Annotated in this window: 51 protein-coding genes and 2 pseudogenes (2 of these 53 running past the window's edge); 33 read left to right on the forward strand and 20 right to left on the reverse strand. The window is 37.6% G+C overall.

Translation table 11 applies throughout. The features are described 5' to 3' along the window. Both secA and mutT read left to right on the forward strand, forming a co-directional pair. Positions 1-2038, forward strand: the 3' portion of a protein-coding gene (gene secA, locus H4J69_RS05700) for a preprotein translocase subunit SecA (protein WP_182202586.1). The gene continues 662 nt to the left of window position 1, outside the view; the window shows 2038 of its 2700 coding nt (coding positions 663-2700); the start codon falls outside the window, past its left edge; its stop codon occupies positions 2036-2038. Between the two features lie 287 nt (positions 2039-2325). Continuing rightward, positions 2326-2718: an 8-oxo-dGTP diphosphatase MutT gene (gene mutT / locus H4J69_RS05705; RefSeq protein WP_182213326.1), complete on the forward strand. Its 393-nt coding sequence runs from the start codon at positions 2326-2328 to the stop codon at positions 2716-2718. Positions 2719-2720: 2 nt separating this feature from the next. Here the strand turns inward: mutT and yacG are convergent, their stop codons facing one another. The 9 genes from yacG to H4J69_RS05750 form a co-directional block, all read right to left on the reverse strand. Beyond that, the gene (yacG, locus tag H4J69_RS05710; protein ID WP_070374766.1) at positions 2721-2957 is read right to left on the reverse strand and encodes a DNA gyrase inhibitor YacG; all 237 of its coding nucleotides are present in this window, start codon (positions 2955-2957) and stop codon (positions 2721-2723) included. Positions 2958-3069: 112 nt separating this feature from the next. Continuing rightward, on the reverse strand, positions 3070-3816 hold the full coding sequence (zapD, locus tag H4J69_RS05715) for a cell division protein ZapD (protein ID WP_182213328.1): 747 nt from the start codon (positions 3814-3816) through the stop codon (positions 3070-3072). Positions 3817-3923: 107 nt separating this feature from the next. After that, positions 3924-4538, reverse strand: coding sequence for a dephospho-CoA kinase (coaE, locus tag H4J69_RS05720; protein ID WP_182244240.1), 615 nt, complete (start codon positions 4536-4538; stop codon positions 3924-3926). Positions 4539-4548: 10 nt separating this feature from the next. Beyond that, positions 4549-5430 (reverse strand): A24 family peptidase, encoded by an 882-nt coding sequence (locus tag H4J69_RS05725; protein WP_259367716.1) that lies wholly within the window; start codon positions 5428-5430, stop codon positions 4549-4551. Positions 5431-5504: 74 nt separating this feature from the next. Then, on the reverse strand, positions 5505-6755 hold the full coding sequence (locus H4J69_RS05730; RefSeq protein WP_182244239.1) for a type II secretion system F family protein: 1251 nt from the start codon (positions 6753-6755) through the stop codon (positions 5505-5507). 83 nt (positions 6756-6838) lie between these two features. Further along, positions 6839-8542 (reverse strand): type IV-A pilus assembly ATPase PilB, encoded by a 1704-nt coding sequence (pilB, locus tag H4J69_RS05735; protein WP_182244238.1) that lies wholly within the window; start codon positions 8540-8542, stop codon positions 6839-6841. 132 nt (positions 8543-8674) lie between these two features. Then, positions 8675-9127: a prepilin-type N-terminal cleavage/methylation domain-containing protein gene (locus H4J69_RS05740; RefSeq protein ID WP_182244237.1), complete on the reverse strand. Its 453-nt coding sequence runs from the start codon at positions 9125-9127 to the stop codon at positions 8675-8677. A 160-nt stretch (positions 9128-9287) separates the two neighbouring features. After that, complete coding sequence (gene nadC / locus H4J69_RS05745; protein ID WP_404842390.1) at positions 9288-10166, reverse strand: carboxylating nicotinate-nucleotide diphosphorylase; 879 nt, start codon at positions 10164-10166, stop codon at positions 9288-9290. An 89-nt stretch (positions 10167-10255) separates the two neighbouring features. Continuing rightward, entirely contained in the window at positions 10256-10774 is a 519-nt protein-coding gene (locus tag H4J69_RS05750; RefSeq protein WP_182221124.1) for a TIGR02281 family clan AA aspartic protease, read from the reverse strand. A gap of 42 nt (positions 10775-10816) precedes the next feature. Here H4J69_RS05750 and ampD point away from each other — a divergent pair, with 42 nt between their 5' ends. Further along, on the forward strand, positions 10817-11410 hold the full coding sequence (gene ampD, locus H4J69_RS05755; protein WP_259367717.1) for a 1,6-anhydro-N-acetylmuramyl-L-alanine amidase AmpD: 594 nt from the start codon (positions 10817-10819) through the stop codon (positions 11408-11410). A 113-nt stretch (positions 11411-11523) separates the two neighbouring features. After that, complete coding sequence (gene ampE / locus H4J69_RS05760; protein ID WP_182241729.1) at positions 11524-12447, forward strand: beta-lactamase regulator AmpE; 924 nt, start codon at positions 11524-11526, stop codon at positions 12445-12447. 270 nt (positions 12448-12717) lie between these two features. Here the strand turns inward: ampE and H4J69_RS05765 are convergent, their stop codons facing one another. The 5 genes and pseudogenes from H4J69_RS05765 to H4J69_RS05780 all read right to left on the reverse strand — a co-directional run bounded on the left by H4J69_RS05765 (position 12718) and on the right by H4J69_RS05780 (position 19135). Continuing rightward, the gene (locus H4J69_RS05765) at positions 12718-15438 is read right to left on the reverse strand and encodes a TonB-dependent siderophore receptor (RefSeq protein ID WP_182244236.1); all 2721 of its coding nucleotides are present in this window, start codon (positions 15436-15438) and stop codon (positions 12718-12720) included. A gap of 105 nt (positions 15439-15543) precedes the next feature. Continuing rightward, positions 15544-15814: pseudogene (locus H4J69_RS20440) on the reverse strand (hypothetical protein); the annotation flags it as partial. Between the two features lie 171 nt (positions 15815-15985). Next, positions 15986-17902, reverse strand: coding sequence for a DNA topoisomerase III (locus H4J69_RS05770; protein WP_182244235.1), 1917 nt, complete (start codon positions 17900-17902; stop codon positions 15986-15988). 215 nt (positions 17903-18117) lie between these two features. After that, positions 18118-18219, reverse strand: a pseudogene (locus H4J69_RS20445) (DNA topoisomerase III); the annotation flags it as partial. Between the two features lie 187 nt (positions 18220-18406). Continuing rightward, entirely contained in the window at positions 18407-19135 is a 729-nt protein-coding gene (locus tag H4J69_RS05780) for a cytochrome b/b6 domain-containing protein (protein ID WP_182244233.1), read from the reverse strand. Positions 19136-19490: 355 nt separating this feature from the next. Here H4J69_RS05780 and H4J69_RS05785 point away from each other — a divergent pair, with 355 nt between their 5' ends. The 5 genes from H4J69_RS05785 (at position 19491) to H4J69_RS05805 (ending at position 26239) form a co-directional block, all read left to right on the forward strand. Further along, positions 19491-19718, forward strand: a complete 228-nt coding sequence (locus tag H4J69_RS05785) for a glutaredoxin family protein (RefSeq protein WP_070374757.1) — start codon at positions 19491-19493, stop codon at positions 19716-19718. Positions 19719-19837: 119 nt separating this feature from the next. Next, positions 19838-21733: a tetratricopeptide repeat-containing diguanylate cyclase gene (locus H4J69_RS05790; protein ID WP_182213346.1), complete on the forward strand. Its 1896-nt coding sequence runs from the start codon at positions 19838-19840 to the stop codon at positions 21731-21733. A gap of 16 nt (positions 21734-21749) precedes the next feature. Then, positions 21750-22889, forward strand: coding sequence for a hypothetical protein (locus H4J69_RS05795; RefSeq protein ID WP_182244232.1), 1140 nt, complete (start codon positions 21750-21752; stop codon positions 22887-22889). 18 nt (positions 22890-22907) lie between these two features. Continuing rightward, positions 22908-25031, forward strand: coding sequence for a 5-histidylcysteine sulfoxide synthase (ovoA, locus tag H4J69_RS05800; protein ID WP_182244231.1), 2124 nt, complete (start codon positions 22908-22910; stop codon positions 25029-25031). Between the two features lie 5 nt (positions 25032-25036). Continuing rightward, complete coding sequence (locus H4J69_RS05805) at positions 25037-26239, forward strand: pyridoxal phosphate-dependent aminotransferase (protein WP_182244230.1); 1203 nt, start codon at positions 25037-25039, stop codon at positions 26237-26239. Between the two features lie 217 nt (positions 26240-26456). Here H4J69_RS05805 and H4J69_RS05810 read toward each other — a convergent pair whose 3' ends face one another. Continuing rightward, positions 26457-27092, reverse strand: coding sequence for a hemolysin III family protein (locus H4J69_RS05810; RefSeq protein WP_182244229.1), 636 nt, complete (start codon positions 27090-27092; stop codon positions 26457-26459). A gap of 220 nt (positions 27093-27312) precedes the next feature. Continuing rightward, the gene (locus H4J69_RS05815; protein ID WP_070374752.1) at positions 27313-27531 is read right to left on the reverse strand and encodes an EF-hand domain-containing protein; all 219 of its coding nucleotides are present in this window, start codon (positions 27529-27531) and stop codon (positions 27313-27315) included. A 203-nt stretch (positions 27532-27734) separates the two neighbouring features. Here H4J69_RS05815 and H4J69_RS05820 point away from each other — a divergent pair, with 203 nt between their 5' ends. The 4 genes from H4J69_RS05820 to H4J69_RS05835 all read left to right on the forward strand — a co-directional run bounded on the left by H4J69_RS05820 (position 27735) and on the right by H4J69_RS05835 (position 31842). Further along, on the forward strand, positions 27735-28085 hold the full coding sequence (locus H4J69_RS05820) for a RidA family protein (RefSeq protein WP_182213355.1): 351 nt from the start codon (positions 27735-27737) through the stop codon (positions 28083-28085). A gap of 160 nt (positions 28086-28245) precedes the next feature. Next, the gene (locus H4J69_RS05825; protein ID WP_182244228.1) at positions 28246-29382 is read left to right on the forward strand and encodes a hypothetical protein; all 1137 of its coding nucleotides are present in this window, start codon (positions 28246-28248) and stop codon (positions 29380-29382) included. 10 nt (positions 29383-29392) lie between these two features. Then, positions 29393-29809 (forward strand): phosphate ABC transporter substrate-binding protein, encoded by a 417-nt coding sequence (locus tag H4J69_RS05830; protein WP_259367719.1) that lies wholly within the window; start codon positions 29393-29395, stop codon positions 29807-29809. Positions 29810-29901: 92 nt separating this feature from the next. Further along, complete coding sequence (locus H4J69_RS05835) at positions 29902-31842, forward strand: ATP-dependent DNA helicase RecQ (RefSeq protein ID WP_182241722.1); 1941 nt, start codon at positions 29902-29904, stop codon at positions 31840-31842. A 79-nt stretch (positions 31843-31921) separates the two neighbouring features. Here the strand turns inward: H4J69_RS05835 and H4J69_RS05840 are convergent, their stop codons facing one another. Both H4J69_RS05840 and ygfZ read right to left on the reverse strand, forming a co-directional pair. Continuing rightward, positions 31922-32413 (reverse strand): peptidylprolyl isomerase, encoded by a 492-nt coding sequence (locus tag H4J69_RS05840; RefSeq protein ID WP_070374747.1) that lies wholly within the window; start codon positions 32411-32413, stop codon positions 31922-31924. Between the two features lie 36 nt (positions 32414-32449). Next, positions 32450-33436 carry a tRNA-modifying protein YgfZ gene (gene ygfZ / locus H4J69_RS05845; protein WP_182213361.1) on the reverse strand — a complete coding sequence of 329 codons (987 nt, stop codon included), beginning with the start codon at positions 33434-33436 and terminating at the stop codon, positions 32450-32452. Between the two features lie 171 nt (positions 33437-33607). Between ygfZ and H4J69_RS05850 the strand changes: the two genes are divergently transcribed. Both H4J69_RS05850 and H4J69_RS05855 read left to right on the forward strand, forming a co-directional pair. Continuing rightward, positions 33608-33859, forward strand: a complete 252-nt coding sequence (locus tag H4J69_RS05850) for a succinate dehydrogenase assembly factor 2 (protein WP_070374745.1) — start codon at positions 33608-33610, stop codon at positions 33857-33859. 43 nt (positions 33860-33902) lie between these two features. Beyond that, positions 33903-34193, forward strand: coding sequence for a hypothetical protein (locus H4J69_RS05855; RefSeq protein WP_182251847.1), 291 nt, complete (start codon positions 33903-33905; stop codon positions 34191-34193). A gap of 39 nt (positions 34194-34232) precedes the next feature. Here the strand turns inward: H4J69_RS05855 and nadB are convergent, their stop codons facing one another. Beyond that, positions 34233-35831: an L-aspartate oxidase gene (gene nadB / locus H4J69_RS05860; protein ID WP_182213364.1), complete on the reverse strand. Its 1599-nt coding sequence runs from the start codon at positions 35829-35831 to the stop codon at positions 34233-34235. A 237-nt stretch (positions 35832-36068) separates the two neighbouring features. Here nadB and rpoE point away from each other — a divergent pair, with 237 nt between their 5' ends. The 16 genes from rpoE (at position 36069) to H4J69_RS05940 (ending at position 51367) form a co-directional block, all read left to right on the forward strand. Next, a complete protein-coding gene (rpoE, locus tag H4J69_RS05865; RefSeq protein WP_146797811.1) occupies positions 36069-36647 on the forward strand; it encodes an RNA polymerase sigma factor RpoE in 579 nt (192 codons plus the stop codon). An 82-nt stretch (positions 36648-36729) separates the two neighbouring features. Beyond that, positions 36730-37350, forward strand: a complete 621-nt coding sequence (locus H4J69_RS05870) for a sigma-E factor negative regulatory protein (RefSeq protein WP_182213368.1) — start codon at positions 36730-36732, stop codon at positions 37348-37350. Beyond that, positions 37350-38312 (forward strand): MucB/RseB C-terminal domain-containing protein, encoded by a 963-nt coding sequence (locus tag H4J69_RS05875; protein ID WP_182213370.1) that lies wholly within the window; start codon positions 37350-37352, stop codon positions 38310-38312. Before H4J69_RS05870 ends, H4J69_RS05875 begins: the two co-directional genes overlap by 1 nt. After that, the gene (locus tag H4J69_RS05880; protein WP_182213372.1) at positions 38309-38818 is read left to right on the forward strand and encodes a SoxR reducing system RseC family protein; all 510 of its coding nucleotides are present in this window, start codon (positions 38309-38311) and stop codon (positions 38816-38818) included. Before H4J69_RS05875 ends, H4J69_RS05880 begins: the two co-directional genes overlap by 4 nt. A 257-nt stretch (positions 38819-39075) precedes the next feature. Continuing rightward, the gene (gene lepA, locus H4J69_RS05885; protein ID WP_182244226.1) at positions 39076-40866 is read left to right on the forward strand and encodes a translation elongation factor 4; all 1791 of its coding nucleotides are present in this window, start codon (positions 39076-39078) and stop codon (positions 40864-40866) included. Between the two features lie 10 nt (positions 40867-40876). Next, the gene (gene lepB / locus H4J69_RS05890; RefSeq protein WP_182213375.1) at positions 40877-41797 is read left to right on the forward strand and encodes a signal peptidase I; all 921 of its coding nucleotides are present in this window, start codon (positions 40877-40879) and stop codon (positions 41795-41797) included. A 2-nt stretch (positions 41798-41799) separates the two neighbouring features. After that, positions 41800-42489 carry a ribonuclease III gene (gene rnc / locus H4J69_RS05895; RefSeq protein ID WP_182213377.1) on the forward strand — a complete coding sequence of 230 codons (690 nt, stop codon included), beginning with the start codon at positions 41800-41802 and terminating at the stop codon, positions 42487-42489. Positions 42490-42506: 17 nt separating this feature from the next. Beyond that, positions 42507-43418 carry a GTPase Era gene (era, locus tag H4J69_RS05900; protein ID WP_070374735.1) on the forward strand — a complete coding sequence of 304 codons (912 nt, stop codon included), beginning with the start codon at positions 42507-42509 and terminating at the stop codon, positions 43416-43418. 29 nt (positions 43419-43447) lie between these two features. Next, entirely contained in the window at positions 43448-44134 is a 687-nt protein-coding gene (gene recO, locus H4J69_RS05905; protein ID WP_182213379.1) for a DNA repair protein RecO, read from the forward strand. A 17-nt stretch (positions 44135-44151) separates the two neighbouring features. Then, positions 44152-44883 carry a pyridoxine 5'-phosphate synthase gene (gene pdxJ / locus H4J69_RS05910; RefSeq protein ID WP_182213381.1) on the forward strand — a complete coding sequence of 244 codons (732 nt, stop codon included), beginning with the start codon at positions 44152-44154 and terminating at the stop codon, positions 44881-44883. A 124-nt stretch (positions 44884-45007) separates the two neighbouring features. Beyond that, on the forward strand, positions 45008-45388 hold the full coding sequence (gene acpS / locus H4J69_RS05915) for a holo-ACP synthase (RefSeq protein WP_070374732.1): 381 nt from the start codon (positions 45008-45010) through the stop codon (positions 45386-45388). Positions 45389-45508: 120 nt separating this feature from the next. Beyond that, positions 45509-45754 carry a hypothetical protein gene (locus H4J69_RS05920; RefSeq protein WP_182213382.1) on the forward strand — a complete coding sequence of 82 codons (246 nt, stop codon included), beginning with the start codon at positions 45509-45511 and terminating at the stop codon, positions 45752-45754. A gap of 313 nt (positions 45755-46067) precedes the next feature. Beyond that, on the forward strand, positions 46068-48014 hold the full coding sequence (gene acs, locus H4J69_RS05925; RefSeq protein ID WP_182244225.1) for an acetate--CoA ligase: 1947 nt from the start codon (positions 46068-46070) through the stop codon (positions 48012-48014). 497 nt (positions 48015-48511) lie between these two features. Next, positions 48512-49621, forward strand: coding sequence for a 3-deoxy-7-phosphoheptulonate synthase (locus H4J69_RS05930; RefSeq protein WP_182244224.1), 1110 nt, complete (start codon positions 48512-48514; stop codon positions 49619-49621). 31 nt (positions 49622-49652) lie between these two features. Beyond that, positions 49653-50804: a bifunctional chorismate mutase/prephenate dehydrogenase gene (tyrA, locus tag H4J69_RS05935; protein WP_259364806.1), complete on the forward strand. Its 1152-nt coding sequence runs from the start codon at positions 49653-49655 to the stop codon at positions 50802-50804. 74 nt (positions 50805-50878) lie between these two features. After that, positions 50879-51367 (forward strand): thioredoxin family protein, encoded by a 489-nt coding sequence (locus H4J69_RS05940; protein ID WP_182213387.1) that lies wholly within the window; start codon positions 50879-50881, stop codon positions 51365-51367. Between the two features lie 158 nt (positions 51368-51525). On the opposite strand, the gene barA is transcribed toward H4J69_RS05940, so the two are convergent. Then, positions 51526-54351, reverse strand: coding sequence for a two-component sensor histidine kinase BarA (gene barA, locus H4J69_RS05945; RefSeq protein WP_182213389.1), 2826 nt, complete (start codon positions 54349-54351; stop codon positions 51526-51528). A gap of 96 nt (positions 54352-54447) precedes the next feature. Here barA and rlmD point away from each other — a divergent pair, with 96 nt between their 5' ends. Beyond that, the gene (gene rlmD / locus H4J69_RS05950) at positions 54448-55770 is read left to right on the forward strand and encodes a 23S rRNA (uracil(1939)-C(5))-methyltransferase RlmD (protein WP_182213391.1); all 1323 of its coding nucleotides are present in this window, start codon (positions 54448-54450) and stop codon (positions 55768-55770) included. Positions 55771-55808: 38 nt separating this feature from the next. After that, positions 55809-57671, forward strand: partial view of a GTP diphosphokinase gene (relA, locus tag H4J69_RS05955; protein WP_182213392.1) — the 5' portion only. 345 nt of this gene lie beyond the right edge of the window; 1863 of the gene's 2208 nt are visible here — the first part of the coding sequence; its start codon is at positions 55809-55811; its stop codon lies beyond the right edge, outside the window.

Below are 57671 nucleotides of genomic sequence, written 5' to 3' on the forward strand. Positions count from 1 at the left end.
TCCCTTGATTATTTCGGGTCAAGCCGAAGATAGCTCTGAACTTTATCGTCAAATTAACCTTGTTGTGCCGACGTTGGTACTACAAAACGAAGAAGACAAAGATAAAGATACCGGTCAATCTAAAGATTTTGTTGAAGGTGATTTCACCATTGATGAAAAGTCTAAGCAAATCTATCTAACAGAGCATGGCCAAATAAGAATTGAAGAAATCATGAATGAGAAAGGTCTCATTCAAGACGGCGATTCTTTGTTTTCAGCAACCAATATTACCTTGTTGCATCATGTTATGGCGGCATTACGTGCCCATAAGCTTTTCCAAAAAGATGTCGATTATATTGTTAAAGATGACGAAATCGTTATTGTTGATGAACATACCGGTCGTACGATGGAAGGCCGTCGTTGGTCAGAAGGGTTACATCAAGCCGTTGAAGCAAAAGAAGGGGTGAATATTCAAAACGAAAATCAAACCTTAGCTTCGATAACGTTCCAGAATTTTTTCCGTATCTACGAAAAATTATCAGGAATGACAGGTACTGCTGACACAGAAGCATTTGAGTTTAATCATATTTATGGTTTAGAAACCGTAGTTATTCCAACCAATCAACCTATGATCCGTAAAGATCTTGCTGATCTAATCTATTTAACCGCTGATGAAAAGTTTGAAGCGATTTTAGAAGATATTAAAGATTGTGTTGAACGCGGACAACCTGTGCTTGTTGGTACGATCAGTATAGAAACCTCTGAGTTTTTATCTGACTTCTTAAAGAAAGCAAAAATTAAGCATAAAGTATTGAATGCTAAGTTTCACCAGCAAGAAGCTGAAATTGTTGCTGATGCGGGTAAAGTTGGCGCAGTAACTATCGCAACCAACATGGCAGGTCGTGGTACCGATATCGTATTAGGCGGAAACTTTGATGCGATTGTTGCTAAATTAAAAGACCAAAGCAAAGAAAGCATCGCTAAAGCGAAAGAAGAATGGATAATACAGCACAATAAAGTCTTAGAATTAGGTGGCTTACACATAGTTGCCACTGAGCGCCATGAGTCTCGTCGTATTGATAATCAATTACGTGGCCGTTCAGGACGTCAAGGTGATGCAGGTTCAACTCGCTTCTACTTATCGATGGAAGATGCACTGATGCGAATTTTTGCTTCAGAACGTATTTCAAACATGATGCGCAAGTTAGGCATGGAGCACGGCGAAGCCATTGAACATCCATGGGTCACTCGCAGCATCGAAAATGCTCAGCGTAAAGTTGAAGGTCGTAACTTCGATATTCGTAAACAACTTCTTGAGTTCGATGATGTTTCTAATGATCAACGCCAAGTTATTTATGAACAACGTAACGAGTTAATGGACGAAGCTGATATTGCTGATGTTATTAAAAATATTCGTACAGATGTAGTAACTGGTATTATAAATCAGCATATTCCTCAGCAATCTATGGAAGAAATGTGGGATATCTCTGGTTTAGAAGAGCGCTTTAAGGGCGAACTATCTTTAGAGTTCCCTATTGCAAAGTGGCTTGAAGAAGATACTAAATTGCATGAAGAAACTTTACGCGAAAAACTACTAGCAGAAGTTGAAGCTAACTATACCGAGAAAGAAGAGCAAGCTGGTGCCGATGTTATTCGTCAATTTGAAAAAGCGGTTATGTTACAAAGCTTAGATTCTCATTGGAAAGAACATTTAGCGGCGATGGATCATCTACGTCAAGGTATACATTTACGTGGCTATGCTCAGAAAAATCCTAAGCAAGAGTTTAAGCGTGAATCTTTTGAGTTATTTGGTGAATTACTTGAGACCCTGAAATATGATGTTATCAGTATTCTTAGCAAAGTAAAAATTCGCGCTGAGTCTGATGTTGAAGCCGTTGAAGAACAACATCGTAAAGCTGAAGATATTCCAAAAGAATATACCCACGAATCTGCTAGTAGTACAGAGACAAAGCCAGAAATACAACGAGTAGGTCGTAACGAAGCTTGTCCATGTGGTTCAGGTAAGAAATATAAGCAATGTCATGGTAAATTAACCTAATCGTTATTTATTAATATGTTTGAAAAAAACGCCAGTTATTGACTGGCGTTTTTTATATGCGCAATGCTAATGACGATTATTGTTGCAGTGTTCAGTTATAATTTTTGTTACAGACGAATCGTCTTTAGCTAAATTCATTCGAACAATGTCGTTTTCACAGACATGACAATGCATGGTTATGTAAAATTATGCGTAGGGTATGATTAGACGCTTTGTTGTTTAAGCTAGGTTCGTCTTTTACGTTAACAACGAAATCATTGATTAATTTAAAGCTTTAGGAAAGAGTTATGCAAAAAGTAGTACATGTAGCTGTCGGTGTTATCATGCGAGAAGAGCAGTACTTTCTTACCAAGCGCCTCGCTAATGCTCATCAGGGCGGGAAATGGGAGTTTCCTGGTGGTAAGGTGGAAAAAGATGAAACAGTTGCTCAGGCTTTGCACAGAGAGCTTCAAGAAGAAGTAGCAATAGATGTTCTCTCTTGCTACCCACTCATTAAAGTTAGCCATGATTATGGCGATAAAAAGGTGCTATTAGACGTTTATGTGGTTGATAACTTCCAACATGAACCTATTGCCCAAGAAGGGCAGCAATCAGCTTGGTTCACATTAGCGCAATTAAGCCAATGTGACTTTCCCGCCGCTAATGTTGCGATTGTTGAAAAACTGCTGATGAACAAATAATACTATTCTGGTTCAACAAAAAACTTATTACTTTGTAAAAACTCACCTTCAAGTGCGTCAAGCATCTCTTCGGTTAACTGAATATCACCTTGTAATGGCTGGCTGATTTTATGTCCTTCATCAGCCCATTCACCAATATCAATTAACTGGCAACGTTTGCAGCAAAAAGGGCGAAACTGACTCTCTGGTTGCCAAATAACTTCTTTTTGACATGTTGGACAAGATACTTTTAAGGTCATAGTTGGTGCTTGTAATTAAATACTTAGTGGTAGGATTATACCCTTCCTACTCCAAGATGAAACCTGCATATTGAATGGATAAAGGGTATTTGTGAAATTAATTAAGCGAATGCTAACAGCGAGCTAATTGAAATGAAGTGGCCTTATTTGAATACTTACGTCCGGTTTCATCACAAAGAGACATAAAGCGAATAGAATAACGCAGACGATTGCCACTTACCGTTGGGTAATAAGGTGATTTTTGGTCAACTTTAATACGAAGTAATAAAATACCTTCACCATTATCTTGGTAAAAACCACTCTCGGTATCTATCTGTTTGAATTCAGCCCGTTGGCGAATAAACTTTAATATCATATCTAAAGCGCTTTTAACTTGTTCAAGTAGGGCAAGCCAGCCTTGGACATCTTTAGCAAGAATCTCACTGTCTTGATGTAACCAAAACTGTAATTGTGGTAAATCGAAACTTGAGCTGCCACCCTGCATGGCAAAGCGTTGTTTTAAGGTCGCCAGAAACTTGTCGTGTTTGAGTTGTGCCCACACAGGAGTATTCGGTTTTAATTGACAAATAAGCTCGACAGTTTGTTGTAGATTTTCAGCTAAGATACTGTCATCTATTTCAGGCGCTTGTGACCATATCACTAAATTTTGTTCTAGTTTTTCAAGATCTTTAATTAAGTCACCGCGAACATCATTTCGTTCTAAGGTATCAATAATGGCAAATAAGGCGTTAAAGAAAACTTGATGGCTGACTGAAATTTTACGCTGCAGACAATCTTGTGCCTGAGCAAATAAATGTTCAAGTTTAAGGTAGTTACGGATCCGTTCGTTAAGCGGATGTTCATATAAAATTTTAGTCATTAACCTAATGTCATCAATAAAGCTGAGTGTTTAGCTTTCCATACTAACGACACCCAACAGAAATGGCGAATTTTTTTGCTAAAAATAGTAAAATTTGTACAATTTTACTAACTCGTTGCTAAATTTCGATATTTTTGGTCTAGCTTAATGACACTCGCTTTTATTAGGCTCAAGTCAGAACCGGAGTTATCAATAATATCATCGGCATGTTTTAAGCGATCTTCCCTTGATACTTGACTGGCAATAATACGCTTTATTTCATCTGATGAACTAGGATCACGCAATACCGCACGCTTAACTTGTGCTGATTCACTGATATCAATTACTAAAATGCGTGCAACTAAACTCTGTAAGTTGTTCTCGATAAGTAAAGGTGCGACAAGCAAGCAATAGGGTGACTGACTTTGCTGGATCTCTTCGAGCATGGTTTGTCTTATTAACGGGTGAAGTAAGTTATTAAGCCATTGTTTATCTGATTCATTACTGAATATTTGACTGCGTAATAAGGCCCGATTAAGGGTGCCGTCTGGCATAATAAACGTCTTGCCAAAATGCTGAGATATTTGCAGTAATGCGCCGCTGTTAGGTGCGACAACTTTTCTTGCTGCGATGTCGGCATCAATAATATCGATGCCTAAGTCGGCAAAAAAATTAGCAACGGTTGTTTTGCCACAACCAATACCGCCGGTTAAACCAATAACGATCTTTTTTGCTATAGTCATTTTCATTCGGCTAAAGCACTTGGACTAAATACCAAGACCATATATTTTCACCCCATAAAAATGTGATCCAACCTGCGATCGCAAGGTAAGGGCCAAAAGGAATCGCCTGATCTTTTTGATGATTTTTAAAAAGCATTAAACTAATGCCGATAATGGCACCGACTACTGATGCCATTAAAATAAGTAAGGGTAATAATTGCCAACCTAGCCAAGCACCAAAGAGTGCAAACAGCTTAAAATCACCAAAGCCCATGCCTTCTTTGCCCGTCGCTAATTTGAACAGCCAAAAAACCGTAAAAAGGCTGGTGTAGCCGGCAATAGCGCCGATAACAGCATCTTCTAAAGGCACAATTCCATTTGATAGATTTACGATTAAGCCTAACCACATTAATGGCAGAACAATTTGGTCGGGGAGCAGCATATGATCAAAGTCGATCATCGTTAAGGCAATTAGGCCCCACGTCAATATTAAGGCGTAACAAGTGATAACAGTGACACCAAAATGTTGAGCAATAACTAAACTCAATAAAGCGGTACTTAATTCAACTAATGGATAACGCGTAGAGATTTTATTTTTACATTGGCTACATTTTCCTTTCAACACTAACCAGCTAACCACAGGAATGTTTTCATAAAAACGTATGCTATGTTGGCAATGTGGACAGGTAGAATCGGGCGTTGATAAAGTAAGGGGCTCTACTTGCTTTGTCGATGATGGCTTGAGCTCATCGGCAAGAAATTCTCGACACTCTTGATACCAACCTTGTTCTAACATTTTTGGAAAACGATAAATAACTACGTTTAAAAAGCTACCTATCATTAACGAGAAAACAAAAACAAAGCCATAAAAAAACAGCGAGTTACTTTCTAACAGATGAATAAAATCAGACAAGATAAAACCTTTTATTATTTATTAATTAATTAACTATTGTTAAAACTAGGTGATAAAAATATTAGCGTGAGACACTAAACAATTTTACCTATTTCGAAAATAGGTAAGTACATAGCGATAATTAACCCGCCAATCACTACACCGAGTACCGCCATTATCATCGGCTCTAATAAACTGGTCAGTGAGTCTACCGCGTCATCAACTTGTTGCTCATATATAGTGGCAACTTTGGCAAGCATATCATCTACAGCGCCTGATTCTTCACCAATCGCAACCATTTGTATAACCATATCAGGAAAGATATTACAGTTACGCATTGCTAAATTCATTTGCATACCCGATGACACTTCGGCGCGAATTTCAAGAATTGCAATACGAAAAACCGCATTACCAGACGCACCCGCAGCCGACTCTAATGCGTCAGGTAAGGGGACACCGGCGGCAAAGGTGGTAGATAAAGTTCTCGCGTAGCGGGCAACTGCTGCCTTTTCGAGTAAGGCACCAATAACCGGAATCTTTAATATTATTCTATCAACTCGGTCTCTAAAGCTTTGGCTGTTAAGATGAGCTTTTTTAAAAAAGAAACTGGCAATAAATAGCCCCGCTAACCCTATATACCAATAAGCTTGCATAAATTCCGATAGGGCAATAACAAATAAAGTAAACGCAGGTAGCTCAGCGCCAAAGCTGGCAAAAATTTCTTGAAATACCGGCACGACAAAAATTAACAATATTGAGGTAACAATAAATGCTATCACTAATACAGAAATAGGATAAGTCATCGCTTTTTTAATTTTAGACTTTAATGCTTCGGCTTTTTCTTTGTAAGTCGCAATACGATCATAAATGGTCTCAAGTGCGCCCGATTGCTCGCCAGAACTGACTAAATCACAATATAAGTCATCAAAGTATTTAGGATGGTCGCGTAAACATCCAGATAAAGGAATACCCGATTGCAGTTTATTACTGATATCACCTAACAATCTTTGCATATTGCCATTGCTATGACCTTTACCAATCATTTCAACGGTTTGTACCAAGGGGACACCAGCGCCAAGCATGGTCGCAATTTGCCGTGTAACAATGGCAATATCTGCAGGTATTATTTTTTTGTCATTGGCATTACCAAAAATAGATTTGGCTTTCTTTTTTACTTTCCCCGGGGTAATGCCTTGTTTGCGTAGCTGAGCTTTTAGTTCTAGCATGCTGGTCGCGGGTAGCTCACCATTAACTTTTTTACCCTTACGGTTTACCCCTTGCCAAACAAACGTATCAAGAGCTTTAGCTTGCGGTAATTTTCTTTTTTTAGCCCCTGAAGTTGCCATATAGTGTTTACCTGTAAAGTTAAAATATTAATCATTATTAATACTAGTCAATATCACTAAAAATAAAAAGTGAGCGGTTTATTTTATGCAGACGTTACACGGTTTATTTCCGCCAAACTTGTTACTCCTTGATGGGCTTTTTCTAAACCCGATTGGCGTAAGTTATTGTAACCTTCTTTTTGACACTGCTGAGCGATATCCATAGAATTACCGCCTTCCATAATAATAGAAGACATTTTTTCACTGATTTTTATCACTTCATAAACACCAACTCGACCTTTATAGCCCCCCGTACATTGATCGCAACCTACGGGTTTAAATAATTTTATTTCGCTAAGTTGTTCAGGGGTAAAACCTTGTTTTTCTAGTTCAGGTCTAGGTATAACATCTTCAACTTTACAGCGATTACATAAGCGTCTTGCTAAACGCTGAGCAATAATAATACTGACCGAACTGGCAACGTTATATGAAGGAACGCCCATGTTTAATAATCGAGTCAGGGTTTCTGAGGCTGAGTTTGTGTGCAATGTGGACAACACTAAGTGACCCGTTTGCGCGGCTTTAATCGCTATTTCAGCAGTTTCAAGATCACGAATTTCCCCTACCATAACAATATCGGGATCTTGACGAAGAAAAGAGCGCAGCGCATTAGGAAAGGTTAAGCCGGCACGCACATTAATTTGTACTTGATTAACGCCATCTAAATTTATTTCTACCGGATCTTCTGCTGTTGATATATTACGTTCTTCGGTGTTAAGAATATTTAACCCGGTGTAAAGAGACACTGTTTTACCTGAACCGGTCGGTCCCGTGACTAATATCATTCCTTGTGGTTGCGCTAAAGCGTCCATGTAAATTTGCTTTTGCGCCGGCTCATAGCCGAGCATTTCAATACCTAACATCGCACTTGACGAGTCAAGAATACGCATTACCACTTTTTCGCCCCACATCGTCGGTAACGTTGAAACACGAAAATCAATTGATTTTTTCTTGGACAAGGCTAATTTAATTCGTCCATCTTGGGGGACTCGCCGTTCAGCGATATCGAGTTTTGACATGACTTTTAAACGTGCCGCCATACGAGAGGCAAGTGATACGGGCGGCTTTGCCATCTCAGTTAAAATGCCATCAACACGAAAACGTATACGGTAAGATTTTTCGTAAGGTTCAAAGTGTAAATCTGAGGCGCCTTTGCGAATAGCATCGAGTAATATCTTATTGATATAAACAACAATCGGTGCATCTTCTTTATCACCAGTAGCGCTATCATCTTCTTGGCGCTCCTCTTGAACGTCAATACCGGCAAGTTCAGCAGCATCAATATCGGTAATATCTAAAGCATCACTTTCTTCTTCGAGAATTTTATCAATAAAGACTTGTAAGTTTTTATCATTGGTTAACACTAATTCGGTAGGAAACCCGGTGTTAAATTGAATATCTTCTAACGCATCTAAATTGGTTGGGTCAGACATCGCGACAAATAACACTTTGCCACGTAAAAATAAGGGCAGTGCATTATGTTTACGGATCAATTTTTCGTTGCGAATACCATCAGGAATCATCGTACTATCGAAAGCATTAAGGTCAATTAACGGAAAGCCAAAACTACGAGAGAGTATTGTCGCGATACTATCCGCGTTTAAATTTTTATCTTCAATAAGAAATCGTACGAAAGGTTTTGTTTGTTTAAGAAAGTCAGCACTGATCGATTCGACCATATTCTCGGCGACAATGTCATGTTTTAAAAGTGTAGCTAACACACTTGATTGTCCGTGATGTCCTTTCATGTAAACCTTTTAGTCGTAAGGAAAATGTTAACTATAATTATATGTTAACCCGTTTTAAGTTGAGTAAAAAGAAGTGTTGATAAAATTTAGGTAAAAAAAAAGCTCCAGAGGAGCTTTTTAATAATAATTATATTAACAAAATGTAGAGCAGTTATCTGCCCAGGTTACCTTACCATTAGCAAGTGTACCTGTTAATACATAAGTATCGGTCGCTGCAATACCACCAGCTTCAACAGGTACTACAGTAATAACTGTATTGCTCGCATCAACAGTTCCGGCAGTAACAGTAACGGAAGTTACTATACCTGATGCGCCTGAGTTTGCAGGAATGCCGTTTAAGCTAGGTCCACAAGTTCCTATTAACAATGTGCTTTCTACTGCGGCACAAACTTCAATGGCTGATTTGTGTCCAGAGCTAGCTAATACAATTTCAGTATATTTTGCTTTAGCTGTATATTGTTGATACGCAGGTAGTGCAACTGCCGCTAAAATACCGATGATCGCAACAACGATCATTAATTCAATAAGGGTAAAACCCTTTGCTTTATTTAAAGATTTATTTCTTAAAGATTTAACATTGTTCATAATAGGTATATCCATACATGATTACGGGGGCTGAATTTATATTGCGACAAAAATCAGGAAATGTAAAATTTTGTGACACTTTTTTTATCATTTTTTTGATATTAGTTAAAAAAACATCGATAAGTAACATCTTTTTAACTAATTGTGACACGCTAAAATGTTAAACAAAGCGCATAGAAAGGTCAATAGCATTGATGTTTTTAGTTAATGCGCCCACTGAAATAAAATCGACACCTGCTTTTGCATAGCTTTTTAGTGATTCTATGGTCATATTGCCAGAAACTTCTAATTTGGTTTTACCTTGTGAAATTTCAGCGGTTGCTATAACCGCTTGCTCAATCATTTCATGACTAAAGTTATCAAGCATAATAATATCGCTGCCAGCCTTTAATGCTTGAGTGAGTTCTTCGATATTTTCAACTTCAACTTCAACCGTTTTATTTGGATGGTTTTTTCGAGCCGTTTGAATCGACTTCTCGATACCACCACAGGCGGCAATATGATTTTCTTTAATTAAAAAAGCATCAAATAAACCAATACGATGATTAACACCGCCGCCACATGTTACCGCATATTTTTGCGCGCTACGTAAGCCAGGCACTGTTTTTCGGGTATCAAGTAACTTAGTGTTACTCGCCGATAATTCTTTAACATAGCGACTGGTTAATGTTGCGGTTCCGGAAAGGGATTGTAAAAAATTTAAAGCACACCGTTCGCCAGTAAGAAGAACACGTGCGTTTCCAGATAATTCAAATAAAGTGCTATTGGCTTTGACACTTTCGCCGTCGTTAACAAACCAAGTAATATCCGTTTTTGTCTTATGTATCACATCGAGCTGGGCAAAAACTTCGTTAACCCAAGCCACACCACAAATAATACAATCTTCACGGGTAATGATATTAGCAACCGCTATATTTTCCAGTGGAATTAACTCAGCTGTAATATCTTGGCTATTTTTTAATGCGTCGGCGTTATCAACACCTAAATCTTCACATAATGCCCAAGTTACTGTTTTTTTAATATCGTGTTGTAGTTGCACAGAAAGCATTGAATTTTATTCTCTTGTTGGTAAATAATTAAGTGAGTTTTTAGTGGGGCGTTTATCGCCAGTAAATCACAGCAGGTAGATCATTGCTCGCGTAAAATAAGTTTCTTACCTATCTGGCTGAATTCTACCCTTTTTAATGCACTCATGCCCAATAGAATTTCATTAGACTGCATGCTGGGATTGATGTGGGCGCTAACATCATACAAATAAATATTACCAATACTGAGCTGTTGTAATTCAGTTTGATAAACAGTGGTAGTGCCATTGGCCGTATTAACGAGTGACGGTCTGTTTCCCTTGAGCTGCAATTGCTCTGCTATATGAGCGGGAATCGACACTTGTGTTGCTCCAGTGTCGAGTAAAAAAACCACGGGCATCTCATTTATTTCACCATGTACTACATAATGACCTTGGCGGTTTTGTTGTAATGTTACTTCCGCTTTACCCTGTGTATTTAAACTCATCTGTGGATCTTTGTTAGGATCCCATTGCTTATCAAGTACATCTTGAAAAAAAAACACCATTAATGCCAACGCAATTAACCACGCTAACCAAATAAATATTTTTCCCATTTTGTTTGTCGAATCAAATTCAGTCATACTCTGTTCACAAATCTTGAAATTAAATATTAACGCTATTGTATGACGAAAGACTTAAAAAATAAATTGCCCACCAAGCAAAATAATAATATGCCTATTATCAGTGGCTGGCTTGTTAATGAAGAACAACAAAAATCACCACATTTTAGTGTGCGAGATAAAAATGATACGGTTCATTTATTGGTTGTACATAATATCTCATTACCGCCAAATCAGTTTGGTGGTAGCTATATTACTGATTTTTTCTTAGGAAAGTTAGATAGCAAAGCACATTGCTATTTTGAAGAAATTGCTCAGCTAAAAGTTTCTGCTCATTGTCTGATAACCAGAGTAGGGCATATTATTCAATACGTTTCATTCGATGATAAAGCTTGGCATGCTGGTGTATCCTCTTATCAGGGACTTGATAAATGTAATGATTTTTCTATTGGTATTGAGCTTGAAGGCACTGATGATATTCCTTATGAAGCGGCGCAATATCATACTTTGGCGCAATTAACCGAAGCATTGCAACAATGTTATCCCGACATTAAAAGTAATATAGCCGGGCATAGTGATATTGCACCAGGGAGAAAGACAGATCCGGGTGATGCTTTTAATTGGCAACATTTTCATGATTGTTTAAAGTCTAGTTAATTCAATAGCAAAGGGTATATACTCGTTACCAATGAAAATGCAGATATCAGAGTGTTTGAATGGCCACGGCGATATACTCATTTTACAAGTGGATAATAAATTAGGAAAACTATATGAGTCTTATTAGCTTACTTATTGCCTTGGCGGCAGAGCGTTACTTGTCGACGACAGCGTGGCAATTTCAAACCTATTTTCATGCTTATGTTGATCTATTTAAACGCACTAAATTAATGCATTTAGCCAAACCGTCAATTGTCTCACAGCTTATCTTTATTGCCATCCCCGTTGTTGTTTGTGACTTATTGCTCGAGCTTGTTGATGATGGCTTACTCTATTTAATCTTTTCAACCTTGATTTTGATTGTTTGTTTTGGTTGTACGAAAACGCGGCAGAGCTACAAAGCTTATTTATTGTCGGCTTTTCGAGGCGAACCGACAACATGCGAATTGCATCATAGCCAACTGCAACAAGATACTTGCAGCGCACCAATGAGTTTTGGTCAATTATTGGTATGGTTAAATTACCGATATTTTATTGCCATTATGATTTTATTCGTTGTCTTTGGACCCGCTGGTGCATTATTTTATCGTCTACTAGTGACCATGAATGAATGTCCTGAAGTGCTTGCAGAAGAATGTTCAGACAAGCAAGAAAAAGCTAACGCTGAGGTTGATGAAGCCGATGTTAAAGTAAATAATGAGGCTAAAACAACAGATTCTATGGAAAAAAATGAATCTCAGTTATTGAAAAATATGCTCTTTTGGGTCGACTGGTTGCCAGTACGCATGGTTGCTTTTGGTTATATGCTGGTAGGACACTTCTCAAAAGCCATGCCGGTATGGTTAGAAAATTTATTTGATATCAACAAACAGCCCAACCAAATATTGATTAGCGTTGCGCAAAAGTCTGAAGACTTTATGGTTGACCCTGATGACTGTACTGCGGAACCTTGTTTATTAGTGAGGTTGGCAAAGCGGACTCTGTTGTTATGTCTAGCTGTTATAGCGGTATTAATATTAACAGGTATCCTTAACTAATCTCTTCTTTAAAATTTTTGGATGGCACCTCGTGACATCCTTTTTCAATTACTGAGTCGAGCCAACCACATAGTGATATTTTTGCATAAGCGTTAGTATCACTATTAATTTGAACGTGTTCAATCACCAGTAAAATATTACCCTGCCTTTTTAAAGCGCGTCTTTCTTTTTTATTTTCGCTTAAAAGGCACTTTGGGTAATTGCTCAAAAGACTGTTGTTCCAAGCCTGACCTTTAACCGTGCAGTTGGCATACTTGTCCTTTGACTCTGCTAAAACTCGTAATTCACCGATAAACGTACTGTTCTTGGTGTTTGCCAACTAGTTGGTAAACCGTAACTCGCGCTCTTTAATGGCGAAGTTACCGCTATGGTATTATCTTCATCGTCCCACATTTCATCCACTTGGGTAACACTGGCTGAATTTAACAGGTTGAATACTTCGACACGTAAATTAACAGTAGAGTCGTCTAAGTCAAACTGATAGCTAGCAGACACATCAAGGGTCATCACACTGTCGGTCCGACCTTCTGAGCCGCGGGGTACTAATTGTCCTTGGGCGTAAAACGATTCAGCGTCATAGGCTTGTGCACTTTCATCCGTTGGGTGATAACCAAATGCGTTGACTGGACGGCCCGTTTGATAACTGAAATTAGCCGCTAAGCTTATTTGTTCAGTGATTTGATACGCCCCGTATATTTTGACTTGATGACGGCGGTCGTTGGGTAAATCACCGTAGGAGCCATCCATTAGACCCGGCAGGTCATATTGTAGCGTTATTCCAGTATTGATGCGAGTGTTGTCTTGGCGGTTGTCTGAGCGAACTAAGCCTTCATAATTACCTTTTGACTTCGACCAAGTATACGTGGCATTTAACATCCACAGACCGTCCCATGCATGTTCAACTGAAAAACTCATCGCCGTATATGTGCGCTCGGGCTTTGCGTGGCCTAAGTCGGCGGCTGGAATCGTATATTCTTGATATTGGAGTGGCCCGTCATAGTCTGGGTTCGCCTTGATGGTCACATCTTGTCCTGGGTTTGCCAATACATAGTAACTAGAACCTGAGCACCGTGTACAACTGGCATTAAATTCTCGCTCAAGATAACGATTAAAGCTCGCGTCTACGTTTATATCTTCAACCGCCATAGCTAAATTACGGTAAGTACCTTCAATAGTTAGCAGCCAGTTGTCCGTGACGGGCATTTGAAAACCAATATTAACGTTGTCAGACGTCATTGGTTTTAAATCTTTATCGGCAATGTCGTAGTTTTCAGGAGGAGACCCATTATTATAATGGTCAAAGTAATAGATTGGAGTGCCGCTAATATCGGGGATTTGTAAAATCGGATCGGCGAAGCCATCAAAGGCATAATAATCTTGCCTGTAGGTTTCACTCCCTCCGAGTCGCAAGTTTGCATTCATTGGAATAGGTGAGTAAAAGCGACCGGCATTTAGCCAAAGTCGCGTTCGGCCATCTGCTGATAAGTCATAAGTTAGGCCCAAACGTGGCGCCCAATGGTTATCCATGGTTGAGAAGTTTTCTCCGACCCCATCAGCATTATTGAAGGAGTCGCTGCGCAAGCCAAAGTTTACTGTTAACAGGTCGGTGGCTTGCCATTTGTCTTCAAGGTAGTAGGCGATATTTTCCGACTCATAGCTACCGCCCGATTCATATTGGCGGTGACGAACCTGCCTGAATTGGGGGTTGTCGGGATCGGTATAATCGTCGACGTAAAGTAAGTAATAAGCGCCACCCGAGTTGATGGTACGCTGGTTTGCTGTTAATTTCTCGGCGTCGAGTCCAAAACTTAACTCGTGACTACCGAGCGTCCAATTAATATCAACACGAATAGTCTGGCGTTCATCGTCTCCTTCATCAATTAGAAAATTAAGAAATTGGCCCTGTTTAACAAACTCTCCAGCACTTTCATAAAGGTAATACACCACAGGGTTGTCATCCAGTTCATTTTTACTGGTACGTTCAGCTTCATGGACACCATACTGCACGCTTAACGCTAAATCATCGGTGATAATCGAGGTATATTTTAGCGTCCAATGTGTGCCTCCCGTGTAGTCAACCCCATTGCGCGACTCTATCGTGTCGCCATGGGGGCTGACGATTTGGGTGGCGTTATTACTGCTATCGGAAAACAGCGTGAATTCGAGTAGATTGTTATCGGTAATATAGCCGTCGAGCTTCATTCCCCAATACGGATCTTCTTCCGTGACTTGATATCGGGCTTTATTATTCGGCCCCGGATTAATAGGATCGCTCGCAAAATTACTATACTCCACTTTTCTAGGGTTGAATAAAACATAGAAAAATAGCTGATCTTCAATCAATGCCCCCGACGCCCAAAGATTAGTGTCGATATTTGAGTATTCACTGGCCCGATTGTCAATAAAATATGAGCCATCCGCTAACGTAACTGATGGGGACGACTCTCGAAGAAAATCAGGTTCATAATTCAGGTTTATACCCGCCTTAAACTCGTTACTCCCCGATTTTGTTTGAGCATTGATCATGCCACCGTGATAACGGCCGTATTGAGCGGAATAACCATCGGTTATAACCTCGACAGACTCGAACATATCAAAAGGTACAGTCGAAAAACCGGTATTATTTCTAACATTGGTGATATTAAGGCCATTGACATAAAACACATTTTCAGCAACAGAGGCGCCATTAATAGCGGGTAAATTTCCAAACGCGGTGTCGCCTTTTACGGTACCTGGTGTGAGCATTATCACGTCGGTGAGTGAACGACCTATTGGAATTTTATTGTTGACCAAGTTATTTGTTGATTGGTCTAATGCATCGACTACCTTATTACTAGCTCCGTTTTTTGTGACCGAAGAGAGAGTCTGTTTTGCATGTTTGTTGATCATTTTGCTGGCGATGACATTATTTGCGAATGCAGAACTATGACAGACTATTGTAAAGGCCATTGTAACGGCCACCGTAACTAGGTTTTTATTAAACTCTTTCATTTACGATCCCTATAATTTGAGCTTGTTTGTCTTTGATTTGTACTTACTTACGGAGCTTGAGAAAGTACTAAGACTATTATTATTAACTATTAACTCTAGTTTGCATTATGGGTATTTATTGTGCAAGTCTCTATTTTTTAATAAATATTTGACTAACCCTTTTACTGTTTTTGTAGTATTAAAATTTCCCCAGTATGATCTTTCATTATAACGGTGAGGCCTAACTTTGCTGTAATATCCAATAATATAGTTAACTACTGAGTTTTCAGCTTCAAAAAATGAGCGATAACCCGTTGTTGGTATTCATTGTTTTTTAAACGACTAAAAACCCTTTCATTGGGCTATTATCGCAACAGTTTCCACGACGACTCATTGCTCATTTTATCAGCTCTCCATGAGTGTCAAATTAATATTCGCACTTCATTTCATTGCTTTAGTCAGTAATGATATTATTGATATAGTCATAGCAAGATAGGGTTAAAATTAAATACAGATGCTTAATAAACTAACGAGCCTACTCTAGACAATTAGCTTTAATAGATGATTTTTATGTTGCTCGCTTTCTATTTCTTTTTTTAGTAAATCTTCTTGGGGTATTGGATTGGGGCAAATCAGTAAATGCAATATCTTTAACTTCAAGGATGAGTTGTTGTAAGTTTTTTTCAACTCCTTTAATAAAGAATTGGTAGTTGAGTGTTTTATTACTTATTGATTCTAGCTGTGACTCCCATAGTGCTGTCATGTCAGGCTGGGAGATTTGAACGGGTAAAGAGGTAATGAGTTTTTTCCCAATCTCTGTTGCTCTTATATCCTTTCCTTTTCTCACTAAAAATTGACGCTTAAACAGGAGTTCTATAATACCAGCACGTGTTGCCTCCGTACCTAGTCCATCAGTATCTCTTAGTAACTTTTTTATTTCAGCATTCGTCACATAACGAGCTATGCCGGTAAGGGCACCTAATATCGTTGCATCAGTAAAGTATTTAGGTGGGCTAGTATTTTTTTCTACAAGCTCGCCATGCAAACAATGCACGCAATCACCCGCTATAACATTGGGTAACTTAATCGCAGAAAATTCGGAATTATCTTTACTTTTATTAGAGCTAGGAAATAAATCTTTCCAGCCATTTTTAATGATATCTTTTTGCTTACTGATAAATAAACCACCATCAATAATAGTGTCTATTTGCTTGTCCATATATTCAAAATTTGGATAAAATTGTGCAATATACTGCCGAGATATTATTTCATAAATTTTAGCTTCATCATTTGATAGTGCGCCAGTTGGGGTGTTTTTAGCTGTGGGTATAATAGCATGATGAGCACTGACTTTTTTATTGTTCCAAGCTCTACTTCTTATCTTTAAATCTGCATTTTTTAACATATCGGCTAATTTCTCAGATACGTTACTCATAGCGTTGGTTACGGCAGGTACATCATTGAGGTGTTCGGTCGGTAAGTATTGGCAATCAGATCTAGGGTAAGTTATTAATTTGTGCTTTTCATAAAGTTGCTGACAGATATCTAATACTTGCTTTGCACTCATACCAAAAGCTTTAGCGGCTGATATTTGTAAGCCAGATAAACTGAAAGGTAATGGTGCTACTTGCTGTTTTTTATCCTGTGTAATCTTTTCAATTTTTGCCGGTTTGTCATTAATACGATTGACTACATTTTCAGCTAGCTTTTTTGATAATATGCGTTTCTCTTCATCCATGAAAGGCTCACAAGCCTTACTTGGCTTCCACTTACCCTGATACTTTTCACCGTTTTTTGTCGTGATATGAGCAAGTACTTCATAAAAAGGCTTTGAGATGAAATTTTCTATTTCAATATCTCGGTTTACCACTAAACCTAATATCGGAGTCTGTACCCGACCAATTGATAATACGCCTTGATAGCCTGATTTCTGCCCTTGTAAAGTACAAAGACGAGTCATATTTAAGCCATAAAGCCAATCAGCTCTAGCTCTTGATAATGCTGAAACAGCAAGAGGGATATAATTTTTATTAGGTTTTAAGTTATCTACCGCTTTTTTAACCGCATTAAAATTCATATCGGTTATTAGACACCTCAAAGCATTATCTATTTTGGATTTAGATGCTCCGCTAAAGCTAATCGCTTCATCAACTAATATTTGACCTTCACGATCCACATCACCAGAATTTACGATGGTATCAGCTTGTTTTATTAGCCTTTTTATAACGGTCAGTTGTTTTCGAGTTTTTGGTTTTGGTTTTAACTTCCATTGCTCAGGAATTATGGGTAAATGTTCAACTACCCATTTTTTATATTTAATATCGTAATCTTCAGGTGGAGCTTGTTCTAATAAATGTCCTATGCACCAGGTAACGACATCGCCATTACCTGCTTCTATATAACCATCATTTTTTTTATGAGGTTTAGGTAGTACGTCTACAATTGCTCTTGCTAAGCTAGGTTTTTCTGCAATAAATAATTTCATAAATATTAAGCCTGGTCTAACAGAGGGTTGTGATTGTCAAACAGAGTCAAGAACAAGCTCTTTTTTTGTATGTATTTGTCAATAATAGTGAGGCTTTTTTTCAACGTTTTTAGCTTGGTAACTGCGCCAAGCTTATATCGTGATAATATGACCTTGTTTATTGAATTATATAATAAAAATATAGTGTCAAACTTATGGTGATTGATTGTTACATCATTGCCGAGCGCTATATAGCCTTGTTGACTTTTATGGGGGTTGGGTAAAGCTGCCGCAATGGCACGTCCTAAACTTGGCTTTTCGGCAATATATAGTTTCAATAGAATTTCCAAGGGTTCAATACTGACCATTAGAATAAGCTTAGCACATTAACTGGTTTTTTATACAGTGCTCATTCTCAGTTATAGTCAAATTGTTTCATCCGTAACTAGGTTTAGTTAGGAGGCGACCCACTCATTCACTATGTGGTGAGTAGGTCATTATCACAGCGGTAGGATAAAAGTGGTTTTACTTGTCTTTAGGTAAATATTTAAAGCCGTGGATCATTGAAGAAACAATAGAATGTTTTTCACGTCGTTCAGCAAAAAATACGGCTAAAATATGTAGTGGGATCAACAGCAACAAAAAGTAAAAGCTATAAACGTGAGCAGTTATAAAAGGCTTTCTTACATTGCGCATTTCTTTATAAGCATCTGCATCAACATTTTCTTTACTGTAGGGCTTAATCAAGGCTACTTGGCTTTTATCTTGAGCTATGCTGCTAGCAAAGTATTGCCCAAAAGGAGGATAATAAATGTCAGTACCCGCAATCACTAAACCTGAAATCATTTGAATAGAAAGACTTAACATTAAAGCGCCAACCATAAGTTTCCCCAGTGGACTATGACCTTTAAATGTCTTATTTTTATCTTTTTTGAAATCGGCTAGTTCTTGTTTAAAGACTTTATTAAAAGGCAGTGTTTGTCCCCAACGTTCATATCCTTTACCAATAAAACCAAGAATAATTCTAAAAATTAAATTTGCAGCAAAAACATAACCCACACATACATGTATTGTTTTAAGCAGTATTTTACCTTCTGTTGAGATACCTAGATCTTTACCAAAATAAATAACGCTACCAATAACAATAAGCAAAAGTACTGACAAGACATTCAACCAATGAAATAAACGAATGTTTCTACTCCAAACAAAAGTTTTTACTATAGTGGAAGTGATATTTACTGGGCTATCTTGCATGATGATGACTCTTTTTATTTGTTAACATTTTGCCTGTTATTTTAATAATAACCGAAATATTTATCCGCTTCTAACACTAAGTGATAGTTATTTGGATTAATGGTTACAAGATATCTTAAAGTAGCTGTGTGTCTTTTCAATTAAGCGGCGTTATTTTAGTTTACTGACGATTACCTAGCAGATAATTTAATTTAATTTTCCGCAAGTGTCAGCGTTTTTCAAGATAAGTTCCTGTAAACTAGCCAAACAGCCGTAAAATAATTCTGTGTATTATAGTATGTATTATGGACACCCATTTAATATTTATTCACTTGTTGAAGGAAATGCAGCGAATAAATAACCAAGGAAATTTAGCATGAAGAAAATTGTCTTATATAGTATGAGTAACTGCCCTCATTGTGACACGGCGAAAGCGTACTTAGATAAAAACAACATTGCTTATCGTTTATGTAATGTAAAAACAGCCGCGGGACAAAAAGAGTTTCGCAGAGCAAACTTTAGATCCGTACCGGTAATAAAGATTGGTGAAGAGTATCTGCAAGGATTTAAAGTGGCGGCTTTTAAAGCGCTTTACGAGGATTAATATTGGTTAATATATCGCTGATGATACAATTTTATGGCTTTAACTCGTTTTAAAAAAAGGTCTATGTTAAGGTTGAAATACTTACATGAATTAACAAGATCATTAATTACGGATGTGTAATGAAATTTGATTTTTATCGGTTTTTTTCGGTTGTTGTTATTATCTTTTTTTTTTCCTGTAGTCAATCACAGGCAAATAGTAGTGGCCAATTAGCGGTAGAACAAACCGATGAGCTAAATCGCTTATTGAACATGGATGAAGAAATACGCCAACAACCTCTGCAATCTTATCAACAATTATTAAACGCAGAAAAATCTTTTTCAACTATGCCAAAACTACAACAATCTTGGTGGTTGTTACGTAAAGCTCAAGCAGAAAATTTACTCTATTTTTATGAAGACTTTAATAAGACCATCGCACAAGCCGTAGCGCTTATCGACGACAAAACCCCATTAAAAATTCAAAGTCACCTTTATATTTATCAGGGGTTAATTTATCGTCGCCATGCTCAGTATGCAGATTCTGTACTTATTCTTCGAAAGGCTATGTCTATAGCAAAAAAAAATAATTTAACTTACCTTTTTATCCTTGCTAAACAAGAGCTTGCTTTTACAAAAAGTATCACTGAACTCTTCGAACTGTCATTGAATGAAATGCAAGAAGCTTACTTAGATGCTTATTCACTAAAAGAACACTTTCTAATTGCTGTTATCAATGAAACCTACGGTGCTATTTATGGCTATATGGACGATTATGAAAAATCGATAGAATATTACCAAAAAGCATTAAATACTTATGAACGTTTAAATTATCCAGCTCATGTTTCAGAGGCTATTTACGGCATTGCTATAACCTATCGATATTGGCAAAAATATGATTTGGCGATTCGCTACTTTGAGCTTTATCAAGAAAAAATTGCCTATACCCCTAACACTGAAATTTCTTTTTTTTCAGCGTACGGTTTAGGTATGACACTGGCCGAAAAAGGCGATTGTGTTAAAGCTATCGATGTTATTAATCATGCTCTAACGTTAAATGGCTTGATTGATTATAATGCCGAATTATATAAGCAACAGGTTCACTGTTTTATTATCTTGGGTGAGTTAGAACAAGCGCAGGCATCGTTGACTAAAGCTGAAAATATATTCATGTCTTTACCTGAATTAGTCGGCACTAAGTGGCAATTAGAAGTTATAAAGCTTGGCTCAGAGCTTGCTCACGCAAGAAATAATGACAGTGAAGCTTTTCAATTATCTCGACAGTATTATCAAAAATACAATGAGTTATTGGTCAAAAATTCCAGCACACGATTAACTACAGCGCGCGCTGCGATGGAAAATGAGCGAAAATATGTTGAACAAGCACTTACCCTGCAACGAAAAAAGGTCGCCGCTTTAGAAAATGATTCCTATCATCAACAAAAATTACAGAACCTTTATCTACTGATTTTTATGTTATGTGCCGGCGTGGTTGTCATTATCGTGATAACCATTCAGTATAAAAATAATAAGAAAATGTATGCACTGTCAATTAAAGACCCATTATCAAATTTATATAACCGCCGCTATATTTTTGAGTACTTATCGAACTACCTGAACGATGTCTTAGTCGAAAAAACTGAACTTTCGGTAATTTTATTTGATATTGATGACTTTAAAATGGTCAATGATAAGTTTGGTCATCCTGTTGGTGATAAAGTTATTAAAAAAATAGCTGATCTTTGTCATGATGTCTTTCGTAATGGAGATGTCATTGGCCGTGTTGGCGGAGAAGAATTCTTATGTATTTTACCTCGTACCGACGAAAAGCAATGTAAAGTAATTGCTGAACGTTTTTTAAAAAAAATAAGTCAGCAAGTTTTCCAAGTCGAGCCAAGTTTACAGTTAACCGTAAGTATCGGTATAGCAACCTTGTCTCAACTTAGCCCAACGAGTGAAATGTTATACCTACATGCCGATGCTGCCCTTTACCAGGCAAAGCATAACGGTAAAAATAATGTGGTTATATATCAATAGAAAGCCATTATCTCATATGAATAATACAACACCGTTCGCCGTTCAAGTTATTATATTATTACAGAATTATATAAAACAGCTTGGCTTTACTCCTGTAATTCACTTTGAATTAGAAGGTTGTTATCAGCTCGATAGTAAAATAAAAAGATTTTCACTAGATTATCAAAGAATTAATCGTCAGTTAGCGCATGCAGGAATTGACGGAGAATTAGTGCCAGAGTATTGGTATAGTCAGTGGGAGTATGTTTCTTTATTTAATGGCCAGTCGCCGTTAAAAGAGGCTAATAATTTAAGCCAAGCGTTACACCTTTTACCTCGTTTTTTTGCCGAACAAGGCATAAGTAAAACATTAATCAAACCGGTTGTTTGGTCTGGTGATAAAGGCAAGTTAGCCAGTGGTAGTGGTGATATTTTCACCACAGAAACACGGGCAGTGCATATCCCTAATGCTGTTCAAATGAATATTAGTGCGCTTGATAGTGAAGGTAAAAACATTATTATTGAACGCGGCTTTGGTGAATATTTACAGCAATGCTTTCTTGATACTAGTTTAAATTGTTGTTTGATTTATTTACCTGAAGAAGAAGCTTTTGAGCGACTAGCATTAAAAACTAAATACGGTTTAGCGGCTGAGTTATGTTCACCCGTTGATATTTCAGGCGGACACCAAGGCAGTATTGCCTTGTATAAAGAAGTGGGTAAACATAATCAAGCGATGGGCGAAGAGCCGGTACTTTATAATCACAAAAATGAAGTACTAGTTAAGCGACAAAATTGGCAAAAAACTGCTCGTATCGAGCACAGAATTGGTGCTTCAAGTATGCAATATAATGCTTATTTTAATATTATTTACTCTTTATTGAACTTAATTGACGCGCTTGAAGTATATAAGGTGGATAACTGTCGCAAATTGCTCCGTAAAGAAGTTCATCATCAAAATTTACCTTTTTCATTGTATGATAATACAGAGCAAGAAAAATTGGGCGCAATATCACTATTTGCAAATGATCACTGGTTAAGCGAAAGTTTAAATAAGCTATCGGGTCAATTTATAAATGGTGAGCAAATATCAGGGCAGTTGCTGTTAGGTGACAAATTAAAGCAAATGATTTTAGCGCCGTATCAACAAAAACTTATTCTCACTCATACATCATAATTAATTTAAAAATAAAATATGACTCTTATTAATAATCAAAATATTACCCCACAGCTTAATGGTTTATCTATAAGTGATAAACGCGCCGAGCTAAAAAGCTACTTCCATAATACTTGGACGACTTACGAGTCGTTGTTTGCTTTAATCAACAAAGATGAAGCCTACTATTTACGGCCTGAGACTTTACGCCATCCACTTATCTTTTATTTTGGCCATACGGCTACTTTTTTTATTAATAAATTACTTTTGGGTAAGTACATTAATAAGCGTGTTAATACCAAGTTAGAAGCTGTTTGCGCTGTTGGTGTTGATGAAATGAGCTGGGATGATCTCAACAGTGAGCATTACGACTGGCCTAATGTTGATGAAGTAAGAGAATACCGTCAACAAGTTTTCACTGTGGTTAATAACCTTATTGATACCATGGAAATTAACTTACCTATCAAACAAGACTCGTTAGCTTGGGTGATATTGATGGGCTGTGAGCATGAACGCATCCATCTTGAGACTTCATCAGTTATTATGCGCATGTTACCGCTAGATTGCTTAACACAGCCATCTGAAGTAGCGGGACAATGGACAAGTTGTGCTCATTTTTCAACGGCTCCAGCGAACGAATTATTACCTGTTACAGAACAATCTATTGTATTAGGGAAAAAGTTAACCGATGAAACTTACGGCTGGGACAACGAATATGGTGAGTTATCTGTTGAGGTTAGTGCCTTTTCAGCTTCTAAATATTTAGTCTCTAATCAAGAGTTTTTAGCTTTTATCGATGCAGGTGGTTATAAAAAACCACATTATTGGAGCGAAGAAGGGCAAAAGTGGCTAAGTTTCACTAAAGCTGAAATGCCGCGTTTTTGGCGAAAAAATAACGATGAATACGTGCAGCGTAACTTACTTAATGAAATGCCTTTACCTTTGAATTGGCCTGCAGAAGTGAACTACTTAGAAGCGAAAGCTTTCTGTCATTGGAAAAGTGAACAAACTCAAAAAAATATTGCTATGCCTACTGAAGCACAGTGGCATTGTCTAATCAATAATGCCAGCGATAATGAAGAACAAGTATTAGGTAATATAAACTTAGCCCGTTACGCTTCTTCATGCCCGATTGATGAATTTTCAACGGGGGATTTTTATGATGTTATTGGCAATGTATGGCAATGGAACGAGTCAGCAATAGATGGTTATGAGGGGTTTAAAGTTCATCCACTTTATGATGATTTCTCTACGCCAACCTTTGATGGTAAACATAACTTAATTAAAGGCGGTTCATGGATTTCTACCGGCAACGAAACCATTCCGTCGTCTCGTTATGCTTTTCGTCGTCACTTTACTCAGCATGCTGGTTTTCGTTATGTTGAAAATATCGATGGCAAAATACCATTAACGCCGGTTAATCGATATGAAACTGATCGTGAAGTTTGTCAGCAACTCGAAAGTCATTATGGTGATCAACATTTAAATGTTGAAAACTATTCACAACAAGTTAGCCAATTATTGCTTAGTAAAGTAAAAGCTCAGGGCATTAATACTGACAAGTTATTGAACTTAGGTTGTAGTGTTGGACGAACCGCTTTTGAGTTGTCAGAGCATTTCCAGCATATTGATGCGGTAGATTTTTCTGCACGTTATATTCAATTTGGTGTGCAACTTCAACAACAGAAAACACTCCGTTACACCAACGTTATTTCTGGTGACATACAGAGTTTTCATGAGGTGTCTCTTAAGGCGTTATCGCTAAACAACAACGCTGACCATATTGTTTTTAGTCAGGGTGATGCTAGCAATTTAAAACCGATTTTTAACGGTTATGATGCGATTTTAGTTGAGCATGCGCTAGAAAAGAGTTATCAACCTAAACAGTTGTTAGCCACACTGTCTAAGCGACTTAATAAACAAGGTTTACTTTTTGTATTAACCGACCATCAATATTCAGCGAAACACACTGAAAAAGAAAATTGGTTGGGTGGGCTTAAAGTCAATGGTGAAAATGTTATTGGCTTTGATGGTTTACAGGAAAAACTAGCAGAAGAGTTTACTTTTTTAGACGCACAGCCATTAACGCGTGTGATTAAGCAAAATCAATGCACTTTCACCGTAACCACCACCGAAATGTCGGTTTGGCAGCGGAAAATATAGCAAGGATGAAAAATATTTTACCGGCACATATCGCCTTTGGTCAACAGCTTGCAGAAAATCAAAATGTCACTATTAAGCACAATTTGAGTAACTCTTGCGGACAGTCGTTGTCCGCAGCACAATTGTGTCTACTCGGTGAAACGAGTCTTGATAATCTACTGGGCGAACAAGCGTTATCCTATGCGTCGATAAGTGGCAGCCATTATTTGCGATCACTTATTGCCGGTTTTCATCAAGACTATAATCATCATCAAGTTGAGTTAACTGCTGACAATGTTCTAACTTTTTGCGGCGCTCAAGAGGCGTTGTCAGCTATTTACCAAACAGTACTTAGCGAAAATGAACGAATGCAAGGTAATACAGTTGAGCAACAAGCAGCGATTGAAATTGTTGTTATTACACCTTGCTATCCCTCTCTGGTGACGATGGCAGAGCAGATGGGGATTAAAGTAAGGTGCCTTACGGTTGATTTCCAACAAAACTGGCAAATTAACCAAGCGGCACTTTTAGCCCTAGTAAACGAAAATACCCGACTAATTGTCTTGAATTCTCCCCATAATCCCAGTGGTAGCATAATAGACACTCAATTTTCGGAACAAATATTAGCCATTGCAAAACAGTTCAATTGTTACCTTTTAGCCGATGATGTCTCTCAAGCGAGTAACTATAATGATCTTAAATTAGCTCATCGCTATTTAGATTATGAGCGCACGATTGTTGTCTCGGTATTATCGAAAAGTTTTGGTTTGGCGGGGCTACGTATTGGTTGGGCAGTGTCTAAGGATAAATCACTGTTAAAAAAATTATTAGCGGTAAAAGCTCAAGGCTCAATTTGTACTTCAATCGTTGATGAAAAGCTGGCGGAGCTTGCTTTAGAAAACCATGATAAAATCATCAGTGAAAATAATCTTATCATAAAAAATAATATCGTTTTATTTCAGCAGTTTATCGATAAAAATCAATTGCATTTTAGTTGGTGTCCTCCTCAGGCAGGCTTACTTACATTAGTGAAGTGCCATAGTGATTTACCTATGCTTGAATGGGCTGAGCAACTCGCTGAACAAACGGGAATATTCGCTTACCCATCATGCCTATTTGGACTTACTGGGCCATATTTTCGTTTAGGGCTGGGTGCAAAAAACTTTTCAACGATACTGGAATCATTACAAGGGTTTGTTGATAGTCGCTTATCGTTGACTGTGAATTGAAAGTTGGATTGAAAGCTTAATTAATTTATTTTTGCTATGAACCTATTAATTAGTAGCCGCATTCTCCATTGCTAAGAAAGTTGACGATAACTCGAGAATCAAGCCTAAAAGCTGCAAAGGCGATAGCGTTTTAACGGCTGATCTAGGTATAAATTAATTTACCATCCTCACCAGCAACTATATCTCTGGTTATTTCTTTTGTCAGTCCTATCAGCGCTTATAAGTAGAAGTAGATCATAAAAAAGTGACATGCCGCGCCACCTAAAACAAATAAATGCCAAATAGCATGGTTGAAATGTATACGCTTTTGCACATAAAAAATAACCCCTAAACAATAAATAATACCGCCAAGAGCAAGTAGTGTTAAAGCTTGATTTGATAATTTGTCATTTAGCTGTTCAATAATGGTTATAGATATTAGTCCCATACCTAAGTAAGTGATCAGCGAGGTTTTTTTATAGCGGTGACCAAATTTCATTTTAAAAAACACCCCTAATATAGCCATACTCCAGATAATTGTCAGCATAATAGTACCGAGTTGGTCGTTTAAGGCAATCATCATTAAAGGGGTGTAAGTTCCTGCGATTAACAAGTAAATAGCACAATGGTCGAGTAATTTAAAAAGCCTTTTTTTGTCAGGATCTTGAAAGGCATGGTAAAAAGTTGAAGCGGTGAATAATAAAACCAAACTAGCACCGTAAACGGCATAACTCACTATTTTTACTAATGAGTTATCAGTAAAAGCTGCAGTGAGTAGCATGTAACAAGCCATAACAGACAATATTGCGCCAAGAGCATGAGTCAAGGTGTTGGCTATTTCTTCATTTTTACTGTAACTAGCTTGGCTTGTCATTTGTTATCCTGTTATTTTTCATTGTTTCTTTAAACTTAATCTCAGTGTACACGTGTAAGCTGAGATTGAATAATAACAGAAAAAACAATTGAAACAAGAGGTCAGACCAATGAATTTAAGGTATAAAAAAAGAGCTTAGTTAAGCTCTTGATTAGATGAAAAATAGTAAAGTTACTTTCTCAACGAATAATTGGAGAAGGGTAAATTTTAATGAAAAACGCTACAAAGCTAACTCAATCACCATAGCTTTGAGTTCTTCTTTGGAAATTGAATTATTATGATTAACATCAAATTTATTAAAAATACTCTCACACATACGGATGCCTTTATCTTGCAAAAGACAGTCAATTAATTCAACAAATTCACTTCGACTAATCGCACCGTCTTTATCTTCATCAAAAAATTCAAATAGTTCATCAACCCACTGATTAATGTCCATCAGTTATCCTTATTAGTAGTATTACATCTACTAAATACTTTATCTTTTATTGTGCTATTTGTGAATGATTAATTGCAACATTGCGTTAATAAGCGTGATTTATTATCTACTAGCGTAAAGTTTCTACACAGCACAAGTATCAAAGCTACATTTTCTAGTAAGTAGAGTATATACTTTAACATATTTAATCATGACTAAATAAAATGACTATTATTAGGCAAGAAACAAAAACACGAATGAGCCGCATCGTTAAGCACAATGGTGTTATTTATTTATGTGGACAAGTTTGTAAAGATGCCAGCCAAGGCATTGAAGAACAAACACGTTCAATGTTAGATAAAGTTGATGAATTACTTGAACAAGCAGGTAGCGACAATAAGCATATTCTATCGGCAACTATTTATATAAAAGATATGAATGATTTTTCAAAAATGAATGAAATTTGGGATAATTGGATCCCTCAGGGGTTCGCTCCTGCAAGAGCTTGTGTCAAAGCTTCAATGGCAAGAAATGAATTACTTATTGAAATATCGGTAATAGCGGCCGAAATATAGTTATTTTTTAAACTTGTTCTCTAACATTTTTAATATATTAATCTACACTTCATTAGGTTAGCTTGCCTGTAAACGAATCGATTTTAATAAAAAAATTTTAATAAAACATAAGCACGTAAAAACATAAGCACGTAAAAATATAAACTCTAAGGTGGATAATATGAAAAGTAAAATAGCGGTACTAGCGCTTGCTAGTAGCTTTATTTCCTATACGGCTCAAGCAGATATCAATTTAAGTGGTTTTGCTTCAATAACAGGTGGTATCACTACATCGAGTGATGAAACACTGTATGGCTTTAATGATACTTTTGACTTTAAAAATGGTTCATTACTTGCCATTCAAGCATCAAGTAACATAGGTGAAGGCCTTGATATTACTGCACAAATTGTTTCTCGCGGTGAGAATGATTGGGATACTGAATTTGAGTGGGCCTACGTTAGCTATAACGTAAACGATAAATTTAGGGTTTTGGCTGGGCGTCAACGAGCACCTTTCTTTATGTACTCAGACTTTTTAGATGTTTCGTATGCCTACCCGTGGATAACACCACCAAAAGGTGTTTACGATTTAATTTTTAATACTTTTGACGGTCTTAGCGGCATATACAGCAGTACTCTTGGAGAATTTGATACGACTTACCACTTTATTGCGGGTAATAACTCCGATGAAATCGAAGTCTTTGGTGAAAAATCATCACCTAACATGGATAATATCTTAGGTGGCGCTGCAACCTTTAATAGAGATTGGCTAACCTTGAGAGCAGCTTATTTTAATGCTGATGTATCAATTCCTTCAACAGGGTTAGATGGACTTGCTAATAATTGGAATGCCTTTGGTTACCCTGCATTTGCAGACAATACTAGTATTTTTGAAGACAAAGCAACGTTCACTGAACTTGGCTTTCAAATTGACTATGAAGGCATCTTAGTTGTCGGCGAATATACTACGCTTAAAATAGATAATACGTTATTAGGTGAAGAAGAGTCTTATTATGTGATGCTAGGTAAGCGCTTTGATAATTACTTAGTACACGTTACTTACGGTGTTGATGAAGACACTGCGGCGAACGATTTTACTAGCGTTATACCGTCTGGAACTCCTCTTGATGCTTTAAAAGTACCAACACAAGATGTTATAGCTAGTCAAAAAAATGATTCAAGCTATGTTACTGTTGGTTTACGTTGGGATTTTCATAGCTCTGCATCATTAAAGTTTGAATATACCGGTTTTAATGATGACCTTAATGGTGCTAATGATGCTGGTTTATTCCGCACTTCACTTGTTACTGTTTTTTAGGGGATTGATGATGAAATATATAAAAGTCACTGCGATCTTACTTTCAATAGGCTTTAGTTTAACGGCTTCTGCCGATATTGCTGTTATTGTGAATCCGGCTAATTCTAGTACGCTTACCGACAGAGACATATCTCGGATTTTTTTAGGTAAAAATAAGAAATTTACTAACGGTGCTTCTGTCATGGCAGCCAATTTAAAAGATGAAAGTCCCGCTCGAGAAGAGTTTGAAAGCAAAGTGTTGCAAAAGACTAGCTACCAAGTTAAATCTTATTGGGCTAAGCTAATTTTCTCTGGTAAGGCGAAACCTTTAGCAGAATTTGATAATGATGCCGATGTGTTAAGTTTTGTTGCTGATAACCCTGATGCTATTGGCTATATCGATGCTGCTAATGTCAGTGATAAAGTTAAAGTGATTAAAACCTTTTAAGTAACTCTGTTATTATAAAACGAGTATCAACAGTGATTTTCAATTGACTGTTGGTACTCGTTTTTTTTTAATTCATTTAATAGGTATTTCTTGTGTCATCTCTTGTTAACTCACTCAAGCAAATCTTTGGTTTTGATGCCTTTCGTGATGGACAGCAGCAAACGATTGAGCAGCTCCTCAATAGCCAATCTTCTCTCGCTATATTTCCAACTGGCTCAGGTAAATCATTATGCTATCAATTAGCGGCTATAGAACTACCTCACTTAACTATTGTTGTTTCTCCCTTGCTGGCGCTAATGAAAGATCAATTAGCCTTTTTAGCGACGAAAAATATAGCAGCGGCAAGTATCGATTCAACATTAACGCCACAGCAAAATCAGCAAGTCATGGCGGATACGCGTTCAGGTAAAATAAAAATTCTTATGGTGTCGGTTGAGCGTTTTAAAAATGAGCGTTTTCGCCAATTTATTGAGTCAGTAAATGTATCTATGTTGGTTGTTGATGAGGCACATTGTATTTCTGAATGGGGGCATAACTTTCGCCCCGATTATTTAAAACTCCCTAACTATCGCCAAGAACTCAACATTCCGCTGGTGCTTTTGTTGACCGCCACAGCGACCAAAAAAGTCAAGCAAGATATGGCCACTAAATTCGCTATCTTACCAGAGCACATCGTACAAACAGGCTTTTATCGTCAAAATTTAGATTTGTCGGTGTTAGCGGTTTCAACAAAAGATAAAAATCAACAATTGCTAACAAGTATCGCTGATCAAACCGGTTGTGGCATTGTATATGTGACTTTACAGCAAAGTGCTGAGTATGTGGCAAACTTTTTGACGCAACAAGGTTTGAATGCGCAACCTTATCACGCCGGATTTATAAGTGAAAAACGACAGAAAATTCAAGAAGATTTCATGTCGGGAAAAGTACAAATCATCGTGGCTACTATTGCTTTTGGCATGGGCATAGATAAAGCAGATATCCGCTTTGTTATTCATTATGATTTACCCAAGTCAATTGAAAATTACAGCCAGGAAATTGGCCGAGCAGGGCGTGATGGTTTAGCATCAAATTGCATTACCTTGGCAAATTTAGATGGGCTAAATACCGTTGAAAATTTTGTTTTTGGTGATACACCCGAACTGAGTGGTATTGAATGTGTTATAAAAAACATTCAACAAGAATGCCAAAATGATCGCTGGGAATTACAAGGTTTATCGCTGTCAAATGCCAGTAATATCCGCCAATTACCCATGAGAACCTTACTTGTTCAGTTAGAGCTGCAAGGCGTTATTAAACCGCTATTTTCATATTTTGCCGATTTTAAATATAAATTTACCACCAATAAAGACGAAGTGTTAAATTTATTTGAAGGTGAGCGCAAAGATTTTCTTGCGACTATTTTTAAATACAGCGGCTTTAAAAAAGTATGGGGAGAGCCAGACTTTGATGCACTATTTCAGCATTATGGCTGTGACCGTGGCCGAGTGATTGTGGCTTTGGAATACCTACAAGAGAAGCAATTAATCACCTTGGAAACAAAAAAAATCACTGAAGTATTTAGTGTTAACAAGGCCTTATTGTCAGCTAATATACTTGCTAAGTCACTACATGATTATTTTGTCGAAAAAGAAGAAAAAGAAATAAAACGTATTGCGACACTGGTGCGCTTCTTTGAATTATCCTCTTGCCTAAGTCGAAATTTATCCTTGTACTTTAATGATAAAAACACCCCTGAAAATTGTGGACATTGTTCAGTATGCCGTGGAAACGTTGCTAAGCTAAGTTACTCACAAGAAAGTATTCTGCCAGATGACACTGCGATAGTTGACATGCTAACGGCACTTATTGAACATATGTCGACCAAGCACAAAGGTGTTTTATCTTTAGAAACGATGTGCCGATTTTTAACTGGATTAACCGTGCCGCTTTTTAGCCGTAATAAAATAAAACAGTTATCTGGTTTTGGCTGTTGTGAAAATATTCGCTATCAAGAAGTGCGTGAAAAAGTGATCAGTGTGATGAATATTTAGCGGCAAATAATTAATAAAAAAGCGAAATATAAGTACATATATTTCGCTTTTTATTTTTCAAACTCAGTATTTATGAGGATTAGTCGTGGTTGTGGCCACAACCCCCTTCACCATGGACATGTCCATGTTTCAATTCATCTTCTGTGGCATCACGGACTTCTAAAATTTCTACATCAAACTTTAAATCAATGCCTGCCAAAGGGTGATTTCCGTCAACAGTTATTTCATCATCAGTGACATCTATAACAATAACTGTTTGCTCACCATCATCAGTCGTTGCACGTAATTGTGAACCAACCGCAAGATCTTCAACACTTTCGAACATACTTTTTGGTACGGTTTGTACAAACTCATCGTGGCGATCGCCATAAGCATTTTCAGCGCTAACTGCGACTTCGAATTTATCATCAACAACATGATCTGTTAAAGCATCTTCTAAGCCCGGAATGAGATAACCTGTACCGTGAATGATAGATAAAGGGCTGTGATCATAAGAGCTGTCGATGAGTGTGTCTTCGCTGTCGGATACGGCATAGTGTAAAACGACAACTTTGTTTTCTGAAATTTTCATGATATGTCCTAAATTTTAAATAAATGTAACTCGCGACTATTCCGCTAAGTTATAAGGCAATTCTACTAAGCTTAATGCTGAGTTTTCGTGGTTTTTAATCCGTAAGTTTGTGGTGCTATCGATATCGCTGGCTAAAACAGCCTGCAGATAATAAATGCCATCATCACTAATATAGCTCGCTAAGATGTCACCAGCTTTACGCCAGTTTGCACCTAACTGTTGCTCAATAATATCACCTGCTTGCAAGGTTATTAACTCATTATTTGCTGATTTACTCTTTAACGAAAATAAAGCGCGTTTGTTTTTTCCTAAATACTGCATTCGAGCAACAGTCTCTTGTCCTAAGTAACAGCCTTTAGTAAAGCTTATGCCGTGAATTGCTTGTAAATTCAACATTTGTGGCACATAAGAAGCAACTGTTTCTGGTGCTAGTAAAGGAAAACCTTCATTAATTTCGATTAAATTCCACAGCGCTTGAGAATAAGTGACTAAGGCAAAGTCATTAATAATTTTTTCAGCAGCCTTCGCCTCATCAATTATAAGATAACGTTTTAATTTTCCCGCGAGGTAGACAATAGTGGTACTACCGACTTGTAAAACCGGTGTTAAACTATTAGGTAATTCAACAAACTGTTGATGGAGTATTTCTGTTGCCTTTTTTCCTGCAACCGCATAAAAAGCTAAATCTGTGGCTTGTTCAATGGTTACTTTGGCAAATACGCCAAATTTCTTCAGTTCGGCTAATGATTGGCTAATACTGGTTTTAGGTTGTAAAAGTAAATGAATATTTTGACGATTTATCAATCTAAACACTGAAAAAACTTTACCTTTAGCGTCGCAATGACCACCCAATAATAAGTTATTATCTGTCAGTATATTTACATCGCAAGTCACTTGTCCTTGTAGGTATTTACTTTGTTCTGCTCCATGTACAGCAATTGCACCATATTCAGCTAAACTAATGATACAAGCATCAGGAAGGTTATCGTAACTAGGTAAAGTATTTTCAACAGAGATTGTCATAATTAAATTGGCATTTTTGTTTTATTGATAGGTTAAATAATGAGGACTTTCTTGTGAAATTCAAGGTGTATATGATATTCGTTAGTTTATTTTTCTAGATCTGATAAACAATATTGTAATGGCAAATGACTTTGTTAGAATAAGCCTAAATTTTATTTTACTGGGTGTTACATGTCTTTAACTGATAATAAACCGCGTTTAAGATGGGCTTGCCGTCGTGGAATGCTCGAATTAGATATACTTTTTATGCCTTTCGTTGAAGAGGCTTATGATTTGCTCTCAGAAAAAGAGAAGCTAGTTTTTGAACGTTTACTGGAAGAGCAAGATCCGGAATTATTTGCTTGGTTTATGGGGCATCAAGTTTGTGAAGACAAAGAACTCAACGCTATGGTGCAACTTATCCTTAAACGAGTTAAAGTTTAATATAGTTGTTGAGCATACGCATAATAAATTTAATTTTATGCGAATGTTCTATACTGAACCTAACAGTTTTACTCTTGATATAATGGGTGAATGCCAGTTTTCGGCTAAAGGTAAAAGACAGTTAAGCGCGTCTAGTCGTATTGGTTTTTGGGGGTGTTGGTTGGTCTTTGAAGATAATTTACCAGCACAAGTTACCTGGCTGAAAAATAATTTTTTAAAAAACTGTCTCGCGCAACTGAATTTACCCAGCTACTTTATTTTAAAAACGAGTTTGTCTGCTAAACATTATTCAAGGTTATGCCGTGTTATCGTCAAGTTAAATAACCCAACTTAGGGTGATTAAACCTTTGATAACTCAGCATAACACTTATTATTAAGGACGTAGAATAGTTGGGGTTGCTACCTGACTTAATTCAGGATAATCAAGCGTGTAGTGCAAACCACGGCTTTCTTTACGTTCCATCGCACATCTAATAATTAATTCAGCTACTTGTACTAAGTTTCTTAATTCTAGTAAATTATTACTGACTCGAAAATTTTGATAGTAATCTTCTATTTCTCTTTGCAACAATTCAACACGGTGCAGCGCTCTTTCTAAACGTTTTGTTGTTCTGACAATACCGACATAGTCCCACATAAATAATCGCAGTTCATGCCAGTTATGTTGTATAACAACTTCTTCATCAGAATTTGTAACGCGACTTTCATCCCAAGCGGGTAACGCAACAATACTCTGTTGACGGTCAATTTTTTGTTCTATGTCTAATGCCGCTGCGCGAGCAAACACTAGGCATTCTAATAACGAATTACTCGCCATACGATTAGCGCCATGTAAACCGGTATAAGCGACTTCGCCAATAGCATACAAGCTCTCGATATCTGTTTTACCTTGCTTATTAATCATGACACCACCACAAGTGTAATGGGCAGCAGGTACAACGGGCATAGGTTGTTTGGTAATATCGATGCCTAAAGATTGAGTTTTTTCATAGATATTAGGGAAGTGTTGCTTAATAAAATCAGCAGGTTTGTGGCTGATATCTAAATACATACAATCAGCGCCGAGGCGTTTCATTTCAAAATCAATAGCGCGGGCAACAATATCTCGAGGTGCAAGTTCGGCGCGTTCATCGAAGCTTGGCATAAATCGACTGCCGTCAGGGCGACGTAAAATAGCCCCTTCGCCGCGTAATGCTTCCGTTAACAAAAAATTTCCTGCATCAGGATGGAATAAACATGTCGGATGAAATTGGTTAAACTCCATATTAGCGACACGGCATCCTGCTCGCCACGCCATTGCTATACCATCACCGCTGGCAACATCAGGATTTGAAGTATATTGGTAGACCTTACTTGCACCACCCGTCGCTAAAATGGTTTTACGGGCAAATATACGTTCAACGCATTCGCTATTTCGGTTCCAGATGTAGGCGCCAATGCAGCGCTTTTGCTGGTTATTGGTATCGTTTGGTTGTTCACAGACTAAATCAACAGCATTGTAGCGTTCAAAGATTCGAATACGGGGATGATTTTTAACTTGGTCGACTAACGTGGTCTGAATGGCTTGACCTGTGGCGTCAGCAGAATGAAGAATTCTGCGATGGCTATGACCACCTTCACGGGTTAGATGGTAACGTAACTCACCTTTTTCATCTTCTTCTTGATCAAAGTCAACACCTTGGCCAATTAGCCATTCCAAACATGCTCGCGCATTTTCAGCGGTAAATTGCACTATTTCTTGGTCACACAAGCCTGCACCAGCAATTAAAGTGTCATTTACATGAGCAGCAACACTGTCATTCTCATCAAAAACAGCAGCGACACCTCCTTGGGCGTAAAAGGTTGAACCTTCATTAACCAAGGATTTGCTGAGTACAACGATATCGGCATTATTTGCTAAATGTAAAGCAAGCGTTAAACCCGCGGCACCGCTACCAATAATTAATACGTCACAGTTGTGTTGTTTGTTCATAAAGTTATGATTTTAATGTATTCTACATATAGCAGGAATCTTAACGGTTATTCACCTGTGGTAACAGATAAAATGGGCTGTATTTAGAAATAAACACGAAATTTGGATAGTTTTATGACTTATTTTAATTTTTTTCGAACTTTTTCAAATTAGTGTAGTCCTACTTGATGTGTTTACCATGAGCCAAATGTTGAACCGGATTTTAGAAGTAAGTAATAATTAGGAGTATTGGCTCAGATGAGCGAAATAAACGTTGACCAAAAATTGGTTGAACGAGTACAACGCGGAGATAAAAATGCTTTTAACCTTCTGGTGACAAAGTATCAGCATAAAGTAGCAAATTTAGTGTCGCGTTATGTAAAAAATCACAGTGATGTACCCGATATAGTTCAAGAAGCATTTATTAAGGCATACAGAGCTTTACCTAATTTTAGAGGGGATAGTGCTTTTTATACTTGGCTTTATCGTATAGCCGTTAATTGCGCAAAGAACCATATGGTGGCGAGTAATCGAAAACCACCGGGCTCTGATATAGAAGTAGAAGATGCTGAAATTTATGATTCAGGTGAAGCTTTGCGAGAAAATGCTTCTCCTGAAAAGTTATTATTAACCAATGAAATCAAAAAAGTTATTTTTGATACCATTGAACAACTACCCAATGATTTGCGAACGGCAATTAACCTTCGAGAGTTAGAAGGGTTAAGTTACGAAGAAATAGCACATATTATGGATTGTCCTGTTGGGACTGTCCGTTCGAGAATATTTAGAGCTCGAGACGCGGTAGATAAAAAAATTAGGCCATTATTACAAAGCTAGCTATTAAGAGTAGATTTTTGGTATAGAAGATAAAATTAATTTAATTCACACGAATGTAAGTGTTAATTTTTAAGGTGTATATATGAGTGAAGGTAAGTTTGAAACAGTGTCATCTTGTGTTGATAATTTTCAACATAATGATAAAACGTTTGATGATATTATCAACGATGAACATTTGTCGACTACTTGGGATCGTTATCATTTAATTGGAGATGTTTTACGTAATGACACCCCCGATGTTTTACAACTTGATTTATCTGCTGAAATAGCAAAAGCGATTGCCGCTGAGCCGACCGTTTTGGCACCGAAAACGACTAATGTTTTCATGCTTAAGTTAAAAAATAAAGTGGTCGAGTTTGCTAAACCCTTTGGCCAATTAGCGATTGCTGCTTCAGCCGCAGGTTTAATGGTTTTAGGTGTACAAAGTAATGTTGCACAAAATAATGAAACTATTTTACCTAGCCAAATAGTAAAAACTATTCCTATGGCAGGTTTCGCTGAACCGGTAAGCTTGAACTTTCAAGAACCAGACAGAGCTTCACAAAAGCAAGCTTTTATTGATCAACAACGTCGTTTTCATGCTTTGCTGTCTGATCACCAACAACAAATTAAATTAGGTTCACTGACGGTTGATACCACAAATACAGACAATGAAAGTGAAACAACTAGTATTGACAACAAAAAGGCAAATAAAAGTAATTAATGAAATTCTTAAGTTATGTTTTACTGCTGTTAAGCATCAGCTTTTCCGCGGTTGGTGAAGAAAGTGAGTCAGCAAAAGTTTGGCTCGAACGTTTATCTAGCGCATTAAATAAACTTAATTTTAGTACGTCTTTTGTTGTTGTAAAAAATAATCAAGCTCAGCCATATCACTGGTTTCATGGTGTCGATGAAAGTGGTAAAGAACTTGAGATACTTTCTTTACTCAATGGACCGCGTCGCGATATTTTACGCAAAGGCAACGTAGTTAGCTATATCGAACCTGAACTGCCTCCTTATTCAGTAACTTCTCAACAAATTAGTGGTCCTATTCCTGCTATTTTAGCGGGCGATATTTCTCGATTAGAAAATATTTATGATTTTATTTCTGTTGGCCGAAGTCGTGTATTAGGCCGACCTGCACAATTGATCAGAATAGAAGCAAAAAATACCCACCGTTATGCCTATTGGCTTTGGTTAGACCAACAATCAAGTATGCTATTAAAGTTGTCTATTGTGACGAAACAAGGCCAACAATTAGAGCAGATTCAGTTTACGCATCTTGAGATCACAGAAAAACCTTCAGAAAGTGTCTTACAGTTAAATGAGACTGAACTTCCTGTGCTAGTTGATATTCCTGAAGAATACCAACAGCAAGAACTGCAATGGGATGTTAACTGGTTGCCAGAGGGCTTTACGCAAATTAACGCTAATCGACATAAAATATCACTAACAAAACAACCAGTTGAATTTATGCTGTTGAGTGATGGCTTAGTCGATATTTCAATTTATGTTAATGGTAGTCAAGAAAAACAACGCAATGCGGACTTTGTTATGGATGGAGCTACTTTGGTGTTAAACCAAGTGAGTGATGGTATTGAAGTGAGCATTGTCGGAAAAATACCGTTTAAAACAGCGAAAGCTATTGCCGACGCTATCACGATAAAGCCACCTCAAAAACCATGATTGAAGAAAACGCTACTGTTGTTGCCATAGAATTAACGGCGGATAAAAATGCCGGTCTAACCGCTATGCATAAAGTGACCGTGGAAAGCCAAATCAAATCAAGCTGCAGTGGCTGTAAACAGGTTGATAACTGTGGTAGTGGTCAAGTGGCTAAAGCTTTTCCACAAGCCAAACTTAGCTTAGAATTAGAAACTGAATTAGCGGTAAAAGTTGGTGACACTGTGGTCTTGGGTTTATCAGACAAGCATTTACTATTAACCGCTTGGCAAGTTTATCTATGGCCATTGTTAGGGCTAGTCATCGCGTCAGTATTTGGCCAATGGTTGGTTGAAAATAGCATATTTAGCCACGAGTTATTTGCGATAGCGTTAGGTGTATTGGGCGGATACATAGGTTTTTCGCTCGCGAGGCACCAACAAAAACGTGGTAAATATTGTAATTTGTTAATCCCAAAAATTCTCCGTATACATAACTCGATGATCAATATTGTCGAAATTACTGATTAAAATTTTTGCGACTGATTCTGTGTCCAGTACAAGTCTTTAAAGTAGACGCTTCTGCGTAATAGATATTAGCCATTAAAGAACTATTATTTGCTACTAATGCCTAGTAATTTACCTATTTTAGACTTGCTTAAACCTCTATCTCGAAGTAGAACGGCTATATACACAAGTTAACACAACATAAAGATAGCCCCAGCGCGCTAAATTCGCTAAAATCTCACCCTATTGAATTAACCACAGCATTATTTGAACTTCCATTTATGAAAAATATACGTAACTTTTCAATTATCGCCCATATCGATCATGGTAAATCTACACTTTCTGATCGCTTGATCCAACATTGTGGTGGCTTACAAGAACGTGAAATGGAAGCACAAGTCCTAGATTCTATGGACATTGAGCGCGAGCGCGGCATCACGATCAAAGCGCAAAGTGTTACGCTTGATTACCTAGCCAAAGATGGTGAGACGTATCAGCTTAACTTTATCGATACGCCAGGTCATGTTGATTTTTCTTATGAAGTTTCGCGTTCACTTGCTTCTTGTGAAGGTGCCTTGCTTGTTGTGGATGCCGGACAAGGGGTTGAAGCACAAACCGTTGCCAACTGTTATACCGCCCTTGAAATGGATCTAGAAGTTATCCCAATTTTAAATAAAATTGATTTACCTCAAGCGGATCCAGATCGCGTCAGCGAAGAAATTGAAGATATCATTGGTATTGATGCGACAGGCGCAGTGCAGTGTTCTGCAAAAACTGGCTTAGGTATCGAAGATGTTTTAGAAACTATCGTTGCCAATATCCCGGCACCAACTGGCGATCCTTCGGGTAACTTACAAGCCTTGATCATTGATTCTTGGTTTGATAATTACCAAGGCGTTGTTTCATTAGTGCGTGTGATGAATGGCGAAGTGAAAAAAGGCGATAAAATGGTGGTCATGTCGACAGGACAAGTTCACCAAATTGATAAAGTCGGAATATTCACACCAAAACAAAAAGAAACGGGTATTTTAAGAACCGGTGAAGTTGGTTTTATTATTGCTGGTATTAAAGAAATACATGGCGCGCCAGTGGGCGACACTATTACCATTCATAAAAAAGAAGCTGCAAAAGCGCTTGCCGGTTTCAAAAAAGTTCAACCGCAAGTTTATGCTGGGATTTTCCCAATAAGTTCTGATGACTACGAAAATTTCCGTGATGCGTTGAACAAATTAAGCTTAAACGATGCTTCTTTGTTTTTTGAGCCAGAAAACTCATCTGCGCTTGGCTTTGGCTTTCGTATTGGTTTCCTTGGTATGTTGCATATGGAGATTGTTCAAGAGCGTTTAGCACGTGAATATGACCTTGACCTTATTACAACAGCTCCTACGGTTAACTATGAAATTGCTTGTACCAACGGTGACGTTATATCTATTGATAACCCTGGCGATTTACCGGCTATCAACAGTATTGACGAAATTCGTGAACCTATCGTTGAAGCCAATATCTTAGTACCCCAAGAACACTTAGGTAATGTTATTACTTTATGTATTGAAAAACGTGGTGTGCAAAAAGATATTATTTATCACGGAAAACAAGTAGCGGTAAGATATGAGCTACCTATGGCTGAAGTGGTCATGGACTTTTTTGATAAGTTAAAGTCAACGAGTCGTGGTTATGCTTCACTAGATTATAACTTTATCCGCTTCGAAGCTGCCGACATGGTGCGCGTTGATGTGATGATTAATGGCGATCGCGTTGATGCTTTAGCAATGATCACCCACAGAGGTAACTCGGTTGCACGTGGCCGTATGCTCGTCGATAAATTAAAAGAACTTATTCATCGTCAAATGTTTGATATTGCGATTCAAGCGGCGATTGGTAATAACGTTATTGCCCGTACTACCGTTAAACAACTACGAAAAAATGTTACGGCAAAATGTTATGGTGGTGATATTTCTCGTAAGAAAAAACTACTGCAAAAACAAAAAGATGGTAAAAAACGTATGAAGCAAGTTGGTAACGTTGAAGTACCGCAAGAAGCGTTTTTAGCTGTACTTAAATTAGAAAGTTAGTAGGGAAGTTATGGCTGTTTATTTTTCAATATTTCTCGTTATTATTACTAGTATCACTGGCATTGTTTGGTTAGCTGATAAGTTTTATTTAGCGCCGCAACGTAAATTAAAATTAGCTGACGCTCAAGCCCAATGTCAAGAAGTATTGCCAGCTGAGGTTATCGCTAAATTAGCAGAGCCTTCAGCAATTGTTGATACGTCGGTACAAATATTTCCGGTTATCGCTTTTGTTTTGATTTTACGTTCTTTTTTATGGGAACCGTTTCAAATACCTTCGGGCTCTATGATGCCGACATTACTTGATGGAGATTTTATTTTAGTCAATAAATTTGTTTATGGATTACGCGATCCAGTTGCACGTAATAAATTTATTGAGATCGGGCTACCAGAACGTGGCGATGTGGTGGTATTTAAATATCCACAAGACCCAAAGATTGATTATATTAAGCGTGTTATTGGTTTGCCTGGCGATAGAATTATTTATCGTAACAAATCCATATATATCAAGCCTGCTTGTCAAGAAAGTGACGTTAAATGTCCAGACTTTGAGCAAGTAATCAACACCTTTAAAAAAGAAGATGAGTCACCTGACGGTTCATATGGCCTGAGTCGTTACACAGCTGATATGCCAAACAAGACACATGATATTTTAATGGATAATCAAATACTGCCACGCACGCAGCATTTTTATCAACAGAAAAATACCCAACGCGATGAGTTCTTTGTACCTGAAGGTCATTATTATGTGATGGGTGATAACCGTGACAATAGTCTTGATGGACGCTTTTGGGGATTCGTACCCGAAGAAAATCTTGTTGGCGAAGCCGTAGCAATTTGGATGAGTTTTGATTTTGATCGTGACGAAGATAGTTTTTTACCAAAGTGGATACCGACTAATGTCAGGTTTTCACGTTTGGGTGGAATAAACTAATCGTGAAAAGCTCAGCAGTCGCACTAACTAGACTCAGTAAAAAGTTAGGATACACCTTTAATGATAATGACTTATTGCTTCAAGCATTAACACACCGAAGTGCTAAAGGAACTCATAACGAACGTTTAGAATTTCTTGGCGACTCCATTCTTGGTTTTGTCATTGCTGAAGTACTTTATCAGCAATTTCCTTCTCATGACGAAGGAGATTTAACACGCATGCGTTCGAGCCTTGTGCGAGGTGTTACCTTAGCTGAAATTGGCCGAGGCTTTAATTTAGGCGATTACTTAATTTTAGGCCCAGGTGAATTAAAAAGTGGGGGACATCGTCGAGATTCAATTTTAGAAGATGCCGTTGAAGCGATTATCGGTGCTGTTTATTTAGATTCAGATAACGACACGACTAAAGCATTAGTGCTTAGCTGGTTTGCTGAACGACTAGACATTATTAAACCCGGTAACGAACAAAAAGATCCTAAAACACGTTTACAAGAATATTTACAAGCACGTAAAATTGCTTTACCACTTTATGAAGTCATTCACACCAGTGGTCAGTCTCATAATCAACAGTTTACTGTGCGATGTACAACCAAGGTGATAAACACCGAAGTGGTCACTAAAGGCACTAGCCGTCGTAAAGCCGAACAAGCCGCAGCGCAACAAGTACTCGCGCTCATTTTTGATAAAAAATAACTCAGCGAAATATTATCATGACAAGTGAAAATAAACATTGTGGCTTAATTGCTATTGTCGGTCGTCCTAATGTTGGTAAATCAACATTGCTTAACAGCTTGTTAGGTCAAAAAATTAGTATCACCTCACGCAAGCCACAAACGACACGCCATCGTATTTTAGGAATTTTAACAGAAGAAAATAAACAAGCGGTATTAGTTGATACTCCTGGTTTGCATTCTGATGAGAAACGCGCGATTAATCGCTTAATGAATCGTGCTGCAAGTAGCTCAATAGCAGAAGTCGAATTAGTGGTTTTCTTGGTTGAAGGAACACATTGGACAACTGATGACGAACTTGTGCTTAGCAAGATAAAAAAATCTGGCGCACGTTGTATCTTAGTGATTAATAAAATCGATAATGTCCAAGATAAGGAATCATTATTACCTCACTTGCAGAAATTAGGCGAGAAGCACAACTTTAGTGATATCGTACCTATCTCTGCAGCGAAAGGCGATAACGTTGATACCATTCGTCAACTTTGTCTTAGTTCACTGCCTGAAGGTGATTTCTGGTTCCCAGATGATTATGTTACTGACCGTTCAAGTCGTTTTATGGCTTCTGAAATTATTCGTGAAAAACTTATTCGTTTCACCGGTGATGAATTGCCTTATTCAACAACGGTTGAAGTTGAACAATTTAAAATGGACGAAAAGGGTATCATCCATATTAATGCGCTAATTTTAGTTGAACGAAAAAGTCAAAAGCGTATGGTTATAGGTAATGGTGGAGAGCGACTTAAAACAATTGGTCAAGAAGCTCGTCGTGATATGGAAGCGCTTTTTGAACAGAAAGTGTTTCTTGAAACTTGGGTGAAAGTGAAATCTGGCTGGGCTGATGATGAACGTGCACTGCGTAGTTTAGGCTATGGGGATGAATATTCAGGTTAGACTTCGAACCGTCTACTGGACTAAAAATAATGGAAGAATTTGAGCAAAGTGCTTTTTTATTGCATTCACGACCCTATCGTGAAAATCAAATATTGCTTGAATTCTTAACCGCTCAACAAGGAAAAGTGTCTGCTATTTCTTATTTAGGTAAGTCCTTAAAATCTAATAAAAAAGCTTTATTACAACCTTTCTCGCCACTAAAAATTGTTTTGAAAGGTCAAGGCAGCCTCAAGTATTTACAACGTGTCGAACCCGAAAGAAAATCCTACCAGCTCAGTGGTAATTACCTCTACAGTGGCTTTTACCTTAATGAGTTACAAGTGCGTCTACTGGGTGAACATATCCCTTATGACGAACTTTTTTGTCAATATCAACAAAGCATTGAACAATTATCGGAACAACGTTCAATTGAATTTATATTGAGAAATTTTGAAAATAGATTACTAGAAGAATTAGGGTTAACTATTGATTATTCGCCGATATTTTCAGAAAATAATAATCGTTATCATTATTTCCCTGAACAAGGTTTTGTCCCGATAATAAGCAAGCAGGTACAGACTGGTTATAATGCTGAGCATTTAAAAGCGATAGCCGAAGAAGATTTATCATCTAAAGACGTAATGCAAACGTATAAAGTGCTGATGCGGCAAATTATTAATCATTTACTTGATGGTAAACCACTAAATAGCCGGAAATTATTTACAAAAAATTCATAAATTTAAGAGATATAAAAATGAGCGAACTATTATTAGGCGTTAATGTTGACCATATTGCTACCTTACGAGAAGCAAGGGGCACAAATTATCCTGATCCAGTCTATGCTGCATCAGTAGCAGAGCACGCTGGAGCCGATGGCATTACCGTCCATTTACGTGAAGACCGCCGTCATATTCAAGACCGTGATATCTATGTACTAAAGCAAACATTGCATACCCGAATGAATTTTGAAATGGCGGTTACTGATGAAATGTTGGCCATAGCCTGTGAGGTTAAACCGGTATTTTGTTGTCTAGTCCCTGAAAAACGTGAAGAATTGACGACTGAAGGCGGCTTAGACGTTGTTGGTAATTTTGATAAAATTAGCCGTGCAGTTTCACAACTAACTGCAGCAGGTATAGAAACAAGTTTATTTATTGATGCTGATAAAAGCCAAATTGATGCTGCTATTGCAAGTAAAGCTCCTTATATTGAAATTCATACCGGCCATTATGCTGATGCAAAAAATGAACAAGATCAAAAAATTGAATTGATCCGTTTAATTGAAGGCATTAAATATGCGCATGCCAATGGTTTGAAAGTTAATGCTGGGCACGGCTTAAATTACTTTAATGTTAAACCTATTGCGGCAATTGAAGAGATAATCGAACTCAACATTGGTCATGCTATTATTGCTCGAGCGGTGATTGACGGATTAGACAAGGCTATTCGCGATATGAAACAGCTAATGAGAGAAGCGCGTAGTTAACTTTTAGAGCACAGCGCTTAGAAACTACCCGGCAGAGCTAATAAAGTTCTGCCTTATTTAACGAAGTGAAGCTAAATTAAATGTTAAGACAACATTTATCTAGCGCTTAAAAAAGTGATTCATTATGTCTGTAGTTGGCATCGGTACTGATATTATTGAAATAAGCCGTATAGAAAAAATGGCGATTAAGGTGCGAGACCGATTAGCGCTTCGTGTGTTAACGCCAATAGAATATGAAAAATACCAATCGTTAAAAACCCCTGCATTATATTTAGCCAAGCGCTGGGCAGGAAAAGAAGCCGCATCTAAAGCGCTTGGTACCGGCATAGCCAACGGGGTTTCATTTCAAAATTTTGAAATAAAATCATTAGCTTCTGGTCAGCCACAACTACTACTAAGTGGTCGTGCAGCAGAGTTAGCAACTGAATTAGGGGCTGAAAACTGGCACATTTCGCTCTCTGACGAAGCATTATATGCTACCGCGTTCGTGGTACTTTCTCGCTAGTTAACGCAATAATAAAATCTTTGTTGGTAAAATCTGTTCTATACTTACGTTAGGCACCGCTGTTTATCTGGGCTATATTGATACAATGACGTTAGTATTTATTTAACGGGTGGGTAAGTTATGCAACAACAAAAGCAACCTTTCAATGAGAGAAGGCACGAATCTCCTGAGCATTCAGTTTGGTGGGAGAAACTGACACTCGCTCAAAAATTTTCAGCAGGTAGTCTTGGTAAGTTTGGCTATGAATTGCTTTTTATACGTAATAATAATGGACGTAGCATTGCTGTATTATCAAATAATAGTGGTACTGTTATCATTACCGAAGATGGTGAAATTGACGGTTCACCCGATATCACTATTCGTTAACGTATCTATTTAAAGACTCCTAGTCCGCTAATAGCAATTTATTTTGCTTTTTTTTAACTTGAAAATGACAGCGTTGTCATTATTGGGTTTCAATGTTAATCTTATTAGTAGACAATTATCTTTTTTCATTTTAATGGAAATTTAATAAGGCGTATTCGACTTTAGTTGAGTAGTCGCACTAATTAACTTCCTATATGATGTTATCACTGTTTTAAAAATAACCTCAAAATCTATTAGTGCTTAGATGAATATCAATAGCATTTAAGCAATAATCAACTTGATATAATATCAAGTCAGCAATGAAGGACTCAACATGAAAGAATTGAAAAGCTGTTATCCAGTTTTAGAACAAGCTAAAGCACACACTCATATTGATAGTGCAACATACGATGCGATGTACAAGCAATCGATTGAACAACCTGATGTATTTTGGGCTGAGCAAGCTGAAAAATTTCTTGATTGGTATAAACCTTGGGACAGTGTCAGTGATGTTGACTTGAAAACGGCTGATATTAAATGGTTTTCTGGTGGTAAATTAAATGTAAGTTATAACTGTATTGATCGTCACTTAGCTACTAAAGCCAATGATACAGCTATCATTTGGGAAGGCGATGATCCCAGCGACGACAAAAAAATTACTTATCAAGAATTACATGATCATGTTTGTCGTTTAGCGAACTTATTAAAAGCACGTGGTGTTAAAAAAGGTGATCGTGTTTGTATCTATATGCCGATGATCCCTGAAGTGGGTTATGCCATGTTAGCCTGTGCTCGAATTGGCGCGGTACATTCTGTTGTTTTTGGTGGTTTCTCAACTGAAGCTATACGCTCACGAGTTGCTGATGCTGATTGCCAAGTTGTTATCACTTCTGATGAAAGCTTACGTGGCGGTCGTGTTATTCCACTGAAAGTGAACGTTGATGAAGCTGTTGCCGAATGCCCCAATGTACATACGGTTATTGTTGTTGCTCGCACCGGTGGTGATGTCGCATGGAATGACAAAATAGACATCAGTTATGAAGAAGAAGTTGCCAAGCAATCAGCCGTTTGTGAACCAGAGGTCATGGATGCAGAAGATCCATTGTTCATTCTCTATACATCAGGTTCAACAGGCACACCAAAAGGTGTTTTACATACCTGTGGTGGTTATTCGCTCTATGCCGCGATGACTCATAAATATGTTTTTGACTATAAAGATGGCGAAATTTATTGGTGTACAGCAGATGCAGGTTGGATCACCGGTCACTCTTATATTTTCTATGGCCCGTTAGCTAACGGTGCAACTACACTAGTATTTGAAGGGGTACCTACTTACCCGGATGCTGGACGTTTCTGGCAAATATGTGAAAAACATAAAGTTAATATTTTTTATACTGCACCTACTGCGATAAGAGCCTTGATGAGTATTGGCGACGATTTAGTCCATCAATCAGATCTTTCATCGTTGCGTTTACTCGGTACGGTTGGCGAACCTATTAACCCTGAAGCTTGGCATTGGTATTATGAAGTGGTTGGTAAGTCTAACTGTCCTATTGTCGATACTTGGTGGCAAACAGAAACGGGGGGTATTTTAATTACTTCATTACCCGGTGCTGTTGATATGAAACCAGGTGCAGCAGGTAAACCCTTTTTTGGTGTTCAGCCAGCATTGTTTGATAAAGAAGGTAATACACTTGCAGGTGCTGACCAAGGTTTGCTAATGATAACGGGTAGTTGGCCTGGGCAGTTACGTACAGTTTATGGCGATCATGATCGTTTTTATCAAACCTATTTAAGCCAATACCCTGGTAATTATTTTACTGGAGATGGTGCACGTCGTGATGAAGACGGATTTTATTGGATCACTGGGCGTGTTGATGATGTCCTTAATGTTTCGGGCCATCGTTTAGGTACTGCTGAGATCGAAAGTGCTTTAGTGCTTCATCCTGCTGTAGCTGAAGCTGCTGTTGTTGGTTATCCACATGAAATTAAAGGCCAAGGTGTTTATGCTTATGTGACTTTAATGGCTAGTGCCAGTGAATCACCAGAGTTACTGAAAGAATTAACTGAGTTTGTTGCTAAGGAGTTAGGCCGTTTTGCAAAACCTGATTATATTCAGTATGCACCTGGCTTGCCAAAAACACGTTCTGGTAAAATAATGCGTCGCATCTTACGTAAAATTGCTGAAAACGATATTGATACCTTAGGGGATACATCGACCTTGGCAGATCCTAGCGTTGTAGAAAACTTAATAAGTAATCGAATTGTTCACGCTAGTTAGTCACTAACAAGCACTTAATTAAAAGCGCCTTAGGGCGCTTTTAATGTTTTTATTGGCGGGAAAATGGCTTGAATACGTGCACTGATCTCGTCAATAGAACATGCTGCAAAAGGCCATGCTCGACTCACCCTTGGACGCTTCGCTCTGCATTCTAAATAGCCACAGTTGTGAACAGTTACCTTCTTTGCCGTCTCGGTAAATGCTCCTACGTTACTCTACTTCCTATGTCCATTTAGTCACGACACCACGTTATACCGTTCACCCTGAACATAACCTAGAATAAAAACACTAAAACTACTGTACCTTCAAAAAAAACCCCTGTAAGATATTGTGTACAAACAGAGTAAATAATTCTTTACGATATAGCGATTAGCGGAACTATTATGAAAAACCAACAACATCGATATTATTACTAGCCCTTCTTTTGCTAAGTCATACTTAGTTCTTTTGTTCTATATTTACTTTAATAAACAATCTTGCGATAAATGGAAAATACAATGTCTAACTCATTACCGAACGTTCAACCTAGTAAAGGTCCTCACATAAAAACCCTTAACGATATTCATGTCAATTCAGAAGATGTATTAATAACGCCTGATCAATTAAGAGATGAACTCCCCTTGTCAGAAAGTGGACGTAATTTCGTTAAAGCTGCCCGCAAGGTGATCGCTGACATTATTCATAAAAAAGATCATCGCTTACTCGTTATTTCAGGTCCTTGTTCTGTGCATGATCTCGAGGCCGCTAAAGAATATGCCCAAAAGTTAAAAGCCTTACATGATGAGCATCAAGACAGTCTTTATATTGTTATGCGTGTTTACTTTGAAAAGCCTCGCACCACCGTTGGATGGAAAGGTTTAATAAACGATCCTCATATGGATGGTACCTTTGATGTTGAAACCGGTTTGCGTAAAGCTCGAGAATTATTGATTTACTTAACTGATTTAGGTTTGCCATTAGCCACCGAAGCGCTTGACCCCATTAGCCCACAATACTTGGCTGAACTTTTTAGCTGGTCGGCGATTGGTGCCAGAACAACTGAGTCGCAAACACATAGAGAAATGGCGTCAGGTCTTTCTATGCCTATTGGTTTTAAAAATGGCACCAATGGTAGTCTAGATGTAGCTATTAATGCTTTGCAGTCAGCAGCGTCTTCACATCGCTTTATGGGGATAAACCGTCAAGGACAAGTATCATTGATTAAAACCTCTGGAAACCCTGATGGTCATGTTATTTTACGTGGTGGTAAGAAACCTAATTACGATGCTGCTAATGTTGCGTTATGTGAGAAAGAATTGAGTGTACAAGGTTTAGAGCCTGGTATTGTTATCGATTGTTCGCACGGTAATTCAAATAAAGATTACCGTCGCCAGCCATTGGTGGCAGAAAATGTATTTGACCAAATAATTGAAGGTAATAAATCAATTATTGGTATAATGTTAGAAAGTCATATAAATGCAGGTAACCAAAGCACTAATGGCCCGAAAGAGTCATTAAAGTATGGTGTTTCAGTCACTGATGCGTGTATTGATTTTAATGATACGGCACTTTTATTAGCAAATGCGACCGATAAACTTAATGATGTTTTAAAGAAGCGTTTATCTTAAATCAGTATGAAGGCGAGTACGCGAAACGTAAATGAGTAAATTAATGGATAAGAAAAGTATTGCTCCTCAGTTAACTGCATTGAGAAATGAGATTGATGAGATAGATACTCAATTAGTCGAGCTATTAGCCAAGCGCCGCAGAGTTACCACTAAAGTGGGAGAGCTAAAAAGCCGAGTTGGTATGCCCATTTATGCGCCTGACCGAGAAGCTCAATTACTGACTATGCGACGTCAACAGGCGATGGAGGCAGGCGTGTCTCCAGAATTAATTGAAGATATTTTAAGACGGCTAATGAGTGACTCTTACATCAGTCAAGATGCGAGTGGCTATCAATGTGTCAATACAGAGAGTGGTAAAATAGTTGTTATCGGTGGTAACGGACAGTTAGGTAAAGTGTTTGTTGATTTATTTGAGCGCTCTGGTTACCAGGTAGCCGTTCTTGAACAAGATGACTGGCCAAATAGTGACAATATCCTTGCCCAAGCCGGTGTCGTTATTGTTGCTGTACCTATTCGCTTAACATCAATGATCATTCAAAAGCTTTCTTGTTTACCCAAAACATGTATTTTAGCTGATGTGACTAGCGTAAAAGAAATGCCACTTTATGAAATGATGAAAGTTCATCAAGGACCGGTTGTTGGTTTACACCCAATGTTTGGACCTGATGTGTCAGGGTTAATCAAACAAACAATTATTACTTGCGAAGGGCGTTTACCCGAGCAATATAATTGGTTGCTGAAACAATTTCAGGTTTGGGGAGCAAAGATTTATCCCGTCGATGCGTCGGCGCACGATCAAGCAATGTCTATGGTACAAGTTATGAGACATTTTTCAACAATAGCCTACGGTTATCACTTAATGACTGAAGGGGCTGACATTTCTCAACTTGTTGAAATGAGTTCGCCTATTTATCGTTTAGAGTTAATTATGGTTGGTCGTTTATTTGCTCAAGATCCTGTGCTTTATACTGATATCATTTTTTCAAATCAAGATAATGTCGCGATGATGAAACGTTTCGCTTATCGGTTTCTAGAGTTGTTAGAAGATGTTGAAATGGGTGATAAAGATGCTTTTGTTACCATGTTTAGCCAAGTCTCCGATTGGTTTGGTGATTATGCTGATATCTTTTTACAAGAAAGCAAAGTCATGTTATTAAAAGCTAACGAATTAAAAAAACATTAAACATTACCGTGCTACTAAAAAATTGCTAAACAGCTAGGTTGCAGTCGCACGGATATAACATAAGCAGAGTCGCAATGATAAAAGTCCTACTCACAGTATTCACTATAGCTTTTTGCCATCTATTGTCATTATCAGTTCACGCGGAGGATAATAATGGCTTTGCCTTAGGTGTGATCAGTGAAGCTAGATTGTTGAGTGACTTTAGTGCTTTTAATAAAAACTTCAATGAGTCTTTAATTACTGAGCAAGAAAAAGAAATTGTTGCGCAGTGGCCTGAATCGTTAAAAATAGACATTTATTTTGCGACTTGGTGTCATGACAGTGAACGTGAAGTGCCTAAACTACTTAAATTACTGCAAGGCAATAAGCAAATTAGTGCCACACTTATTGCACTCGATTACCAAAAAGAAGACCCACAGCAATTAGCCAAAGAAAATAATGTCAAATACACGCCAACTATCGTTGTTTATCGAGATGAAAGTAAAACCGAAGAGCTGGGGCGAATTATTGAAAGGCCCAATACTAGTTTAGTTGCCGATATTAATCAGCTGTTACTTGATTAGCCTTTGAATATTCATAGCCTTTCAGGTCCTGCTATCAGCTTTAACCTGGTCACCTTTACCGAAGCGCTAACGCCTATATTTAACCTTAAGTAAGTCATTGAGCCAATAACCCTAGCGGTGTCACTTTTTTTTAAAGCTAAATAATCATCAAATAATTATTAGTGCTCAATGTTAGGCTTTTTATTAAAAACTTCTGGTGCTTGATTAATGACATTATCAATGTGTTCAAAGAATTCAAAAAATTCAGGTTCTAAGTCATCGATAGTGACACCACTTTTCAGTTCTGTTTCTATCTGATGAACAACACGTCCTAGGCTGGGTACACCCGAGTAACAGCAAGCACCGTTAAGCTTATGAATAAGTACTTTTAATTGCTCAACATCTTGCGAGGTCAATGCTTCAGAAATATTCAGTTTTGTTTCAGGCAGGCTTTGCACTAAACCTTTAAACATCTCTTTGGCAAGTTCTTCTTTATTGCCTGCTCGTTTTAATGCTAAAGGCCAGTCAATTACTTGATGGTTTCGTCGGTGCATAATCGTTGCGTTGTTAGTATCAAAAGCTTGTTGATTTAAATCTGTGTTATCGATATTTTTATTTTTCATTGTTTTAATATTTTGTGGCTGTGTTAAATCACAATATTCATAAATACAGTGACGTAACATAGCTTCGTCAATAGGCTTAGTCATATAAGAGTCAAAGCCCAGTTTCAACAGTTTATCTTTTTCTTCTTTAAGGGCATGGGCGGTTACTGCGATCACGGGAGTATTGTCATTAAAAGTGATTGCTTTAATGCTTTTTAGCGCGGAGATGCCATCCATTATCGGCATTTGAATATCCATGAATATCATTGCAAATTTTTCATGTTTACAAATATCTACCGCTTCTTGGCCATTGACGACAGTAGTAACCTCATTGACTTGTTCGAGTAAAAGTTCATTAATAAGCTTTAAATTGGCTTCATTATCGTCAACCGCCAAAATTTTAACTGGAATTTTATTATCTTCTGACGTTGATCTCACGATATCTAGCAGGTGATTTCTCGGTAACAGTACCTTATTTAATCGCTCTGGCGTAATGGGTTTACTTAAACAGCTTTTCGCTCCACAAGCGATCAATGCTTCCTGTAAATTTGGCGAGTTACTGTTAATCGCTAAATGAATTTGAGTCACGTTTTTTGAGAGTGTGACGATAAGCTCTTTTAGCTCAACTAATGCTGTCGGCGTTATATCATGACTTATTAGAGCAAAATCAAAATGTACCTTTTCATTCAATAAATCGTTAACTTGTACTAAGTTTTGGACCGGATGAACAGCCAAGTTCCAATCGGTAAGAATTTCGCTGGTCGCAATACGGCTATGCGTATGAGGTTCAAAATAAAGAACACTTTTACCTGCTAACTCATGATTATCAAAAATATTATCAATAGAGATAGGATTTACTTCACAACGAAAAGTAAACCAAAATGTTGAACCTTGACCTTGCTCGGTAGAAAAACCCATATTGCCGTTCATTTCAGTGACTAAGCGTTGAGAAATAACTAAGCCTAATCCTGTGCCACCATAAAGTCGCGTAACACTTTTATCAGCTTGACCAAAAGCCTCAAAAATAGTTTTCTGTTGCTCATGGTTCATACCAATACCAGTATCTTTAATTGTTACTTTTAAAACCGCAATATTATTTTCAATGCGTTCGCTGTCGACATCAATATCAACAGAACCTTTGTCAGTGAATTTCATGGCGTTGCTGGTCAGGTTGATCAATACCTGCTTAATTCGCATAGCATCACCAATGAGAGCATCAGGTAATTGCGGATTAACACGTAAAGATAACTCAATATTTTTCTTATGAGATGTTGGCGCAAGCAATGTTAATGTTTCCTCGACCGCTGCTCGCATCGAGAAAGGAATGTTTTCGATAACCATTTTTCCAGCGTCTAATTTCGAAAAATCTAAAATATCATTAATAATGGCTAACAAGTTAGCTGAGGATCGCTCTATGGTTTGTAAATAATCGCGCTGGGTAATAGTCAGCGGTGTCTTTAATACCTGGCGAGTAAAACCAATAACACCATTAAGTGGTGTGCGCAGTTCGTGACTCATATTGGCTAAAAATTCTGATTTAACTTTATTCGCTTCTTGTGCTTTTCGTTTAGCGATATCAAGTTCAACGTTTTGTATTTCAAATTGCTCTAAACTTTCTCGTAAATCGGTCGTGGCTTGATCTATGCTGCCTTGCATTTCTTCTTGGTAATCACCTAATGATTGTGCCATCGCATTGACACCGTTTTTCAAAAAGTTTAATTCACCAATTAATTGTCCTGTGACTCGACTCTCTAGTTTTCCTTCTCTAATACGATCAACGGCAAGTACCATAGCGTCTATTGGACGCGTAAAGTTTTTAATCAATCGATAAGAGAAAAATGCACTAAAAACACTGCCAAGCAAGACAATAAGAAAAGAAAATAGCATCTGGTCTTGTTGTTTTAAACGTATATTACTGCTGTCAATCTGCATAGCAATATAGCCAATATTATCTTGAGACATTGAGCGAGTTGCCTCATTTATCAAAGTTTCATTAATAATAGGACTATGAAAAATAAAATCATCACCATTTTTAGAGAAAATAGTGCTGTTGGGAATAACTTGCCCTGCTTTTAGACGTAATAAATTGGCGTCACCGTGGTAAGAGCTGGTGACAAAAACTTGGTTATCTTTAGTAAAAACAGCAATACTTTTGATAATTGATGATTGACTGCGATGGGTGAAATTCATCAGATTACGCAGTTGAACACGATCTTTGTTTAACATACCTAAAGAGCTAGCAATTGCTAGGGGTTCAATAATACTTTGAGAGCGCTGCGTTAAAAACGTATTTAATTCGTCATAACGGCTATATGAAAAATAGCTAGCTATCGAGAAAGCGATCAAAGTGGTTGGCACTATGGTAAGTAAAATTACCCAATCTTTCAGACTTATTTTATGCATTATCTGCTGAACTTTAGTGTAAAATCATGACATTGAATAACCTTATCATGGCATATCGTCATATAAATTTATAGCACTTAACAGGTATATTTCGTTATGGCGAATTTTTTTAAAGCAACAGCTAAAAAACAAGAACTAGGTCAAGAAGTTAGTATCAAGGTTACTCGTCTTGATATTAACGGCTGTGGCGTAGGTTTACACAATAAAAAGCCTATATTTATTGATGGTGCTTTACCTGATGAAGTTGTAAAAGTGAAGGTTATTGAACAAAAAAACAAATATAGTCGTGGCAAGTTAATTGACGTATCCGTTGCTAATAAACGGCGTGTTGCCGCTAAGTGCCAGCACTTTCTCAGTTGTGGCGGCTGTGATTTACAGCATTTAGCCATTAGTACTCAGCTTGATTTTAAGCAGCAGAAGGTCAGTGATTTATTTTCGCGAAGCAACCACGAGCAGTCACTTCCTTGGCAAGCGCCTATCGTCAGCCAGCCTTGGCATTATCGCCGCAAGGCGCGTATTGGTGTGCAGTATAATAAAGCAGGCCAAGCCATTATTGGTTTTAGACAACGGGGCAGCAATCAGCTGATTAATATTAAAAGTTGCCCTGTACTTATCGAGCCGGTAAATAATATCTTTTTACCCTTAAGAACATTACTAAAAAAATTATCAGGTAAAAATGCTATCGGTCATATTGAAGTTATTGCCACAGAAAAAGTGACGGTAGTCGTGCGCCAGTTAGAGCCGCTGACCAAGCAAGATAAAAGTCACTGGCAAGCATTCAGTGATGATTTTTCTTGTGATGTTCTCTTTGACTTAGGTAAAGAGGTAGTAACGCTCGATAAAGCGACTTTAACTAGTTTGCACTATAGTTTAGCTGACAATATTGTTATTTCTTTTAGTAGCGACAACTTTATTCAGGTTAACCACCAAGTTAATAAAAGCATGATAAATCAAGCCATTCAATGGTTAAACTTGACCGAGCAAGATATTGTTTTAGATTTATTTTGTGGTTTAGGTAATTTTAGCTTACCAATAGCTAAAAAAGTTGCGCAAGTTGTAGGTATTGAAGGTGTTGAACTTATGGTCAGCAACGCGCATAAAAACGCTTTGCAAAATGGTTTAAGTAATTGTGAGTTTTATCAAGCTGACTTAAATAGTCATTGGAAAGAGGAAGCTTGGGCAAATAAAAAATATACTAAGCTGCTATTAGATCCCGCGCGTGCTGGCGCTTATCAAGCGTTACAACAATTAGTACATTTAAATATTAATAGCGTGCTATATGTCAGTTGTGATCCGGCAACCTTAGCCAAAGATAGTGAATTATTGCTAGCACAGGGTTATCGCATTGAAAAAATATCCTTAATGGATATGTTTTCTCAAACAAAGCATATTGAGACTATGGTATTGTTTGTGAAGTAGACATTCATTTTTTTTCTAAAATTTAGTAGGTTATTTTTATGGTTTCGGTACGTAAATCTCATCAAATATCGGAAATAAATTTTGAGCAATGGTTAAGTTCATTGGAGCTTAGTGAACAAAAAAATCAAGCACTTGAAAAGCTTTGGCAGCAAGTCAGTGATTTTTATGTTGACCAGCAAGAATGCCAGACTAAGTCTTTAGAGATGGTTGAGATCCTCGCCAGTTTGAATTTAGATCGCGATTCTTTATGTGCTGCATTTTTACTGCCGTTATATGAATACCAATGCATATCATTAGAATATATAGAAGAAAACTTTTCTAAGAAAATTCTAAATTTATGTAATGGCGTTAGCCAAATGCAAGCGATAAAGACATTACAGCAAGGCCAGTCTAATCAAGTGTCGGCCAATCAAGTTGATAATATTCGTAAGATGTTAGTTGCCATGGTTGACGATGTTCGTGCTGTTGTTATTAAACTTGCCGAGCGAGTCTGTTACTTAAGGCTGGTAAAAAATGCCGATGAAGAAACGCGAGTTTTAGCTGCCAAAGAAACCGCCAATATTTATGCACCTCTCGCTAATAGACTAGGCATTGGTCAATTAAAATGGGAGCTTGAAGATATTTCCTTTCGCTACCTTCATCCCAAGGTGTACAAAAATATAGCCCAACAATTAGATGAAAAACGCTTAGACCGTGAACAATATATGGCTAATTTTGTGAGTAATCTTAGTGGGCAATTACAAGATTTAAATATTGCCGGTGAAGTGTATGGTCGGCCCAAGCATATTTTTAGCATTTGGAAAAAAATGCAGCAAAAATCGCTTGGTTTTGAACAACTTTTTGATGTTAGAGCCGTGAGGGTTGTTGTTGATAAACTTCAAGATTGTTATGGCGCATTAGGTATAGTTCATACCAGTTGGCAGCATTTACCTAACGAATTTGATGATTATGTCGCCACACCAAAACCTAATGGTTATCAATCGATTCATACGGTTGTATTAGGTCCAGAAGGCAAATCAGTAGAAGTACAAATAAGAACTCAGCAAATGCACGATGATGCAGAAATGGGTGTTGCGGCTCATTGGCGTTATAAAGAAGGCAGCACTGGCAGTAAGAACACGGATAAAAAAACTGGTTTTGATGAAAAAGTTAGCTGGCTAAGAAAAATTTTACAATGGCAAGATGACGTCAGCGAAAGTGGCGATTTACTCGATGAATTACGTAGTCAGGTCTTTGAAGACCGTATTTATGTATTTACACCTAACGGCGATGTTATTGATTTACCTGCTGGCTCTACACCTTTAGATTTTGCTTACTATATTCATTCAAATGTAGGTCATTGTTGCATCGGCGCGAAAGTCTCTGGACGGATTGTACCTTTTACTTACCGCTTAAAAACAGGCGATCAAGTCGAAGTGTTAACCAGTAAAACACCTAATCCAAGTCGTGATTGGTTAAACCCTAATCTGCATTATACCCATGCACCTAGAACACGGTCAAAAATTCAACATTTTTTTAGATTACTCGACCGTGATAAACATATTGCCATAGGTAAAGAACAGTTAGAGACAGAATTATCTAAAATCGATTTGACCGAGACTGATTTAATGTCAGCGAGTAGGCGCTTTAATATAAAATCGATTGATGATTTATATGCAGCTATTGGCTCAGGTAATGCCCGTTTAATGCAAGTGATTAATCATTTGCAATATCATGACGAGAAAAACAAACCACCGGTAGATCTTGACCCACAAAGTTTGGTCAAACCTCAACAGGCACAACAAAAATCTCAAACCGATGCTAATGGCATTACGGTATCGGGTGTCGGTAATTTATTAACGCATATGGCAAAATGTTGTCATCCGGTGCCAGGCGATGATATTGCTGGCTTTATTACTCAG

It is taken from the genome of Colwellia sp. BRX10-9 (assembly GCF_014077405.1).
Taxonomy (GTDB): Bacteria; Pseudomonadota; Gammaproteobacteria; order Enterobacterales; family Alteromonadaceae; genus Colwellia_A.

Excerpts from the sequence above, each read along its gene's own strand:
- mutT (WP_182213326.1), top strand. The coding sequence starts at position 2,326 with ATGCAAAAAGTAGTACATGTAGCTGTCGGTGTTATCATGCGAGAAGAG.
- yacG (WP_070374766.1), bottom strand. The coding sequence starts at position 2,957 with ATGACCTTAAAAGTATCTTGTCCAACATGTCAAAAAGAAGTTATTTGG.
- zapD (WP_182213328.1), bottom strand. The coding sequence starts at position 3,816 with ATGACTAAAATTTTATATGAACATCCGCTTAACGAACGGATCCGTAAC.
- coaE (WP_182244240.1), bottom strand. The coding sequence starts at position 4,538 with ATGACTATAGCAAAAAAGATCGTTATTGGTTTAACCGGCGGTATTGGT.
- H4J69_RS05730 (WP_182244239.1), bottom strand. The coding sequence starts at position 6,755 with ATGGCAACTTCAGGGGCTAAAAAAAGAAAATTACCGCAAGCTAAAGCT.
- pilB (WP_182244238.1), bottom strand. The coding sequence starts at position 8,542 with ATGAAAGGACATCACGGACAATCAAGTGTGTTAGCTACACTTTTAAAA.
- H4J69_RS05740 (WP_182244237.1), bottom strand. The coding sequence starts at position 9,127 with ATGAACAATGTTAAATCTTTAAGAAATAAATCTTTAAATAAAGCAAAG.
- H4J69_RS05750 (WP_182221124.1), bottom strand. The coding sequence starts at position 10,774 with ATGACTGAATTTGATTCGACAAACAAAATGGGAAAAATATTTATTTGG.
- ampD (WP_259367717.1), top strand. The coding sequence starts at position 10,817 with ATGACGAAAGACTTAAAAAATAAATTGCCCACCAAGCAAAATAATAAT.
- ampE (WP_182241729.1), top strand. The coding sequence starts at position 11,524 with ATGAGTCTTATTAGCTTACTTATTGCCTTGGCGGCAGAGCGTTACTTG.
- H4J69_RS05765 (WP_182244236.1), bottom strand. The coding sequence starts at position 15,438 with ATGAAAGAGTTTAATAAAAACCTAGTTACGGTGGCCGTTACAATGGCC.
- H4J69_RS05770 (WP_182244235.1), bottom strand. The coding sequence starts at position 17,902 with ATGAAATTATTTATTGCAGAAAAACCTAGCTTAGCAAGAGCAATTGTA.
- H4J69_RS05780 (WP_182244233.1), bottom strand. The coding sequence starts at position 19,135 with ATGCAAGATAGCCCAGTAAATATCACTTCCACTATAGTAAAAACTTTT.
- H4J69_RS05785 (WP_070374757.1), top strand. The coding sequence starts at position 19,491 with ATGAAGAAAATTGTCTTATATAGTATGAGTAACTGCCCTCATTGTGAC.
- H4J69_RS05790 (WP_182213346.1), top strand. The coding sequence starts at position 19,838 with ATGAAATTTGATTTTTATCGGTTTTTTTCGGTTGTTGTTATTATCTTT.
- H4J69_RS05795 (WP_182244232.1), top strand. The coding sequence starts at position 21,750 with ATGAATAATACAACACCGTTCGCCGTTCAAGTTATTATATTATTACAG.
- ovoA (WP_182244231.1), top strand. The coding sequence starts at position 22,908 with ATGACTCTTATTAATAATCAAAATATTACCCCACAGCTTAATGGTTTA.
- H4J69_RS05805 (WP_182244230.1), top strand. The coding sequence starts at position 25,037 with ATGAAAAATATTTTACCGGCACATATCGCCTTTGGTCAACAGCTTGCA.
- H4J69_RS05810 (WP_182244229.1), bottom strand. The coding sequence starts at position 27,092 with ATGACAAGCCAAGCTAGTTACAGTAAAAATGAAGAAATAGCCAACACC.
- H4J69_RS05815 (WP_070374752.1), bottom strand. The coding sequence starts at position 27,531 with ATGGACATTAATCAGTGGGTTGATGAACTATTTGAATTTTTTGATGAA.
- H4J69_RS05820 (WP_182213355.1), top strand. The coding sequence starts at position 27,735 with ATGACTATTATTAGGCAAGAAACAAAAACACGAATGAGCCGCATCGTT.
- H4J69_RS05825 (WP_182244228.1), top strand. The coding sequence starts at position 28,246 with ATGAAAAGTAAAATAGCGGTACTAGCGCTTGCTAGTAGCTTTATTTCC.
- H4J69_RS05830 (WP_259367719.1), top strand. The coding sequence starts at position 29,393 with ATGAAATATATAAAAGTCACTGCGATCTTACTTTCAATAGGCTTTAGT.
- H4J69_RS05840 (WP_070374747.1), bottom strand. The coding sequence starts at position 32,413 with ATGAAAATTTCAGAAAACAAAGTTGTCGTTTTACACTATGCCGTATCC.
- ygfZ (WP_182213361.1), bottom strand. The coding sequence starts at position 33,436 with ATGACAATCTCTGTTGAAAATACTTTACCTAGTTACGATAACCTTCCT.
- H4J69_RS05850 (WP_070374745.1), top strand. The coding sequence starts at position 33,608 with ATGTCTTTAACTGATAATAAACCGCGTTTAAGATGGGCTTGCCGTCGT.
- H4J69_RS05855 (WP_182251847.1), top strand. The coding sequence starts at position 33,903 with ATGTTCTATACTGAACCTAACAGTTTTACTCTTGATATAATGGGTGAA.
- nadB (WP_182213364.1), bottom strand. The coding sequence starts at position 35,831 with ATGAACAAACAACACAACTGTGACGTATTAATTATTGGTAGCGGTGCC.
- rpoE (WP_146797811.1), top strand. The coding sequence starts at position 36,069 with ATGAGCGAAATAAACGTTGACCAAAAATTGGTTGAACGAGTACAACGC.
- H4J69_RS05870 (WP_182213368.1), top strand. The coding sequence starts at position 36,730 with ATGAGTGAAGGTAAGTTTGAAACAGTGTCATCTTGTGTTGATAATTTT.
- H4J69_RS05875 (WP_182213370.1), top strand. The coding sequence starts at position 37,350 with ATGAAATTCTTAAGTTATGTTTTACTGCTGTTAAGCATCAGCTTTTCC.
- H4J69_RS05880 (WP_182213372.1), top strand. The coding sequence starts at position 38,309 with ATGATTGAAGAAAACGCTACTGTTGTTGCCATAGAATTAACGGCGGAT.
- lepA (WP_182244226.1), top strand. The coding sequence starts at position 39,076 with ATGAAAAATATACGTAACTTTTCAATTATCGCCCATATCGATCATGGT.
- lepB (WP_182213375.1), top strand. The coding sequence starts at position 40,877 with ATGGCTGTTTATTTTTCAATATTTCTCGTTATTATTACTAGTATCACT.
- era (WP_070374735.1), top strand. The coding sequence starts at position 42,507 with ATGACAAGTGAAAATAAACATTGTGGCTTAATTGCTATTGTCGGTCGT.
- recO (WP_182213379.1), top strand. The coding sequence starts at position 43,448 with ATGGAAGAATTTGAGCAAAGTGCTTTTTTATTGCATTCACGACCCTAT.
- pdxJ (WP_182213381.1), top strand. The coding sequence starts at position 44,152 with ATGAGCGAACTATTATTAGGCGTTAATGTTGACCATATTGCTACCTTA.
- acpS (WP_070374732.1), top strand. The coding sequence starts at position 45,008 with ATGTCTGTAGTTGGCATCGGTACTGATATTATTGAAATAAGCCGTATA.
- H4J69_RS05920 (WP_182213382.1), top strand. The coding sequence starts at position 45,509 with ATGCAACAACAAAAGCAACCTTTCAATGAGAGAAGGCACGAATCTCCT.
- acs (WP_182244225.1), top strand. The coding sequence starts at position 46,068 with ATGAAAGAATTGAAAAGCTGTTATCCAGTTTTAGAACAAGCTAAAGCA.
- H4J69_RS05930 (WP_182244224.1), top strand. The coding sequence starts at position 48,512 with ATGTCTAACTCATTACCGAACGTTCAACCTAGTAAAGGTCCTCACATA.
- tyrA (WP_259364806.1), top strand. The coding sequence starts at position 49,653 with ATGAGTAAATTAATGGATAAGAAAAGTATTGCTCCTCAGTTAACTGCA.
- H4J69_RS05940 (WP_182213387.1), top strand. The coding sequence starts at position 50,879 with ATGATAAAAGTCCTACTCACAGTATTCACTATAGCTTTTTGCCATCTA.
- barA (WP_182213389.1), bottom strand. The coding sequence starts at position 54,351 with ATGCATAAAATAAGTCTGAAAGATTGGGTAATTTTACTTACCATAGTG.
- rlmD (WP_182213391.1), top strand. The coding sequence starts at position 54,448 with ATGGCGAATTTTTTTAAAGCAACAGCTAAAAAACAAGAACTAGGTCAA.